We start from the raw sequence: 56,954 nt of genomic DNA, 5'->3' as shown, positions 1-56,954 counted from the left end.
CTCGATGGGGTCGCCGACAGCGGTGCCGGTGCCGTGCAGCTCGACATACTGCACATCCGCGGGACGCACGCCGGCGCGGGTCAGCGCCTCGCGGATGACCTGTTCCTGGGCCTGCGCGCTGGGCACGGTCAGGCTCTGTGTGGCGCCGTCGTTGTTGACCGCGCTGCCCCGGATGACACCGTAGACGCGGTCCCCGTCGGCCAGGGCCCGCTCCAGCGGTTTCAGGACGAGGAAGGCGCCGCCCTCTCCGCGGACGAAGCCGTTGGCCCGGGCGTCGAAGGTGAAGCAGCGGTCGTCCGGGGACAGGCCGCCGAACTCCGCCGCTCCCTCCTCGCGGGCGGCGGTCAGGTTGAGGTTCACCCCGCCGGCCAGGGCGAGCGCCGACTCGCCGCGGCGCAGGCTCTCGACCGCCAGATGCACCGCGACCAGCGCCGACGACTGGGCCGTGTCGACCGTCATGCTCGGTCCGCGCACACCGAGGAAGTGCGAGACGCGGTTGGCGATGACGCCCCGGCTGGTGCCGGTCAGCGTGTGCGGCGTGATGTGACCGGGGTAGGCCAGGGACGTGTAGTCCTCCCACATCGAGCCGACGAACACCCCCGTCGGGCCGCCCGTGAGCGTGCTCGGCACGATCCGGGCGTCCTCCAGGGCCTCCCAGGCGAGTTCGAGCATGAGCCGCTGCTGCGGGTCCATGCCGGCGGCCTCACGGGGGGACACACCGAAGAACGCCGCGTCGAAGCCGTCCACCCGGTCCAGGTAGCCGCCGTGCCGCAGGCCCTGCCGGCCCACGGGCGGCGCGGTGATCGCGTCGGTCCCGTCGCACAGCAGTCGCCAGAACGCCTCCGGATCCGGGGCTTTCGGCAGCCTGCCCGCCAGTCCGATGACAGCGACACGATCAGCGTCCGAACCCAAGGGGAAGCGCATCACATCGACACCTCGTGAGCCGGGGAATGAAGGAAGGCGGGGTGTTTCCGTAGCAGTCCCGATGGTGCGGCTCCGGCCGCGCGAGCAGCCGGATGATCGAGCGCGCGGACAGCCCGGCGACCCGGTCGTATCCGAACCCGGACTCGACCGCGCGTCGGGCGCCTGGATCAGTGGAGCGGTCCTCGAAAGCGACAGCGTTGGCGATCTTCGAGGAAGATGCACTGGTGAGCTGAGCGTACGGGCGAGACGATGATCGGCCCGCCGCGCAGACGAGCATGGCAGCAACATCACGCCATCGCCATAGGCCAGGCGAAGGCTGTCTCAAACGGAGCACATCACCACGTCATATGCCTGCATGGCAAAGGCACCGTGGCGAGATCCATTCCGTGCCCCGGGAAACGCGTCGTTTCCCACGGACGCCCCGTCGCGGTGTCCGCCGGCGGATCCGCGGGCGAACCTGCCGGTGCGGTCACGGACGTTCGTCCACGCCCCGCACCGCCACGACCGGGCCGGATTCCCGGGAACCGTCGACGCCGCCGGTGACAGCGCCCTACAATCCCATCCGCACCCGCGCAGAAGACCGTCCTCGACCGTCATCCGGCCACCCGGGACACCTCCGCACGGCGATCACCACCCGGATCGAGCGTACCGACCACCGGCGCCGCCGACAGCTCCGGCTGAACCGTTTGACCCCCGTCGACTTCGAGACGATCGCGAAGCGCCACCGCCTCCGGCGGCACACAACCCAGCTGTCACCGATCCGTGCGTCGGTCCCGGCCGTTCGCGCCCGGTGCTCGGTGCCCGGCCCTGGTGACTTTCAGTCAGAAGGCAGCGATGCAAGCCACGTTCCCCTTCACCACACCCCACCACCTCGACAACGAGCCCGAAGCCGAGGCTCTGCTCGCGCGGGCTCCGGTCGTCCTCGCGACGATGGGCACGGCGGACGTCTGGCTCGCCCTTTCCCACCGGGCGGTGCGCCAGGTCCTGAGCGACAGCCGGTTCAGCCGGGAGGCGGCCACGCTTCCGGGCGGCCCGCTGAAACTGTCCGTCGCCGCCGACCCGTTACTGGTCACCAGCCTGGACGGCGAGCGCCACGCCCGCCTGCGCAAGCTGATGTCGCAGGCGTTCAGCCCGCGCATGGTCGATCAGCTCGAGCCACGCGTGCAGTCCATCGTGGACTCCTTGCTCGACTCGCTCGATCCGACCGCGGATCTCGTGGCGGGTCTCTGCGCTCCACTGCCGTTGATGGTCATCTGCGAGCTGCTCGGCGTGCCCTACTCCGAGGCGGAGGCCATCCGCAGGTGGACCAGGCGGCTGTTCGTCACCGACATCACTCCGGACGAACTGCGGGCAGCGCAGGGCGAGATGCAGGACTGGCTCGCCGCACTGGTGCGTCAGAAGCGGGCGCGGCCGGACAACGGGCTGATCTCGGCGATGGTCGCCGCCAACGACGAGGGCGACCACCTCACCGAAGCCGAGCTGCTGGCCAACCTCGAGGGCCTGCTGATCGCCGGCCACGAGACGACTGTCAACCAGCTGGGCAACTCGTTGCTGACCCTGCTGCGCCACCCGGACCAACTCGCGCTGCTGCGGTCGTCACCGGAGCTGATCGGACCGGCGGTCGACGAACTACTGCGCTACAGCCGGCTTTTCACCTCGGCCGAGGTCCGGGTCACGACCGAGCCCGTCGAACTGGAGGGCGTCGCACTGGGGGCGGGGGAACCGGTGCTGCCGGTCATCGTCGCGGCCAACCGCGACCCTGCTGTGTACCCGGATCCCGGCCGCTTCGACATCACGCGCGAAGGACCGGCAGCGCACCTCGCCTTCGGGCACGGGCCGCACTTCTGCCTCGGCGCGATATTGGCCCGCCGGGAGATGCGGGTGGCGATCGGGTCCGTGGTGAAACGGTATCCGGGACTGCGGCTCGCCGTTGACGAGTCCGAGCTCGCCTACGTGCCGGAACTGGTCTTCCGCGGCCTGCAGGCGTTGCCGGTCACCTGGTGATCCATGGGCTCTGAAACCAGCTCCATCCCGACTTCGGAGTGATGGACGGGCTCACACCGCGATGCGGCCGGTGACCGTGTCGCGGTGGTCGGAACGTCCCGGTCACCAGCGAGTGGACAGCCTCGGCGCGCGAGGACGCCGGAGAACCCTTCGCCCCAATGGGCCGCGATCATGAACGCCGGTCCGGCCGGCCCGAGGGCGACCGGATACAGTGCGCGAGAACGCAGCCTGGCCAGGGAGTGGAAGCGTGACCGACACCAGCGACGTCCGGCCCGCCGGCAGCGAAGGGCAAGCGCCGAGGCAGAGCCGACTGCACCGTCTGATGCGGTACGTCCCTCTGATCGCCCCCGTCCTGCTGTGGGCCATCCCTTGCTGGGTGCTCCTGTACACCGGCCAGCACTGGCCACTGCCCGTCACACTGACCGGCACCGCCCTGTCCGCCCTCGGCCTCATATGTATGCCGCTCGCGATGGTGCGCGGTCACGGCCGGCGCCAGCAGGACCGGGCGGCGATCATCGGTGACACCCTGCTGGGCAGCAGTTGGGTCCTGTTCACCTGGTCCGTCCTGCTCGGTGCCCTGCTGCGGCTCGCCCTGACCGTGGCCGGCGTCGGCGAGAGCCAGGAGCGGGCCCGGATCGTCACGTGGGCCGTCCTCGGCGTGACCGCCGTACTGCTCGCCTGGGGGTACGCCGAGGCCCGCCGCGTGCCACGCGTACGCCGACTCGAGGTGCGACTCCCGCGACTGGGCGCCGGGCTGGACGGCACCCGCGTCGTCCTCGTCACCGACACCCACTACGGCCCGCTCGATCGCGCCCGCTGGTCGGCACGAGTGTGCGAGACGGTGAACACCCTGGAAGCCGACCTGGTCTGCCACACCGGTGACATCGCGGACGGCACGGCCGAACGCCGCCGCGCCCAGGCCGCCCCGCTCGGTACCGTGCGAGCCACCCATGCCCGCGTGTACGTCACCGGCAACCACGAGTACTACAGCGAGGCCCAGGGCTGGGTCGACCTGATGGACGAGCTGGGCTGGGAGCCGCTGCGCAACCGCCACCTGCTGCTCGAACGCGGAGGCGACACCCTCGTGGTCGCCGGCGTGGACGACGTCACCGCCGAGTCCTCCGGCCTGGCGGGCCACCGCGCCCACCTCGCCGGAGCCTTGACCGGCGCCGACCCCGACCTGCCCGTCCTGCTCCTGGCACACCAGCCCAAATTCGTCGACCGGGCAGCAGCAGCCGGCATCGACCTCCAGCTCTCCGGCCACACCCACGGCGGCCAGATCTGGCCCTTCCACCACCTGGTCCGCATCGACCAGCCCGCCGTCGCCGGCCTCAGCCGCCACGGCACCCGCACCCTCCTCTACACCAGCCGCGGCACCGGCTTCTGGGGCCCGCCGTTCCGCGTCTTCGCCCCCAGCGAGATCACCCTGCTCGTGCTCCGCTCCCCGCACCCGCCCACCTCGAGGTAGCACTCGACGGGCCGACACCTCCGCTTGGCGCGGTCCACGAGCCGAGAGGTGCGGCGTCGAGACCGGCCGGGCCGGCGTCACCGGCCGGCCCCGGCCCACCCGCGGGCCCTGCCCCCCCGTGACGGACGGTGTCGCGGCCCGTCGTGACGGGCAGGGTCGTGCCGGGTGCCCCGCGACCGTCCGCCCGTGCGGCGCGGGTCCGTTCAGGGGCGTGTCAGCAGGGCGCGCAGGGCGGCCTTGTCGGGCTTGCCGCTCGCCGCGACGGGGACGTCGGTGAGGGTGCTGACGCCCGCCGGGACGCTGGCGTCGCCCAGGGTCCGTGCCACCAGTTCGAGCAGCGCCGCCTCCTGCGGCGCGCGGCCCGGTTGCGGGACGACGAAGGCGTGGATGGCCTCGCCCGTCCGCTCGTCCGGGATCCCGACGACGTATGCCTGGTCCACTTCGGGGTGGGAGGCGAGGACGCGTTCGATGGGGCCCGCGTAGTGCACGATGGCGTTGACGATGACGACGTCGCGCGCGCGTCCGGTCAGCCGGAGGTATCCGCCCTGGTCGAGCCGGCCGAGGTCCCGGGTGCGGACCCAGCCGTCGCGCAGGACGTCCGCGGTCTCCCGCCGGTCCTCCCAGTAGCCGCAGAACGCGTCCGCCGCCCGCACCCACACCTCGCCCGTGCCGCCCGCCGGGAGGTCGCGGCCGTCCTCGTCGCGCACGGTCATCTCGACCGTGTCGAGCGGGCGTCCCACCGTGTCGGCGAGGCGGGGGTCCGCGGCGAGTTCCTCGGGTTCGAGGAGGGTGAGCATGCCCGTCTCGGTCTGTCCGTAGGCGTGGTGGGCAACGGCTCCGAGCAGTTCGGCCGCCTCGGTCAGCCGGTGCGGGGCCAGAGGGGATCCGGCCACGACGAGGGCGCGCAGACTGCTGGTATCCGCGCCCGTGTCGCGCACGGCGTCGAGAATGCCGTACAGGCGCGGCACCGTGGTCAGGCAGGCGGTCACGCGCAGGTCGGCGAAGACGTCGGGGAAGACCGGGGGCTGGTGCGGTATGACCGCGGTGCCCCCGGCCAGCAGGGCGAGGCCCAGGTGCTCCAACATGACGGCGCTGGTGAGGGTACCGAAGAGCAGGAACCGTTCGTAGCGCGCCGCGAGGCGCCGGACGCGGTTGGTCCAGCGGGCGGGCTGAAGGGCCCAGTGCTCCGAGAGGGCCCCGTAGGTCACCATCGTGCCCTTGGGCCGGCCGGTGCTGCCGCTGGTGAGGTGGATGACGCCGACGCCGTCGCGGTCGCCGTGGGGGGTGAGGTCGCCGGGTGCGGCGGTGAAGCCCTTCGGGGGCCGCAGCGCGCCGCCGGTCTCCAGGAGTCCTGACCGGCTCGCCACGGCGGTCAGTTCGGGGCGGCTCGCGGCGTCGTCCGTCACCACCGCGTCGATGTCACGGAGGAGGATGTCGCGCAGGTGCTCACGGGTCAGTCCGGGACGCAGCCCGACCACCTGGCAGCCGACGAGGTGGGCCGCGACGCGCACCGCGAACCCCTCCGGTGTGACGCCGGTGTCGAGGGCCACGCGGGCTCCCGGAGCCAGGCCGGCGGTGCGCAGCCCCCGAACGAAGCCGGCGGTCAGGTCGAGCACCTCTCCCCGGGTGACCGTGCGTGCCCCGTACTCGAAGGCGGGCAGGTCGGGGGCGTCGCGGAAGGCGTCGACGAACGCCTGCGGAAAGAGACCCCCGGGCTTTTCGTCCACTTCGTCTCCATTCTGGACCGGAAGCAGCCGACACAAAGACGGCGTGAATGTCTGGAAAGCGACCATGCCGAACGGCGAATGGGCTCACGCGGACCGCCAAAGACGCCTCACGTTAACCGACGGAAGGAATTCACCGACCGGAACAGCGAGTGACCTACGTCACACCGAGGCGGTCTGGATCGATTCTTTAATCATCAAGTAAGATCCTCCCCGCCCCCACGGAAGGCAGGACGAACTCATGTCTGCTTTAACGCAGGTTGACTATCTCGTCATCGGCGGCGGCCCCGCGGGCCTCCAGGCCGGGTACTTCTTGGAAAAGAACGGCCGGGATTACCTCATCGTGGAGGAGAGCAATACTCCAGGCGCCTTCTTCACGCGTTTTCCCCGGCATAGAACGCTTATCTCGTCCAACAAGGTGCACACCGGCTGGAGCGATCCGGAAATGCGCCTGCGCGTCGACTGGAATTCCCTCCTCTCGGACGACGGACCGCTGTTCACCGCCTACTCCCCGCGCTACTTCCCGCCGGCCGACGACATGGTCCGCTACCTGGCGGACTTCGCGCGGACCCAGGGGCTGCGCATCCGCCTCGGCACCCGGGTCACCCACGTCACCCGGCCCGCGGACGGTCTGTTCACGGCGACGGACCAGAATGGCAACGTTATCCGGGCGCGCCGGATCATCGTCGCCACGGGCGTCTCCCGGCCGTACACGCCGGCCATCGAGGGCGTCGAGGAAGCCGAACGCTACGACACGGTGACCGTCGACCCCGCGGCCTTCACCGACCAGCGCGTCCTCGTCATCGGGCGGGGCAATTCCGCCTTCGAGACCGCCGACAATCTCATCGAGACCGCCGCCGTCATCCACGTCGCCGGACCCGGCTCCCTCAAACTCGCCTGGCGGACACACTTCGTCGGACATCTCCGCGCGGTCAACAACAACTTCCTCGACACCTATCAGCTCAAGTCGCAGAACGCCGTACTGGACGGCGACATCCTGCGCATAGCGCGGCAGCCGGACAGCACCTATCTGGTGAGCGTCAGATTCGCCCGCGTCGAGGAAGTGGTGAAAGACATCCCGTACGACCGGGTGATCCTGGCCACCGGATTCCGATTCGACGCCTCGATATTCGACGGCGACTGCCGTCCCGACCTCGTCATCAAGGACCGATTCCCACAGCTCACCAGCGCGTGGGAATCCGTGAACGTACCCGATCTGTATTTCGCCGGGACGATCACCCAGTCCCTCGACTTCAAGAAGTCCACCAGTGGTTTCATCCATGGTTTCCGGTACGGGGTGAAGGCGCTCAGCCGCATACTCGAACGCCGTTACCACGACCGGGACTGGCCGCACACCGACCTCACCGCCACCGCGGATGCGGTGAGCGACGCGATCATCGCGCGGGTCAATCGCACCTCCGCCCTGTGGCAGTTGTTCGGGTTCCTCGGCGACGCGGTGCTGCTCGGCACCGACGGCGGGGCCCGGTACTGCGAGGAGGTCCCGGTGGCGCATCTGCACGAGGCCGCGGCCCGGGGCGAGTTCGGGGACCTGGCCGGCTACTTCGCCGTCACCCTGGAGTACGGCGCCGATCACGACCGGGTCGACCCCTTCGACATCACCGTCGCGAGGACGCCCCAGCGGGACACCGGTGGCCTCGACGCGCGCTATCTCCACCCGGTGGTACGGCAGTTCCTGCCGGACGGCACCGGCAAGCCGGTCGCGGAACACCACCTCACGGAGAACCTGGAGAACGAGTGGGACGACCCCGACGTCCACGTCGGCCCGCTCGGTTCCTTCCTCGCCTCCCGGCTGTCCGCCGGGGACGGCCTCCCGGCCGGCGGAGCAGCCGCCGCGCCCAGGCCGTGACCGGCCCGCGGACGGGCCCGGCGTACGATCCGGCCGCACTGGCACGCCGGGCCCGCGCGGAACTGCGGCCGGAGCACTACGACTTCATCGAGGGCGGGGCGGGCCAGGAGACGGCACTGCGGGAGAACGAGGACGCCTTCGCCCGGCTGGCTCTGCTCCCCCGGGTGCTGCGCGGCGGCCCCGGCCCCGGCACCCGCGTGGGGGTGCTGGGCCGGGAGTGGCCGGCACCGCTCTTCGTCTCGCCGACCGCCTTCCACCGTCTCGCGCATCCCGACGGCGAACTGGCCACCGCGCGTGCCGCCGCCGCGACCGGGACCCCGCTGGTCACCGGCATGGCCGCCACCACCGCCGTCGCGGACGTCGTCGCGGCGGCCCGCGCGAGGGACTCGGAGGCCGTCGTCTGGTTCCAGCTGTACCTCCAGCCGGAACACGAGGTCACCGCCGGACTCGTGCGCCGGGCCGAGCGGGCGGGCTGCTCCGCCCTCGTGGTCACCGTCGACTCCCCCGTGTTCGGGAGCCGCACCCGGGACCTGCGCAACGGCTTCCACGACCTGCCGCCCGGTCTCGCGGCCGAGAACATGCGGGACCTGCCCGGTGCCGCGCCCGGCGGCACCCGCGACATCGCCATGTGGCCGGCGGGCTGGGACGATCTGCGGCGGCTGCGCGACCTGACCGACCTGCCCCTCGTCCTCAAGGGCGTGCTGCATCCGGCGGACGCGCGGGCGGCGGTCGAGCAGGGCGTGGACGCGCTGCTCGTCTCCAACCACGGGGGACGGCAGCTCGACGCCGCTCCGGCGGCGGTCGAGGCGCTCCCGGCCGTCGCCGAGGCCGTCGCGGGACGGATACCGGTCCTCATGGACGGCGGGGTGCGCCGCGGCAGCGACATCGCGCTCGCCCTGGCCCTGGGAGCGGTCGCCGCCGGCGTGGGGCGGCCGGTGCTGTGGGCGCTGGCGACGGCCGGCGAGGACGGGGTGACGGAGCTGCTGAGCGCGCTGCGCGCGGACTTCGCCCAGGTGCTCGCCCTCTGCGGCGGGCACCGGCCAGGGGACCTCACGGCCGACCAAGTCGTCGCACGCGGGTTCCCGCGCCGCCGGCCGGAAGGAGAACGAGCATGGTGAGCCGGAGGACGACGGCGGCGACGGCGCTGGGCGGCGCACTGCTGCTGTCCCTGCCCGCCTGGCTGCCCGGCCGGGTCGTCGCCCTGCGGATGAAGGTCTTCGCCCGCGTCAACGGCGACGAGGGCATACCGCTGCCCGGCGCCGTCTTCGGCGCCGACCGCTTCCAGGAGGTCTACGGCCACCCCGCCGCCGGGGGCCGCAGCAAGGGCGCGGCACTGTCCGACCTGTTCTGGTACTGGCTCGCGCCCGGCGCCGATGTCCACCAGGAGCATCTGGAGGCCGGTCCCCGCTACGACGAGGTGGCCCGGCGGACGCTCGCCATCCTGTCCGGCCCGTCGGACGAGCTGTACGCCGCCGCGGCGAGGGCCACCCGGCGCATCCTTGAGACGGCGGACACCGGTCGGATCCGGTCCGTGCGGCTACGCGACCTGATGATGCCGGTGTGGGCCGAGTTCTTCTACGAACTGGTCTTCCGGGAGCCCTGCCCGGCCGAGGCCAGGCGGCTGATCGTCGGCAACGCCACCGACGTGGTCGACGCCCTCAAGTGCACCCGGCTGCGGCACATGCGCCGCAGGAACCGGCTGACCCGCTATCTGCTGCGCCGGCTGGCCGCCGGTGACGTGCCGCACGAACTGCCCGGCTGTCTGACCCGCCGCCAGCAGGCGTTCTATCTGCAAGGCACCTTCTTCAACACCGCCGTGGTCCAGATGTCCGAAGCGATGGCCCATCTCCTGCTGGCCCTGGCCCAGCACCCGGACGTACAGCGGAGGGTGGCGGACACGACCGACGACGACCGCTACTTGTCGCACGTCATGAACGAGACGCTCCGGGTGTTCCCGCTGTTCGGGGTGGCGCATCGCATCACCACCGCCGACATCGCGCTCGACGGCCTGCCCACGATCCCGGCGGGCTCCGTCCTCACCTTCAGCTACCCCGACTACCACGCCACCGGTCACACCGATCCCGAGCGCTTCGATCCGGAGCGCTGGGCGACGCTGTCCGTGAAGAACGCCCACCACATCCCCTTCGGCGTCGCCGCCAACCGGCCCTGTCCCGCCTGGCGCCTCGCACCGATCGTGATGCGCGCCGCGACCCGGGAGGTGCTGGCCCTCTACGTGCTCGACTCACCGGTCGGGCACACCCGTTCCATCCCCCACCGCGCCCCCTGTCTGCTGCTGCCCCGCGAGCGGCCCGCCTCCCGGGCCACCAGGCTCGCGCTGCGCACGGCGCTGGCCGTTCGCGACCGGGCCGAGGACGTCGGGCGCAGCCTGCTGCAACTGGTCCTCGGCACCTGGATGGTGCTGGACGCCCGCCGCACCAGGCCCGCCACGACGTACTTCGCCCGGTACGACACCGAGGGCCGCGCGCTGGGCGCCGGCCGCGGTGCGCCGGGCACCGGCGCGGGACGGGAGCACGGCGCGACGGCCTGCCCGTACCCGGGCCGGAGGGCGTGAAGGCGTCATCCCCGCAGACCCTCGTGGACGTCCCCAGGCCCGCACGGGCCGCCATGGGTCTCCATGGGTCTCCATAGGTCTCCTCCCCCAGGAGTCATCTTTGTCCACCACCGAGTTGGGCCCGGCGTTCTTCCTGGCCGTGGCCGTCATCCTCACCGTCTGCCGTCTCGTCGGTCTGCTCCTGCGCCGCCTCGGCCAGCCACCCGTCGTCGGGGAGATGGTCGCCGGGGTGGCCCTCGGGCCGTCCGTTCTCGGCCTCCTCTCCCCCGGCCTGGAGAAATCCCTCTTCCCGGACGATCTGCGACCCGTGCTGTACGTGGCCGGGCAGGTCGGTCTCGTCGTCTTCATGTTCCTGTCCGGCTACGAGTTCCGGACCGACCGGCTGCGGTCGGTGGGCCGCACGGCGGTGCCCGTCTCGGCGGCCGGCATCGTGGTGCCCCTCCTGCTCGGCTCCGGGCTGGCCTGGGTGGCGCACGATGCGGTGGACCTCTACCCGGACGGTGTCTCGCCCACGGTGGGCGCGCTGTTCGTCGGGGTCACCGTGGCCGTCACCGCGTTCCCGATGCTGGCCCGGATCATCACCGAACGCGGCCTGGCCGACACCCGTTTCGGCTCGGTCGCGCTGGCCTCCGGTGCGCTGGACGACGCCGTGGCATGGGTGCTGCTGGCGATGGTGCTGAGCATGGCGGGCGGCGACGCGGACACCTTCCTGCTGGCCGTGGGCGGCGCGATCGGGCTCGCCGTGTTCCTCGGCGTCTTCCTCCGCGTCCGGGCCAGGTTTCTGGAGCGGGCGCGACGGCTCACCGAGGAGCACATGCTGCTGGTCACCGTGCTCCTGCTGTTCCTCGCCGCCTGGTACACCGACCGCATCGGCCTGTACGCCGTGTTCGGCGCCTTCAGCCTCGGCGCGGTCTTCCCCCGCGACCCGGTGGTGACCCGCGCCGTGGCGGCCATCGCACCGATCAGCCGCATCGTGTTCCTGCCGCTGTTCTTCACCTACTCGGGACTCAACACGGACTTCACCCTGCTGTCCGGCAGCGGTCTGATCCTGTTCACCGTCGCCTGTGTGGCGGTGGCGATCATCGGCAAGTTCGGCGCCTGCTGGGCGGTGGCCCGCATGGTGGGCGAGCCGCCGGAGATCGCCCTGCGGGTGGGCGCGCTGATGAACGCGCGCGGCCTGATGCAGCTCATCGCCATCAACGTCGGCCTCAGCGCGGGCATCGCCTCGCCGGCCCTCTTCGGCGTCCTGGTCGTCGTCGCCCTGGTCACCACGGTGATGACGGCTCCCGTACTGACGTTGCTGGACCGGCGTCAGGCGGCTCGGCACCCGGACGAGAACCCGGCGGCCGAGATGCGCCCCGCGCGGTAGCGCAGCTCCCCGGTGCCGTCGTCATCGCGACGAGCCCGCAACACGACCCCTACGCTTCCCCTTCGAGGTCACCCTCGGTCTCCAGGTACACCCGTCGCAGTTCCTCGAGTACCGCCGGGTCAGGCTCGGCCCACATCCCCCGCGACTCGGCTTCCAGGAGCCGTTCGGCGATGCCGTGCAGCCCCACGGGTTGGCCTGCTGAAGGAACTCCCGGTTCCGTCGTGCTCGTACGCTTCGTCGGGCAACCCCGGTACCGCGCCTTTCCGGAGGGCATCCGCAGCCCGGCGGCACTCGATGGCCACGATGTTGAGCGGATCGCCGGGCGGTTGGGCTCGTGCCCACTCCTCGGCGGTGGTCTCGGCTGTCATCCGTTCCCGGTCGGCACCGAGCACGAGGAGCCGCCGGCCGTGGTCGCCGGGGCGGTGTCAGCATGAGGGCCGCCGTCATCGCGGTGGCAGCATGAGTGCCGCCGTGATCAGCGTCTACGACGGTGCCGAGTTGCTCGCACGCGCCGACGGCTTGCGCCCGGTGTACGTCGTCTTCTGCGCCCCGCCCGTGACGTTCCGGACACGCATGGTCACACATCCCCCGGACGACCCCGCCTGGCGGGCTGCGGCGCGCCTGGCGTAGGAGCTCACCCGGCTGTGGTGGCCAGCGCCTCCTCGGCCTGGCGGACGCGCCACTCCTCGATCCTCTCCTGCTGCTGCCGGGCTCGTTCGAGCAGCGTGTCGAGCCGGTGCCGGTCCAGGCGCTCGTCGATCGCGCTGAGCAGGCGCAGGGTCTGCCAGCCGGCCGCCTTCCCCTCGACCCCCAGCCGCAGGGCTTCGAGGTCCAGTACGGTGCCGAGCGGGGAGGGGCGTACCAGGTGCCCGTTGGGCTTCAGCCGCCCCAGCCTCTCGCCCGCCCAGCCCGCGCACACCTTGTAGCGCCGCACGGGGATGCCAAGGTCTCGCATGATGTCCAACAGCGCCTTCCGGTCCTCGGCGATCTCGGCCGCTACCGGCTCGATCGCACGGCCGAGCGCGGAACCGCGGGCGGTGCGCACCAGGCGGGTGACGCGTGCGGTGCCGGCGGCGGCCCCGGCGAGGTGGTCGTTGAGATAGATGCCGAGCAGCTTCGTGTCGGCGCTTCGTCCGGTGGGGCGGCGCTGGGCGACGCCGGAATTCGGAAGGGTGTTCATCTGTGGTCTCCTCGGGTTGCCGGGCCTGCCGGCATGTGAGCGATGGATCAGCGCGGAGCCGGGCGTCACCGGCGGGTCAGTCCGGGCCGCGGGGGGAGGTGGTAGGTCTGTCTGTGAAACGCGGCCGTTGCGGTACAGGGCGCCGTGCCTTCCGCCGAGGGCGGCTCGCCCGCGGTCCTCGTCCCGGTCCTCCAGGTCGCTGGTGTCGAAGGCAAGTAGTCGATCGTCGGTCTGCGAGACCGTTTCCCTCCGCGGATCGGTCTCCGCCGTCCCGGGTACCGCGGTAGCTCCCCGCGATGTCCGAATCGGCCAATTCCGTGGGAGTCTCGATGACGGCTCATCGCTTGAACCTGCGGCCGATGAGTCCCTTGTCCTGCCCCTCCTGAACGCTCGCACCCGGGCAACCGGGCACGGACGTCGTTCCGCGTTGTACCGCCCCGGCAGACGGCACGACCCGGCTCGGAACACGCATGGGAGCGGCCACGTCGAAGACCATCAAGGAACAGACCGTCGAGGAGCTCGGTGCAGGCAGCAGCATCCTGGTGCGGCAACGCCATGAGCACCAGGAGATGGACCGGCTGATGGACCAGTACCCGACCCTCTTCAACCACGCCCTCACAGAGGAGACGGTGCTGTGGCCCGCCGTACGGGCCTCGGTCCCGGACGGCGAGGAACTGACCGCCCGGGTCGAGGAAGAGCACCGGCAGATCAACGATCTCGTGGTCGGGAACGCCAGCAAGCGCTGAAAAATGTCATTCAGCCGGTCTCCAGCCAGATCAAGGGCATGTCCACCGGGTCCGACCCGATGCAGCGGATCGGAAGCCGCCGGTACCTCGGCAAACTCGCCGTGAATCAGCACGGGACACGTGGCGTGCCGACCGGGTGCCCGGCCGACCTGGCTCCCAGCACACTGAACCATCCCCCGGCGGCTTCCCTACATGGTTACTCACCGTAGCCATCAACCGGAGCCCACGGGAATGGCCAACCGCCCGATACGATCCGGGGGCGGTGCGGCCGGTGCGCTTCTTGGCCTCGTGTCGGCCGAGACCCGGTGGCCCAGCCAGGTCAGGTCAAGTCAGGTCAGGTCAGGTGCCAGGTTCCGGGTCGACTTCGTCGTCCAGCGCAGTGGCGACATCGGATCACCCCGCTCGCCGGGTTCGACCAGCGTCAGCAGCGCGGGCCGCAGCCCCGGATCGAGCTCGGCTGCCTTCCTCCGGCCCCCGCCCGCCCGGCGGACCCGGCCCAACGGACCTGTCCGGACTCCGGTCAAGCCACCCCGCGCCATGGGCGTCTCCCTTGGATCATCGGTCGGTCCACATGAAGATCGCTGCCATGTGAAGTCCTGCCTGGAAGAACACTGCGGTCTTCTCGTAACGGTGGCCAAGCCACGCCGGTTCTTCGAGCGGTTGGTCGCCCGCTCGACGGCGTTGCGTTGCCGGTATGCCTGGCGGTCGAAGCGAGGTGGGCGACCGCCATCGCGGCCTCGCCGCTTCCGGTTGGCGATCTGGTCGGCCGGCTGCGGGATCACCGCCTGGATGCCGCGCCCGCGCAGGTGTTCACGGATCGACTTGGACGAGTAGGCGCGGTCTTCGAGGACGACGGTGGGGCGGGTGCGGGGGCGTCCGATCGCTCTGGGGACTCGTAGGGCGGCCATGACGTGTTCGCGCACTGCGGGAAAATCCGCTCTGCCCTGGGCCAACTCCGCCCCGGTCGACGAGAGTGTTCAACATGACCAGTTCCTGCTCCAGTTGTTCGTACCACGGCGCGGACGGGCGGTCATTGCCGCAGGGAGTGTGCCTGCGCACCGTCGATACGGTGCGCAGGCCGGACCACGGTGGGGCGGCGGGGGCGGTGGAGGTCGTTCACGCGGGCGATTCGGCGAGCCGTTCGGCGGCGCCGGCCAGGAAGGCCGTGATGCCGGACTCCACGGCCGACCGGGCCACCGGGGCGCGAATGCGGTGAGTGGTTGGCGGCGACCGTCTTCGGAAGGCCGTCCCTCCGCACGGACTACAGGTCGCGGCCGGCGATGGCGAGGGGGTCTGCGCCACCGAAGTGCCAGACAGGAAGGATCGCGTCACCTGGTGCCGTTGCTGGCAACGTGGCGGTCGACCCCCACCGCCTTCCTTCTTTCAGCGGAGCCCGGGGCGCGGTCCCTCCGATTCCCCACCACAACGGCTCGGGGCGGCGGTGCGAGTCGGAGCCGGTGGTCCTGAGCAGCATCTGGAAACCCAGTTCCACCTGGCGGACCGGTGCCTCGGCGTCGTCTCCGCCGAGGCGCCGGGCCGCTTGGCAGCAGCCGAGCGCGGTCCCCGCCGCGAGCACGGCGGTGGCGAGCGGTGCGCCGACGCGGGCAGGCTCGGCCACTGCACATTCAAACGCGGGCCGACTTGCGGAGGATGCGGCGGAGTTCGTCCACGATCGCAGTGGCGCGGCGGTCGTCACCCGCTTCCATGAGGTTGGTCAGGAACGCGAATCCAACCTGGTGTGTCGCATCGGCGAAGGCGACCTGTCCGCCGGCGCCGTCGTGTCCGAAGGAGGCGGCCCCGAGGAATTCCCGGGCGAGGGAGGGGAGCTGGAACCCCATGCCCCACCGGGGGAAGGGAGGTTGTCCACCGAAGACCGGGGTGCCTTCGGCCTGCGGTCGAATGGCATCGGCGACCGTGTCGGCGTGCAAAAGCCGCACTCCGTCGGTCTCCACCACGGTGGATGACCAGATCGAGGCCAGCGCCCGGGCTGACGCGATGCCGCCCGCTCCTGGCAGCTCCGCCGCTTGGACCCGGGGATCGTTGAAGCCGCCGGTGGCGTCGACGAGCTCCGGCCGGAACGCGTTTCCGAGAGTCAAGGCCCGCTCCGACCAGTCGACCTCGTCGGCACCGCGCGCAGCCGCCTGTTGCGCAACGAGTTCGGTGAGGCTCGAACCGACCTGCAGATGGGCGACCCGGTGCGCGACCCCGTGGGGGAGACCGATCCACGCGTCGGCCCGCAGCGGGGTGGCGATGAGTTCGTCGAAGTACTGGCCGACCGTTTGACCGGTGATGCGGCGGATGACCTCACCGGCGAGCCAGCCATGGGTAAGGGCGTGGTACGCGTGGCCCTGGCCGATGGGCCACAGCGGTCTCTGGGCTGCCAGGCGGCTGGTGACGACGTCCCAGTCGATGACGTCCTCGACGCACAGGAGGTCGCGCGGCGCGGAGAGCCCGGACCGGTGGGCGAGGAGATCGGCGACCGTGATCTTCTCTTTGCCTTCGGCGGCGAACTCGGGCCAGTAGCTCGCGACGGGGGTGTGGTAGTCGAGGAGACCGTCCTGCACGAGACGCGCCGCGAGGATGGAGACGAGGCCCTTGGTGCAGGAGAAGATGACGCTCGTGGTGTCCTTCGTCCAGGGCGAGCGGTCGCGGGAGTCGGCGGTTCCGCCCCACAGGTCGACGACTGTCTCGCCGGCCACCCGGACGGAAAGCGCCGCGCCCATGGCCTCACGACCGGTGAAGGCGGCGGAGAAGGCGTCCGCGAGGGACGCGAAGCCCGGGGCAGTGCTGCCCTCGATGCGGGTGCTCATTTCTGGGTGCCTTCGTTCTGGAGGGCCAGGGGGACGATGCCGTGCCGCTCCGGTGACCAGCGCACGGGGAGGGGGTCGGATATCGAGCCGGCGAAGCCGTCGTCGGTGGTGGAGTTGTCGAAGGCGAGCAGCACGGACCTGCCGCTCCGGTCCTCGACGAGGCGCCCGCTGTAGCGGGACTCCTCGATGACCAACGTGGCGTCCTCTACCGGGTACGGGCCCAGGACAGCCTCGGCCGGAACGCTCCAGACACCTCCGACCTGACCGGCCGTGCGCCGAGCGGCGGACAGCCGGGGAGTGTCGCAGGACAACAGCAGTACAGACTGGCCGTCGACGGTCGCGATCTGGGGAACCTCCAGGTGCGCGAAGCCGGCGCCCGCCCGGCTGAGCGGTGGCCGGACGGTCCACGTCTGAAGATCAGGTGACGTCGCGTGCCCGATCACGCCCCGGTCGTCGACAGCGCCGTGGCCGGCCCGGGCCGTGAGGAGCATGTGCCAGCCGTCACCGGCCGGATCCGCGCACACCCAGGGATCGCGCCATGCCTCTTCCGGCCAGCTGGAGGTCCCCAGTTTCTCGTACCAGCGGCCGTCCGCTTCGACGACCGGACCGGGCCGCTTCGTCCAGGTGTGCAGGTCGGGGGAGGTCGCCGCGCCGATGGTTTCGACGTTGCCTCCGGCAGCGAGGAAGCGGGCTCCCGTGTAGAACATCCACCAGACGCCGTCGGGTCCGCGGAGCACGCTGCCCGTCCAGGTGGCGGTCTCGTCGAAAGAGCCAGGATCGCCGGGGCCGAGGACCGGCCCGTGGTCCTGCCAGTCGACCAGGTCGGCGGAGGTGGCGTGCCCGATCCGGGCGTTACGATGCCGTAGTTCCGGGTCCCCCAGACTCTTGGGAGCGTGGAGGTAGAACAGATGGAAGGTGTCGCCGTCATCGGCGAACCAGAAGTCCCACACCCAGGCGTGGTCGAGCTGGAATGTCATGCAACGTCCTTGTGGCTGCGGCCGTCGTCGTGAGGACGCCGGACTGGTGAGGGTGACGGAGGAGGAGTGCTTCAGCCTTTGACCGCACCCTGGAGAAGCGCCTTGATGAACTGGCGCTGGAAGATGACGTAGATCACGATCGTCGGCAGCATGATGATCAACGCGCCCGCGAACAGCAGGGGAAGCTGGTTGAGGTACTGCCCCTGGAACGCTCCCAGAGCCCCGGCCATGGTGCGTTTGTCGGGATCGTCGATCAGGACCAGGGGCAGGAGGAACTGGTTCCAGGTCCACAGGAACAGCAGGATGGCCAGCGCGGAGAGGGCGGGCATGGCCAGCGGGATCTGGATGCGCCGGATCTCCTGGAAGGTGCTCGCCCCGTCGATGCGGGCCGCTTCCGAGAGTTCGGTGGGTACGCCGACGAAGTGCGCCCGCATCCAGACGACACTGAAGGGCATGAAGAGCCCGACCAGCGGCAGGACGACCGCCCACTGGGTGTTCAGCAATCCCATGGCGCTGACCTCGTAGTAGATCGGGATGATGATCGCTTCGAAGGGAATGGTCAGTCCCAGCAGCAGCAGGACGAAGACGTATTTCCCGCCGCGGACGCGCAGGTTGCCCAGGGCGTAGCCGGCCAGCGTCGACAGGAGCAGGCTGAGCGGGACGACGCCGAGGACGATCAGGGTGCTGGAGCCGAGCAGTTCCCAGACGTGCGCGGTCCGGAAGGCGACGGCGAAGTTGCCCCACTGGGGATCGCTGGGCCAGGAGAAGCCATCGGGGATGCGGTCTGCGGGCTGCAGGGCTCCGGAGAGCATTCCGGCCAGCGGCAGCAGGGTGAGGATCAGGACGAGGACGAGGACGATCCGTCCGATGATCGCTTCGGTTCTGTTGACGACCATCAGTCTCGTTCCCTTGCCAGCAGTTGAATGGGTAGCACCGCCAGCAGGACGAGTGCGAGGAGGATGACACCGAAGGCCGACGCCAGGCCGACTTCACTCTGGGTGAAGGCGAGCCGGAAGATCGAGATGCCGGGGACGAGCGTGCTGGTTCCCGGACCGCCCTTGGTGGTGGTGTAGATGATGTCGAAGCTGCTCAGCGCGGCGATGACGGTAATGGTGACCAGCACCGCGATCTCCTGCCGCAGTCCGGGAAGGGTGACGGTCACGAACTCCCGCCACCAGCCCGCCCCGTCGAGGCGTGCCGCCTCGTAGAGGGACGCGTCGATCTTTCCTATGCCGGTGAGCAGCAGGATGGTACACAGGCCCGTCAGCACCCAGGAGCCGATGAGGCCGACAGCGGGCAGGGCGGTTCCGAAGCCCGCCAGCCAGGACCGCGAGAGGAAGCCGAGGCCGACGGAGTCGAGAATGGTGTTGATCGTGCCGGTCTGCGCGTACATCCACGACCACGCGATACCGGCGGCCACCAGCGGGATGATCTGCGGCAGGAACAGCACCGTGCGGGCGGCGGTGGCGAAGGGCCCGGGCCTCATCGTGCGGATCAGGGTCGCCAGGGCCAGGCCGCCGGACACCGGGATCACCGTGAAGAAGACGATGAGGATCAGCGCGTTGACGATCGAGATCAGCAGCTCCGGATCGGTGAAGACCCGGACGTAGTTGTCGACACCGACCCAGGTCGACGCGCCGACGCCGTTCCAGCGGTAGAACGAGTACTGCACTGCCGTGATCAACGGGTAGACCACGAAGGCACAGAAGAACGCCAAGGCCGGCAGGACGAAGAGCCAGCCGACGACAAGCCGGTGCCGGGCCGCCCCGCGTGTGGAGGAGCGGCCGCCACGGTCGGAAGATATCCCGACGTCCGCGGCATGAGCGCCCATGTCGGGTCGCCGCAGTGCCGCCGCGGTCGGCTTCGGGTCCTCATGCTTACGGACGTCGTCGGCCATCAGCCCGCCAGCTCCTTGGCGTAGTACTCCTGGATCGCCGTGACGAAAGCCTTGGGTGCCATGCGCCGGGTCAGCAGCTTCTGCTCGTCCGGCTGGAAGGCGCCCGCGTAGATACCCGCCGTGGTGTTGGCCATGAAGTCGACGAACCCGTCATCGGATGCGACCTTCGCCGACGCGGTGAGGGCCTGCGCGGTCAGTGAACCGTCCTTCACCTTGGGCAGTTTCTGTGAGGGATCTCCTCCGGGCGAGGCGCCCGTGACGTCGACGACGATCTGACGGGCCTTGGGGTCGGTGTGGATCCAGTTCAGGAAGAAGGCCGTCGCGTCGGCGTGCTTCGCCTTGGCCGGGATGGCGAAGGAGTTCGCGGCACCCATCGCCACGTAGGGTCCGTCCGCGGTGGCCGGAGGCACGAGGACGAACCGGGCGGCGCCCTCCCCCATCGCCTTGTCGGTCTTCGCCGCGTCCCAGTTACCGTCGAACATCAGCAGGCCCTCGCCCGCTTGGAAGTTGGACACCATCGTCGTGTAGTTGATCGCGTTCACGTCGGACGGGAAGTATCCCGCGTCGGCCCATTTCTTGAAGATCGTGGCGCCCTTGAGGCTGGCCTCGGTGTCGAAGGTGGCACCGGGCTTGTTGAACATCCAGTCCACCAGGTCGGCCTTGTCCCCGTACTGGTTGATCAGCGCCTGGAGCGCGAACGTGCCCACACCGTCCTGCATGCCGATCTGCACGGGCAGGATCTTGGCCGCCTTGGCCTTGGCCATCCATCGCTCCAGCTCCGCGATGGTCGACGGCGAGCCGGACAGCCCCAGTTGCTTGGCGTACTTCTGGTTCACGTAGATGCCTGTGACGCTGTAGCCCAGGCCCATCTGGTAGAGCGAGCCCTCGCCCCTGACTCCCTTGGTGCTCATCCGGGACGCGGCCAGCTGGCCTGCGGGGAACTTGTCCCACCCATAGCCCTTGAAGTACGGGTCGAGGTTGGTCAGGAGCCCGTCCTTGACTGTGTCCCCCATGGTGGGAAGCCGAATGAGGTCGGGCGCGTCGGCGCTGGCCAGCAGGCGCGGCGCGTTGGCGGTGAGGTTGGCGAAGCTGTCACGGACGACCTTGAAGGTGACGTTCGGGTGCTGCTTCGTGAATTCGTCGGCCAGGTCGTCGGTGACGGGAAAGCCCGCTTCGTCCTGGATCTTGATGGTGATCTTGTCGGACGGAAGTTTCAGGCTCACCTTGCCCGATGCGGCCGGGCTCGCTTCCGGGGATCCCGGCGCACACCCGGCCAGGACGAGCCCGCTCAGGGCGACTGCGGCCGTGACGGCCGGCCTCCAGCTCATGGATGGTACGGCTCTGCGTCCCTCACCGGGGCGGATCGACTTGCGTGCCATGTACAAGACTCCGTTGTCTGAGCGTGCTCCGTGGAAGATGCTCCTGCGCACCACAAGCGGGTGGCGCCGCCGCTGTGGGGGATCAGCGCCCCCGACAAACGGGCTAAACTGCCTGCTAAAAGCATTTAGCGCTGCTCATACTGGGATGCCGGATGCCCTCTGTCAAGGACGAGTTCTCAGGGGTCAGAGCGTTGTGATTGTCTTGAGACCTGCACGCACGCCGTCCCGTCGCGCCGCATGAGAGGAAGCCATGCCGCCCAAGCGCGTCACGCTCGCCGATGTCGCCCGCCGTGCCGGGCTGTCCCCGACCGCCGCATCGATGATCCTCAACGGCAGGCCCGACTCCCGGCTCTCCGCCGACGCGCATGCCCGGGTCCACGAGGCGGCCACCGAACTCGGATACCGGCCGAACGTCGCGGCACGCAGCCTGCGCACCGACAAGACCCTGACCATCGGGTTCATCTCCGACGTGGTCGCCACCACCCGTTTCGCGAGTGGCCTGATCCGGGGAGCGCTGGACGCCGCCCAGCGAGCGGGGCATGTCATGCTCGTACTGGAGACCGGTGGCGACCCGGCGCGTGAGTCGGAGGCGATCGGCGCCGTACTGGACCGTCAAGTGGACGGGATCATCTTCGCCGTCATGCGTGCCCGGGAACTGTTCGTGCCCGAGATCCCGGCGACCACACGCGTCGTCATGCTCAACGCCACGAACAAAAAGCATCCCGTTTCCGTGCTCCCCGACGAACTCGCCGGCGGCGCCTCAGCGGTCACACTCCTCGCTGACGCCGGCCACCGTGAGGGAATCGCCCTCATCGGGCACAACGCGGAAACCGAGAAGGGACTCTTCCGATCCACCACCGTCGAACACCGGATCTCCGGCATCCGCGCGGAGATGGCCAGACGAGGGCTGCGGTTCGCCGCCGAGGAGTCCTGCTGGGACTGGGAACCGCACCACGGCTACGACGTCACCCACGCCCTCCTCGAACGCCGCAGTGACATCCGGGCTCTGCTGTGCATGAACGACCGCCTCGCGTTCGGCGCGTACCAGGCCCTGGCAGACCACGGACTGACCGTCCCGAACGACATCTCCGTCGTCTCGTTCGACAACGACGAACTCGCCTCCTACCTCCGGCCCGGCCTCACGACCGTCGGACTGCCGCACGAGGCCATGGGCCGCGCCTCCGTCGAAATGCTCCTCGCCCCCGGCGCACCGTCCGGCGGCCGCCTGATTCCCATGCCCGTGATCCAGCGGGCATCGGTCCGGGCCCGTCCGCTCGATCAGACGCCTGCCTGAACGCCCGCTCGTCGTCCCGGTTCCCGGACGCCGTGGCAATGTCAGGCTGATGCCGTTGACTCGACAGCTGTCCAGTGATCCGCACCAGCCGGCAGGCGACCGGTCCCGGGACGACCGGGGGCCGGGTCCCACCTCGGAGATCCAGGTAGGTGCCGCCGGGTTCGGCCAAGGCGTTCGCATGGCCGGCGTAGGCCTCGTGTTCGCCCTGGCCGGTCCGGTGCGTCACGTGAGCGCCCCAGCGGGTTGACCACGAACCCACGGGCCCGACCACCAGAATCAGGAAACCCACCCGTGGGTTCACGGTGAAGAACGTTCGGTTTCCCTGAACCCGCGGACCTCAACGGGTGTGAGCAGTTGCCGGTACAGAACGTACCGTTGAGATTGATCATGGCCCGGCTGGCGTCGAGGTGAGCGGGTCGTCCAGCCGCCGAGTGCGGACTCGGCGGGGGCGGGGGATGTCGTCGGCGCCCTGGAGGTCGGCGAAGTCGGCGAGCGCCCGGTAGACGCTCGCGACGCTGGGGGCCTGCCCCTTGCGCTTGCCGGTGGGGATGATCAGGTCGGGCTGGAACTGCTCGACCGATTCGCCGTTCGCACGGCGGCGGGCACGGTGTGCAGCATGTCCTCGGTGATGACGGGCGGCCGCCCGCCGTGCTTGCCCTTGCGGGCGGCCGCGTCGAGCCCTTCGAGGGTCGACTCCCGGACGTTCTCCTGCTCGGGTCTCCGCCATCGCCGCGAAGAACGCGAACAGCAGGCGTCCGGGCCCACTGGGGTCGTACATCCGGGGCAGGGTCCGGCGAGCTTCTCCAGGACCAGGCCATGGGCGGTGAGGTGGTCGACGAGCGCGGTGAGTTCTGCGGCGTCGCGGCCCGGGCGCTTCATCTCGTACACGGTGAAGATGACCCGGTAGTGCGGGGCGTGGGCCTTGATCTGGCGGGCGAGCGCGAGCGCGGCCTCGAACTGGGGGCGAACCCGGACGCGGGTGCTGATCTTCTCGGAGAACACCATGTCGCGCGGGATGCCGTGCTTGGCGAGGGCGTCGAGCTACGACTGGAGTTTCCGGGTGATCGCCAGCCGCTGGTGGCTCGGCCGCCACTCCTACGGCCCCGTGGAGGGGGGCCGGCGAGCCCGGACCACCCTCAGCTCACCCCTGTGGAAGACCTACGGCCGGCAGCGACAACCGCGGCGGCCGGAGGGTGCTCACGCGGCCTCGACCCAAGAGTGAGGACGACTCCCGTCACGTCCTCACGGCGGCATCGACACGTGCATATCGACCCTGGAAGAAGAGCAGCGGGCCCTCAGTGCTCGTCGAAACAGCCAGATCGTGTACGCGGCTCAGAACGAACCAGTGGTCTCCGGCGTCGGAGACCGTATTGATGTCGCACTCGATCCAGGCGATGACGTCCTGGAGGACGGGTGCGCCGTTGGAGGCGCGATGCCAGCGGATGCCTTTGAACTTGTCGCCGCCGCTGGAGGCGAAGGCGCGGCAGAGGTCCTGCTGGTGGTCGCCCAAGACGTTCACCACGAAGGAGCCGGCCCGCTGGATGAGTGGCCAGCTGGTCGAGGACTTGCCGGGAAAGAAGCCGACCATGGGCGGGTCGAGGGAAACGGAGGCGAAGGACCCTACGGCAAACCCGACTGGCTCGCCGTCGGCGATGGCGGTGATTACCACCACTCCGGTGGGGAAGTGGCCCAGGACTCGGCGGAAGTGGGCGAAGTCGATCGACGGCGGTGCCTTGATCGACGCGGGCGGCTTGTCGGTTGCCGTGGTCACGTCCGTAGCCATGCGGACTCCCTGGAGGAGAGGGGTGGGAACAGTCAGTAGTCCTGTAGGGCCAGGTCCCTTATGTTGCGGTTCCCGTCGGCCCAGATGATGTTCATGGTCAGCGCGCTGATGCGCCAGCCGTCCGCCGTGCGCGTCAGGCCGTAGCGGTACTCGCCGCCCAGTGTCCAGGTCGGACCACCGAACGGGTTCGGCAGCAGGTGCGTGGCCTGGAACATCGCGGTGGCGTGAGCGGTGGTTCCCTCGACGGTGACGAGGTGGTTGGAGATCAGGTGCTGTGTGGCCTGGAGGCCTTGGCGGTTGCTGCGCCACTTGCCGATGACGTCCTTGCGCGGGAGCGTCACCGGCTCCCCGCCGTTGAGGCTGGTGTAGTCCAGGCGAATCTCATCGGTGAACAGGTCGACGAGCTGGTCCCATTCGCAGTGGTCCAGGTGCCACCCCATGCGGGCACACAGCTCGACGATTTCGTAGCGGTCGCGGAGGTGTTGATCGGTCACGGTTGACTCCTTCGTCGGGTGGCGTGGGTCGCTGGCCGAGTATCGGCAGGGTGGTCCGCGGGCTGCCAGAGCGAACTTCCACCAGGGGTCGCAGACGTGGTGGTCGAAGCACCAGGGCACTGCCTCCCGGCCCCTGCCCCTGTCGTGTGCCTACGTTTGACTCCCTGTTACGACTCGTAAAAAACCTTCCAGAAGGTTTGACAGTGCGGGAACGTCCTGTCTAGCGTCGATCACGTGGCCAAAGATGGAACGGTGGGCAGTCCCAGAAGGCAGCGTGAGGCGTTACGCCACTTCCTGCGGTCCCGCAGAGCACGGCTTTCACCCGACGACGTCGGGTTGCTTGCTACCGGTCGGCGGCATACGCCGGGGCTGCGGCGTGAGGAGGTCGCGGTCCTCGCAGGAGTCAGCGCCTCGTGGTACACGTGGCTCGAGCAAGGGAGGGATATCAAAGTCTCGGACGGCGTGCTGGACGCGATCAGCCAGGCTCTGAGACTCGATGACATCGAACGGGCACACCTCTACCGGCTGGCCGGGGTCAATCCACCGCAGTCAGCGCCGGCAACCGTGGGATACGCGGAGACGTCCCGGCTCCAGCTCATCGTGGACGGTTGGCTGCCGGCACCTGCTTTCGTCATCGACCGTTACTGGAACACCCTGGCCGTCAATCAGTCGGCACAGTCACTGCTGGGCGTGGAGACGGGCGGCCGGAACTATCTTGCGGCGTTCTTCGCCGAACCGTCCGCCCGCACCCGCTACCCCGACTGGGACGAGCTGGCGCCCCGGCTGGTCGGCCAGTTCCGTGTCCAGGCGGCACGCTTTCCGGAGGATCCCTGGTTCGACAGGATGGCTCGCAAGCTGTGTGCCGCCGACCCGGACTTCGCCGCGCTCTGGGCCCGGCACGAAACCTGTGACACGGCAACGACGAGTGTGCGGGTACGACCGCCGGGCCAGGAAAGCGTCCGCTACGAACACTTGATCCTGGCGCTTCTCGGGAACGCGGATCTGCGGCTCATGCTCTACCTGCCCCAGGGCAGGCGCATCTCTGCGGACACCGATTTCCGGCTGGTGGCGAGTTGACCTCCCTGGCACAGGGCTCCTCCCTCGGCTCTCCGATCATCCGGTGACGCATAACCCCCCGAGCGGCACATCGAACCCTGACTGCCTGTAGGGCCGCGCGGCCGCTGGAACCGGCAGACGCGCGTGTACACCTGCGGAAAGCCAGAAAGCATCCGAAGGAGCTATCACCATGACCAACATCCGCACGTCCCTGCGCATCGGTGTCCTCGGTGCAGGCAATATCGGTCGCCCGATTGGGCGGCATTGGGCAGTGGCCGGTCACCAGGTCGTGTTCGGATCGCGCACCCCCGAACAGCTCGCGGAGTTCGTGGGCGCCCTCGGCCCGGCCTCGCGGGCTGCGACACTGGCCGAGACGGCGGAAACGAGCGACGTCCTCCTGCTGTCGGTGCCCTACTCCGCCTGGGACAATCTCCTGCAGACGGTCGGTGACCGGCTGGCCGGCAAGCTCGTCATCGATGCCACCAACCCCATGGGCTTGTCCGAGGACGGCCGCATCATCTCCACCCTCGACCCAGGCGTGACCCAGGGCCGACACGCCGCGAAGCTGCTGCCAGATGCCACGATCGTACGGGCCTTCACACACATCATGGACGAACTCCTGTGGTCGCGCGGCACGCAGCAGATGCACTTCTGGGGGATGGCGTACGCCGGTGACGACGCCGGAGCGAAGGATGTCGCCGCAGGGCTGATTCACGACACGGGATTCACCCCCATCGATCTGGGCGGGCTCGACGACTCCGCCGCACTCGACCCGGGCGGTGTCCTCTTCCCCCACATGTTCACCCCGGCCGACCTGCGCGCGGCGGCCGGCCTCAGCGCGTGAGCGAGCAGGAGAGCCGTTCGGCAACCGGCCGGACGGCGCCGCCTCGCCGGGAACAAGCCATCCGAAGGGACAGAGATTCACGTGCACAGCACAGCTCCGCCTTCCGCCACGGCAGCGCCACTGTTCGGGCCCTTCACCGTGGGATCACTGGAGCTCGAGAACCGGATTGTCATGGCCCCGATGACCCGAGAGCTCTCCCCTGAAGGTGTACCCGGGCCCGAGGTGGCCGCGTACTATGCACGCCGCGCCGGAAACGGCGTGGGTCTGATCATCACCGAGGGTGCTGCCATCGGGCACCCCTCGTCCGAGCGTCGTACCGCGGTCCCCCGTATCCACGGTGCTGACGCCCTTGCCGGCTGGGCGCGAGTGACCCAGGCAGTCCATGCGGCCGGCGGCCGGATCGCCGCCCAACTCATGCACGCAGGTCTGGATCCGCTGCTGTGGGGCATGACTCCCGCGGAGATGGACGCTGCTTCGCCAGCCGGTTTCGAGTTGCTCAGTCCGTCCGGCATCGATCCATCGCAGCTCGAGGCGACCCCCGTGGGGCGCGTGATGAGCGACACCGACATTGCGAGTGTGATCGACGCCTATGCCCGTGCAGCCGCCAACGCCCGACAGGTCGGGTTCGATGCCATCGAGTTGCACGCCGCTCACGGCTACCTCATTGATCAGTTCTTCTGGGCTGTCACCAATCAGCGCGACGACAGCTACGGCGGGGATCTGTCGGCCCGCACACGTTTCGGCGTCGAGGTCGTGCGGGCTTGCCGTCACGCCGTGGGAGAGGATTTCCCGATCTTCCTGCGGTTCTCGCAGTGGAAGGTCGGCCACTACGCAGCGCGGCTCGCTCACAGCCCGGACGAGCTTGCGGCCCTGCTCGGCCCGCTGGCGCAGGCGGGGGTGGACGTCTTCCACTGCTCGACGCGCCGGTTTTGGCAGCCCGAATTCGAGGGTTCGGATCTCAACTTGGCCGGCTGGACCAAGAAGGTGACGAGCCGGCCCGTCATCACAGTCGGCTCAGTCGGGCTGAACGACAGCGACTTCCTCACCTATCTCGACGGCACGGGAGCCGACGTCGAAGATGTCGGTGTGGTCGCCGACAGACTCGCACGGGGCGAGTTCGATCTCGTCGCTGTGGGGCGTGCCCTGATCGCCGATCCCGCCTGGCCCGCCAAGGTGCGGGGCGGGCACTTGGCCGACCTGGTTCCCTTCGAGGCACACATGCTCACCACTCTGCACTGACGCCGTGCACGGCGGTGACCCTACGCCCGGGTCCGCTCCTCTCGGAGACGGGCCCGCACCGCACGCTGCGAGAGCGGGCAGGCTCGTTCGGTGCCCGCCCGCTCCTGTGGCCGGCGGTCTCACGCTCCTCCGGTGACATCCAGAACAGTCTTGCCGAATTCCCCTGCCGTCTCGACGAGTTCATGTGCTTTGGCAGCTTCGGCAAGCGGCAGCAGCGTATTCACCACCGGCGCGAGCCGCCCCTCACCCACCAGATCGGTGCGGGCGAGCAGACCCCTGCGATCCGGTTCGAGCATGAACACCGCACGCTTCTCCTGCTCGGCGGCTTGCCGGACCAGCGTGTCCTCGGGCGGGGCAGGCAGAGTCACCAAGATGCCGCCCGGCCGCAGCACGGACAGTGACCGCATGACACACGCGGTGTCCGTCAGTGCCTGCCACGCCGTGAGGCCGGCCAAGGGCAGCGTTGCGGACTCCCAGTGGCCGAGCCGGTCGAGAGCCTGAACGAAGTGCCGTGCGGGTCCCACCACGAACTCCGCGTACGCCCCCGCCGCATGGAGGAATCTCGGCATGCCGATCACCGTGTCGCCCGGCCGGAGAGGGTAACGCCGGTACCCACCGACTTGACGGTCCCGCACTCACGCAGCGAGCACCCCAGGCCCGCCGAATTCATGCTGACTGATGGCGAGCATCTGCCTCACCAAGATGTCCTCCTTGTCTCTTGGAACGCGGTAATCGTCGTCAGGCCCGGGCCAAAACGGAAGAGACCAACATTCATGGTTTCCCCACCACCACCATGGGCCATACCAGCAGATTTTCACTCTGGAAATCCGTCCGGCAATACCGAAATAGTGGCGTCACATCGATTGCAGATGTCAGGGAGACACGGGAGGGTGCATGCCAGTCAGTGGTCCCATATCGCCGAAACTGTTCCATCGCTCTGTCGACGACATTCTGGGGCCCCGAGAAAGGCGCTTCTTCGGTGAGGGTTTCAAACGGGCCGAGCATCGGGTGCGGCACGTCTCCGTGGCCCGCGGGTCTGATCAGACGGCACACGCCGATGCCCGCTTCAGCGTGCATTACCCCGAGGACTGGTCACGCAAGGGCGACGCAGACCAGCGTCCGCACCTGTCCACCGTGGACGTCCTGGTGATCGGCGCCCAGCTCGGCGAGGTGCACCTGGCGCATGTCCTCGGGCTGAGCTCGGATCAGCGGGCACGGGCAGTGCTCCAGCGGGTCCGTATCAAAGCAGGGACGTCCCCGGTCGAGGAGGACCTGGCCGACTTCGCCGCCACTGCTCAGCTGGTGGCAACCGTCCCGTCCTGCCAGGCTGCCGGCCTCTTCGTCAGCACCGTGGAGTGCGTGGTCGGCACCCTGCGGATGCGGTGCGAGATTCGCCACGAGGCAGGCGTCCCAGACCCAGCCCCCGGCTCCTACGACTCACTGCGTGGCCTGCTCGGTGACCCGCGCCTGCGGCTGTTCGGTGAGGGCTTCACCACCCGCAGCCAGTTCGTCGAAAACGTCGGGATCGACCCGCAGGCCCGCGAGGCCTCCGCCACCGTACGCGTGCTCACGGACGAGGACGCTCCCTCGCCTGTCGCCGGACTCGAGGGCGCGCATCACGACCGCGCGTCCGCGATCGACGCATTCGTCATCGGGCTACAGCTGGGCCAAGTTCTGCTCTACGCGCTCGATGACGTGTCCCGCGCCAGGAGCAACACGCTGTGGATGCGCGAGACGTTGCTAGAACTCGACCCGCTGCGGCTTCCGCTGCCCGCGACCGCAACCGCGACCACGCGGCTCGACCGATGCAAGCGGCTCGAAACCAGCAAAGGGGAGGTCTGGCGTTCGGCGGACATCGTCGGCGAGTTCCTCGGCGTGCGCCTGTGCTGCTCGGTCGCCCACCGCCTGCCCTGACCCGCTCTCCGCACCCGGTCGGCCGCCGGCCCGCCCCGCATGACCTCAGGCCGGCCGATTCCAATTCCATGGATCTTCTCTGATCCGCAGACTCCGAGAAAGCAGAGAACTTATGAACCTGGCCATTTCCGGTACGTACTCGGTGGGCAAGACCCTGACCACCATGGCCGTCTCACACCTGACCGGACTTCCGCGCAGTGCTGCGGCGACGATGCGTGAACTGCTGCCGATTTCCGTGCCTGGGAAGACCCTTGAGGAGTGCACGGCACCCGAGATCATCATGCTGATCATGCGACGCAACCAGGAGCGCGCGGTCAACGAGAGCCACCTGCCCGGCGGATTCGTCTCCGACGGGTCCTCGCTCCACGAGTGGTGCTACGGGACGGTCCGCGTCCTGGTGGGCATCAACCCGAACGACTCGGTGAACCTCGAGAACGTCGAGATGACGGACGAAATACGGTTCTTCTCCCAGGTAATGGAGCAGATGGGTGTCCCCGCCAAGCAACACGCCAAGGCCTCATACCACTCCTTCGTCCACCTGCCCATCGAGTTCCCGCTGGTCGAGGACGGCCACCGGCCCGTCAACGAGCGCTTCCGGTCGCTGGCGGACGAGATGCTGCTGAAGGTCCTCAACGAATTGCGAATCCCGGTGCACATCGTCGGCGGCACGATTCCGGAACGACTGGAGAAGATCATGGACATCTACGGCTTCACGCCTCAGATGTCCATCGACGAAGCCATCGCCCGGGCTCAGGAGGACTACGCGAAGATCGACACCACCAGCGAGACCGACCGCGCGCCGGTCACGGCGGCATGAGCGGCGCCGGCGTTCTCGCCGGGCTGGGCTCCGCTCTGCCGACGCGGCTGGTCACGAACGAGGAGTTGTCCCGGCGCCTGGACACGGACGACCAGTGGATCCGGTCACGGACCGGCATCAGGCAACGCTACTGGAGTGACGGGGTGTCCACCGGTGACCTCGCCGTCGAGGCGGGGCGGCGTGCGCTGAAGGCCGCGGGAACGAACACGGTGGACCTGGTGGTGCTGGCCACCACCACCCCCGACCACCCATGCCCCGCCACCGCTCCGGACGTCGCGGGCCGCCTGGGCCTGAACGGAGTCGCGGCGTACGATATCGCGGCGGTGTGCAGCGGTTTCGTCTACGCACTCGCCTCTGCGGCCGCGCACATCACCGCCGGTCTCGCCACCAGTGCGCTGGTCATCGGAGCCGAGACGTACTCCACCATCCTCGATCCGCAGGACCGGACGACGTCCGTCATCTTCGGCGATGGCGCCGGTGCGGCCGTACTGCGGTCGGGGTCCGTCGACGAACAAGGGGCGTTCCTCGGATTCGACCTCGGCAGCGACGGGGGACTGAAGGACCTAATCGTGATCCCGGGCGGCGGGTCACGTGAGCGGGCCGCGGCGGAACGCCTGCAGTCTGCCGGGACATACTTCACGATGCAGGGCAAGCCCGTGTTCCGACATGCGGTGACGCGGATGGCTTCGTCGGCCGGCGCACTGCTCGACCGTACCGGCTGGTCGTCGGCGTCCGTCGACTGGTTCGTGGGACACCAGGCGAACGCGCGTATCCTGCATGCCGTCGCCGATCAGCTCGGCATCGACGACGAACGCACTGTCATCGATCTTGACCGAGTCGGCAACACCTCGGCGGCTTCCATCCCCCTGGCACTGTCGCGCGCCTCCCGCGAAGGGCTGCTCTCACCAGGCGCCCGAGTCCTGCTCAGCGCGTTCGGCGGCGGAGTGACCTGGGGATCCACAGCACTGCTGTGGCCCGACATCACCGCCCTGTGAGAGGTCCGCGCGTCGCATTCGAGGAGCGACCACCACTCATCCTCCTGCAGAGGAAGGAGAACGGTATGACCGACCCAACGGTCGCGCGCATCATCGCGATCATTTGCGAACACTTCGACACCGGTGACACGGAGGTGTCGGCGGCCACCGACTTCGAGTCCTTGGAGTTCGACTCGTTGGTCCTCGTGGAACTGGCGGTCATCCTCACCAATGAGTTCGGTGTCGAGGTGACCGACGAGGAACTCGCCAACGGCAGGACCGTCGGTGAAAGCGCAGCCATCGTGGCGCGGAAGAGCGCCGCTCTGGCCCGATGACCCCACATCAGTCCCACGTCTCCAGCAAGGAGAGATGACCGGCCTGGGTGGGAGGGCGCCGGCGGCGCCCTCCCACCCAGGCTTCGTTCTTTCGACCACTTCCCGCCAGACAGGAGAAACGTGCCCGATGTCCCGCAGTCGGCGGCCTTCTTCGACATCGACGGAACGCTGACGACCACCACCACCATGTTCGACTTTCTCGCCCATCACCTGTCCGTCCGCGGCAGGTATTCCGAGTACGCCGCACTGCACGATCGACTGCGCGCCATGACGGAGGCTGGTGCGGACCGTGTCGACCGGTGCCGTGCCTACTACCGCGTGTATGCGGGGACCGATGAGTCGAGTCTCCTCACCGAAGGTGAGCGATGGTTCCTTGACCGGGTCGGAACACCCGGCTTCTTCAACGAGCCCGTACGTGCCGCGTTCGGTGCCCACGCCGCCGCGGGCGATCTGACAGTCCTCGTGTCGGGTTCGTTCTCCGCCTGCCTGGAACCGCTCGCCGCATACCTAGGCGCCGACGTCCTGCTGTGCTCGCGCCCCGAGGTTCGCGACGGACGCTACACGGGCGCCATCACGACTCCGATGATCGGCGCCGCCAAAGCGGCCGCGGTGTCCCGTCTCGCCGCCGGGCGCTCACTGTCGCTGAAGGACTCCTACGCATACGGGGACCACTTGTCCGACGTCCCGTTCATGGAACTCGTCAGCAAGCCGGTCGCCGTCGGTCACGATCCCGGGATGCGCCGTCATGCCCGCGCACGCGGCTGGCAGTGCCTGGAGGGCCCCCGCTGCCGGGGCCGGCAGGGGTGAGCGGAACATGACACGCAGCCGCCCCTTGAGGATCGCAGTCGTGGGCGCCTACGGCAACGGCAAGACGACCCTCACCACCGAACTGTCCCGGCAGCTCGAGCTCCCGCGCACCCACGGCTCGGCCATGCGTGATCCTGCGGGAGGATCGGGCAAGTCCTTGGAGGACTGCACGGACCCGGAGCTGATCCAGCTCGCCGTCCGCCGATTCACCGAACGGGTGGTGGACGAGGCCCGCTGGTCACAAGGGTTCGTCTCAGACGGATCGGTGCTACACGAGTGGGTCTACACCAAGGTGCGTCTGGTGCTCGGCCGCCTGCCCACTGCGTCCGCCCGGCTCGACGTCACTCCGCGGCCGGCCGTGACCGCGGCGTATGAAGAAGTCACCGATCAGATCGGCCTGCTGGCCCAGCGGTACGCATGCGACACCTACGACGTGGTGGTGCATCTGCCGGCCGACGTGCCGTTGCCGGAAGGGCACCGTCCGATCAGCGAGCACTTCCGTCGCGTGTCCGACCAACTCCTGCTGGAGACGCTGGAGGCGTGCGGCGTCCCATTTCACGTCGTCACCGGCAGCGTCCAGGAACGGGTTCGCCGGTGCCGGGAACTCATCGAGACCTGGAACGCGTAAGCAACGGCGTGCGCGGGAGGCCCCGACAGTGTCGGGGCCTCCCGCGCGGGAAGGCGGGTCTGCGGTCAGGTGGTCACGGCGATGGTGGCACGGCGTTCGGGCCGGACGATGAGTCGCCAAGCGCTGAGACCGCCGAGGAGATAGGCGAGGCCGACACCCAGGAAGGACATCGCGGCTCCCTGGTTCCAGTCACTGGTCGAGTTCAGGACCACGCCCATGACTGCGATGCCGACGAGCGAGCCGATCTGCCGGTTGGCGTTGAGGACCGAGCCGGCCACGTTGGCGTTCTCCGGTCCGGCGGCGTCCACCAGGGCAGCGGTCATGCCGGGTGAGATGATCCCTGCCCCGATGTTGGCGACACCCACCGCCACGGCCACGACCCAGTAGGGGGTGGATGCCGAGATGGTGACCATGGACAGGGAGGCTGCACCGGCGAGGAGCAGGAAGGTGGTCAGCAGCGTGCCGTTGGAGAACCTCGCCGAGATCCGCGCGTACACGATGTTCGCCACCGGGAAGAAAATCGTCATGGGCAGCATTTCCAGCCCGGCCTGGAAAGGGGAGGCGCCTCGGGCGTGCTGGAAGTACAGACCGAGCATGAAGGTCGACCCGAACAGTGCGAAGTTGAACAGGAAGCCGACGATGTTGGCTCCGGCGAATCCATGGCCGCGGAACAACTGCCAGGGCATGACCAGGTTGGCGGCGCGGCGTTCACGGATCGTTAGCAGTGTGGCGGCGGCCACGGCACCCACGTACGCGGTGATCACGGGACCTGCCAGCCAGCCCAGTTGCGGCCCTTCGATCAAGGCGAAGCTCACAGCGGCCAGTGCGATGATCCAGATCAGGTGGCCCGGAACGGCGAGCCGGGTGGCGCGGCTTTCCGTGCCGGCGATGTAGCGATAGGTCATGACCATGCCGATGGCGCCGATCGGCAGGTTGAGCAGGAAGACGGACTGCCAGCCTAAGGCGCTGACCACGAGTCCGCCGACGGTCGGCCCCAGGCCCGACGAGGTGGCGACGATCGCGGACCACAGCCCCAGCATGCGGGTGCGCTGCCGCTTCTCCGGGAAGGAGAAGACCAGCAGCGACAGCGAACTGGGCATGAAGAGGGCCGCGCCCGCACCCTGCACCAGCCGGGCGGCGATCAGCGTCTCCGCAGTGGGAGCCAGGGCGCAGGCCAGGGAGGCGAGGAAGAAGACGCCCATGCCCCACATGTAGATGGTCTTCGCGCCGATCCGGTTGGCCAGCCCGCCCGCGAGCATCAGCAGCGAGGCGAACGTCAGTACATAGCCGTCGACGATCCAGGTCAGCTGAGTCAGCGTGGTACCCAGGTCCTCCTGGATGGTGGCTCCGGCGACGTTCACGACGGTGACGTCCAGGGTCGCCATGACGAATCCCGTGGCCAGAGCGGTGATCTTCACACCGCTGGGGACGTCGCGCACGCCGCCCGCGGGGCCTGCGGCGGTCTGTGCCCCGCCTGTTCGGACAGTGGTCATGCTCTTCTTCTCCTGTGGGGATCGGTAAACGGGCTGCGGTCCGCTGAGGAGTGGTCGGCAGATGGCGGCCAAAAGGATGGTGCCGGCCAACTGCGCCTAAGACGCCGCGTGTTCTCCACTGAACCCCATACGACGATGGCTGTCAAAATTTGACGTCCATCAACCTATGATGACTGTCGTAGCATGGCGGGACAACACTCGACGAGGAGGCGGACAACCGTGGCGGCACGGATCACCACAGAACGCATCACCGACCATCCCGAGGCCGATGCCATCAATCTCCAGGGCGTCCTGGACGCGCTGGTCGATCCGGTGCGCCGCAGCATCGTCCGGCAACTGGCCCAGGCACCCGAGGACATCGCCTGCGGCACCTTCGACATCACCGTGTCCCGCTCAACCGGCACCCACCACTTCAAGGTGCTGCGCCAGGCCGGGATCATCAGGCAGTACTACGTCGGCACCTCGAAGATGAACGCGCTGCGCATCGACGACCTCGAGCAGGCCTTCCCCGGTCTGCTCACCGCGATCGTCAACGCTGCGGCCAGGGAGACCTGACCGGCCACCGCCCGTCCGCGCGGCGCTCCAGCCGGCAGCCCGCTGCGGCGGACAGCCGTACCGCGTCCAGCAGCCGGTGCAACCCGAGCCCGTCGGCGAAACGGGGCACACGACTGCCGCCCACATGGATGTCTGCGGCCAGAGCCGCGTACCGCAGAGCCATGGTCTGCTGGGCGGCATCGAGACCGGTCGCCGGCACCGCCGAGCCGCAAGAACCGGGAAGCGGCAGTTCCTGCGGGGCCGACCCCGTCCCCTGCGCTCCGAGCAGAAACACTCTGCTGATCTGCAGCCCACGGTCGCTACCCGGCCGGGCGGACACAACGGCCAGCTCCCCTATCCGAGTGCGTCCGCCACTGTTCTTGGCGTCGTGAATGTGGGCGACCAGTACGGCGTCACCTCCCAGCGTCGCGTGTAGCGCGAGATGATCCGGGCTGATCGCCCCCACGTGCCGAGCGTCCTCGTCAGGAGTGATCCACGGATGCTGGACGGAGCGCGGCCGACACGCCGGTCATCTCCCTGCCGAGCAGGTACTGAACCGTGTCGAGCGTGTGCCCGCCGGCGACCTCGAGGGTCCCGGCGCCGTTCGTGGAATCGAGGGTGTGGTCGAAGGCCGCAGGCAAACGGGCCCCGGCCGCGACCCCCCGCGCGCTGTACACGGTGACGGAGGTGAGCCACCGACGTGCCCCTGCATGATCAGTTTCCGGGCTCGGACGACCGCCGGGGCGTGCCGCGCCTGCAACCCGACGGCGTTCACCACGCCGGCCGCGTGAGCGGCTGCGGTGAGCTCGGCAGCCTCCTCAGTGGTCCGGGCCAGGACGTGCTTGCCTGCCGCGAGCGCCGCTCCCACCAACCGCGCATGGTCCGGCACCTTGTATCGATTCGGTGGTCATGCGCTGTCGCTGTCACTCCGAGCAGGGATGCCGTGCCTGGAGCAACCCGCGGCGTTGGCAGGCACGGCGTGCACGGTTCACGGGATAAGCTGCGGGAACAGGTCGCGGTTGTCCTGATACCAGCGCACCGATTCCTGCAGCCGTCGGGTAGAGCCGGTGAAGCGCGGGGCGACGTAGCGAGCCAGCAGGTCGTAACTCCGCTTGGTCTTCTCCCAGTCGGCCCAGTCCTGCGCGTAGACGAGCAGGGTGCCGAAGCCGCCGACCTCCTCGCGGAGCCGCTCGATACCGGCCACCACGTCGTCGATGGAGCCGACGATGGCGCTGCCCGCTTCCACGGCAGCCTCCAGAGCGTGTGCACGCTTGACGCCGGGAACGCTGACGTCGAGGCCGCGGATGTCGCCCCAGTATCCGTATGCCCAGCGGTCATAGCCCTCCCGGACGTCGGCGAGGGCTTGCTCGCGCGTTTCGGCCACGTACACCGGCAGGGTGATCCGCCAGTTCCTGCGGTCCACCGTGGTGCCGTGTTCGGCTGCCGCCTCCTCCGCATACGCCCACTGGGCCCGCATGTCGGGCCGGGGGTGGCCCGGCCTCGGCGCGCCGAACGAGACGGTGCTGATGCCGTAGCGTCCGGCCAGCCGCATGCTGTTGCCGGACGCGACGCTGGCGGCGGCGATCTCCAGCCCCGACGGGCGGTACGGGGACAGCTGAAGCTTGGCATCCTTCAGCGTGAACCACGACGTCTTCTTCGTCACCCGCTCCTCGCCGTTGATCAGTGCGACGACCGCCTCCAGCGCCTCGCCGAACATGGCGCGCAGTTCACTCATCTCACGGCCGATCATGCGGGCGTCGGTGGGGATGCCGCCCGCGCCCACACCGAGCACAAACCGGCCACGGGTCAGATGGTCGAGGTGTACCGCGCGGCTCGCCACCATGAACGGGTGGTGGTAGGGCAGCGTCATGACGCCGGTGGCCAGGGTGATGCGGCGGGTCCGCTCGGCGGCCGCCGCGACCATCAGCTCAGGGCTGCCGATGGTGTTCCAGCCCATGGAGTGATGCTCACCGATCCAGAATTCGCGGTAATCGAGACGGTCCAGGAGCTCTATCAGTTCGAGATCGCGTTGGAACTGCAGCGTGGGGTCCTCGCCCAGCGGATGCATGGGGGAGAGGAAAGCACCGAATCCGAGCGTCTCGGGATACATGAACGTCCTCCAGTGTTGAGGGAAGCGTTTTTACGAAGCGACGGTGACAGGTGCGGGCCACAACCCGTCGGCCGCCCATTCCGATGCCTTCGCAAGCACAGCGCACAGCCGGTTGAAGAAGGCGGCCTTCGACTCCGGGGTTTCGCGCGTGAAGAAATGTCCGCCGGGAAGCCGGTGTACGCGGCAGCCTGCGCGGGTGTGGTGCCGCCACGCGGCGGCCTCGGCGACGGTCACCAGCGGGTCGCTGATCCCGGTGAACACGTCCACCGGACAGCGCAGCGGGTCACTTACCCGCTGCGGGAAGCCGTGACCGGTGCACTCCGGACGGTTCGATTCCGCCGGTGCGACGCTGTCACAGAGGCCGAGGTGCAGGCGCAACCGTGCCGCAGCCGCTGCCGCCAGGCCGGGCGCCTGGTGCAGCAGGTGGGAGTGGAGCGCGGGCTGCGGCGGCAGCAGAGCGAGCAGGTCCTCGTCCGGCAGGTGCGCGCAGTCGGCGAGCCGGTGTGGCAGATGAGGTGCCGGGTAGGCACCGACGAGTAGCCGCTCCGGCAGGGACCGGCCGCAGGACTGACGCAGGCGGGTGAGATGGTATGCCACGAGGGCGCCCATGCTGTGTCCGTAGAAGATGAAGGGCCGCCGCAGCAGAGGGCCGATGTCGTGGTCGATGGCCGCCACTACCTGGGCCATCGACATTCCACTCCCGCCTGGTCCCTCCGGAGAGACGTCCTCGGGTCGGGGCAGCCGGACGGGAATCACCTCCGCCCGCGCTCCGAGTCTCTTCTGCCATCCGAGGAATGCCGTTTCCCGGCCGCCTGCATGATGAAAACAGAACAGACGCAACGCTGCGACCGGGTCTTCCGCCCGCGCACTGGTTGTCGCGGTGTCCGCAATCATACAGAGAACGTAATCGGCACCGTAGAGCGGGGAGAAGAGTGAGATTCTCCTATCAGCGGCACCACCAGTTTTCCGAATGTTGCTCGTCAGGCGCGGAGCGCGAAGAACATCAGGTCCCGCAGTTCCTGCCACCGTTCCATGATGTCCGCGCGCTGGTACAAATTGTCGGAGATATGCTGCATGCCGAAGAAGGCGGCCACCAGCGAGCGGGCCGCTGCCGCGGGGTCGACGCCCGGCCGCAACTGGCCGACCTCTCGGGCATCCTGTAGTAGGACTTCCAGCAGGTGGGTCCAGTCCACGTAGGGCAGCGGCAGTTCCGCGTCGATGAAGGCGCGCTCACTCTGGAGCCGGGCGCCGGCCTGCATCACAGGGTCGTCACGGAAGCCCTGCGCCGCGCGATGGAGCATCTCCTCGACCGTCTCCAGCGGTGTGAAGCCCTGGGCGCGGATCTCTTCCATAGTCGCGGGCCAGCGCGCGTAGTGCTCCTCCACCACGGCGATGGCCAGTGACTCCTTGCTGGGGAAGTGGAAGTACACCGCTCCCTTGGTCATGCCGACACGCTCGGCGACGTCCTTGACGGAGGCTCCCCGGTAGCCGCGCGCCGCGAAGATCTCCGACGCCGCCCCCAGGATCTGGGCCCGGGTCCTGATCGACCGCTCCTGCTGCGGGTGAGGTCCGCGGGGCACGTTGCGCCGGGCCGCGAAAGCCGTGGGCGGTTGGACGCTCGTCATGGCTGCCTTCCTCCATGTGTGCTCACACTGCGGGTGCCAAGCTGCTTTGGCTGGAGCCGGCACGAAACCCGTTGCAGGATACCTTCTCGCAGGTATATTTCTTGTGGTGATCATCGATCCCGGCTGCCTTGCAGCGCGGCAAGCCAGCCGGTGGTCCCGCATGAGGACACACCGGGAGATGTAGCGCCCCATGAACCACACCGACCGCCCCTCACCGTCCACTCCCCCCACCCCTTTACCCGGCGGCTGTTGCCCGCTCTCCTTCGCCCATTGCCTGCCGCCGGCCGCGGTGCACAAGGCCGCCGCGGCAGAAGTACTGCTCACCGACGCACGGCCACTGGGGCAGAACCGGTTCGCTGTCGCCGCCCTCTGGCCCCGGGACGCCTTCCTCACCCACCGCGCGACATCGAGCCCCTGCGACCCTCTTCTCGTCGCGGAGACCGTACGGCAGTCAGCGATTCACCTCTCTCACACCTTCTACGACGTGCCCAAGGGCCACCATTTCGTACTGTCGAACCTCAACTTCGAGCTCGACCTCCCGGCCTGGGGCCCCGGTCCGCTGCCTGTCGTCCTGGACATCACGAGCACGAGGACCAGCACGAACCCGCGCCGGCTGGCCATGGCTTTGAGCACCGACGTGCACGTGGCCGGAGTGCAACGCGGCCTCTGCAGCATTCACTTCGAGGTCTTACCCCCCGGCGGTACGCGCTGATCCGCGACCGCAACAGGCGGGCGGAACGTTCTGCGCCTCAGGTCCCCGCCAGCGCAACGACCGCCCTGCCTCCCGAGGCCGTCGGCTTCCACGACGACCTGCACGTCCTGCTCGCCACCGCCCCCGGCTTTCCTGACAACACCTGGCAGCTACGGTTACGACGGGACCATCCGGTGCTCTTCGACCATGAATCGGACCACATATCCGGCATGGCGCTGCTGGAAGCCTGCCGTCAGGCCGCCACGGCCCTCGCCCTACCCGCGCCCGGATCCTCCGCCCCACGGCAGTGCATCCTCACAGCCGCTACAGCTTCCTACCAGACATTCGGCGAACTCAACTCCCCTGTCACCCTCACTGCCCTCCCCGCCTCCTGCGGACATTCCTCAGCATCCGACATGCGCATGCTGCAACTCACCGCCCGGCAAGGCGGCCGAACGCTGATCACCGCCACCGTCACCACGGCGACAGCCGGGACGAACAAGCCCGAGTGCACAGTCCCACACCGCGGCGACCGGGCAAGGGTGACCTCATGACCGCGTCTTCCGAAGCATTCTCCCGGGATGCAGTGGCACGCGCCGCGGCCCTCGCGGACCGGGACCGTCAACTCCATGAGACGCAGCGGCAGCTCACGGTCGACGTCGCACAGGCGGTCACCGACGCAGGATTCCCGCGTCACTTCGTCCCCCGGCGCTTCGGCGGCCGCGCCGGGCCATTCGGCGAACTGCTCACTGCGGCGACCATGCTCGCCCAACCTGCGCCGCCACCGCCTGGTGCGCCACGCTGTACGCAGCCCACGGACGACTGGCATCGTATATCCCCGAACAAGGACAGTGCGATCTGTGGCATTCCTCGCCCGATGCCCGTATCGCCGCGGCTATCATGCCCCCCTCGGGTGAGGCGAACGCAGAGTCGGACGGCTGGCGACTGGCCGGTCACTGGGGGTTCGCCAGCGGCGTCGATCACGCCGACTGGGTGCTTCTGGCGAGCCGGACGCCAGGCCGGAACGATCTCGAGCGGCATCGCCTGTTCGCCGTCCCAAGGCACGAAGTGACAGTCACCGACACCTGGCACACCCTCGGCATGCGCGGAACAGGCAGCAACACCGTCGAGGCGCACGGAGTGCTGGTCCCCCGCCACCGCACCTGCACACTGGCCGACCTGCTGCGCCCCCGGCCCGGTTCGGCCCGCTGTCACACAGTGCCTTACCCCATGGTGGCCGCGCTGATGTTCGCCCTTCCGGTCCTGGGAGCGGCCCACGGAGCCCTCGACGCCTGGACCCGCGCCGCCACAAGCCAACAGCGCACCACCCCACCCTCGGCCTCCCACGCCCTCACCCTGACCAGAGCATCAGCACGCATACGTGCCGCAGGCCTGCTCCTGGGGGAAGTGGCAGACCGGGCCGACCACGCACCAGTGACCCCCCTCCTCGTCGCCGAGGGACAGCGGGACGCCGCTGTGGCCGTGGAGCTGTGCTCCGAAGCCGTCGACCAGCTACTGCGCGCTTCCGGAACGCGCGGCCGGGCAGAGGGCGACCCGGTGCAGCGCCACTGGCGGGACATCACCACGGCTGTCGCGCACGCGGCGCTGAGCGTCGACGCAGCGGCCAACGCGTACACGCCCGCGCTCTTCGCCAGTGCGGACCCGTCGACCGACGCCGGTTCGGCCGCGGCGTCACGCGGGCGGGCCGGCTCACCAGGCAGACCAGCCATGACCGCACCACACGCGGAAGGGCATACGGTTTGATGTCCGCACTCCGGCACGAACGCCGCGCAGCCGTGAGCCGACCGGTCGTCATACGACACATCGCTTTCTTCGACGTCGACGAGACGCTGATCACCGCGAAGAGCCTGCTCGACTTCGCACAGCGGGTGCCACACGGTCTGTGGGAGGACGAGACCGGGCAGCCGATCGAGCGACTGCGCAGCGGCGAGATCGACCTGGCGGCGCTGCAGCGCAGCGGGGCGAGCCGAGCCGAAATGAACCGCGCGTACTACCGGCGCTACGCCGGCGTTCCTCTGGAGCGGCTTCAGAAGGCCGGCCGCGACTGGTACCACGCCTACCGCATGCGGCCGGACGGCTACATCACCGCCGGCTTGGCGGCACTCGCCCGGCACCGCCGGGCCGGTCACATGATCGTCCTCATTTCGGGCTCGGCCCGACCGCTGCTCACGCCCCTGTCGGAGGATCTCGGTGCGGACCGGATCCTGTGTACCGAACAACTCGATGACGCTCAGGGCGTTCTGACCGGCGAGGTGGCTCACCCGATGGTCGGGGAAGCCAAGGCCGAGGCCGTGACCGAAGTGATGGCTCAGCTGAGGGTGCCGACCACAGACTGCTTTGCCTACGGAGATCACGGAAGCGACCTCGACATGCTGCAAGCCGTGGGAAGCCCGGTCGTGGTCGGCACGGATCCAGTGCTGGCACGCCACGCTCAGGCGTCGAACTGGCCGATGCTACCCGCCGACGCAGGGCCCCGCATCGCACGCGCACAGCACCACGACACATCCGCTCAATACGGCCCGCAGGTCATCGCGCTCGCTTCCGGCCGAGGTGCCGCCCCTCGGCGGCAGGAGCGTTGGTGACGCCATGATGCCGTCACGTCGGCTCTAGCCCGGCCCTGGCAGGGCGATGACCGGGGAAAGCGGAGCCGGTCCGGACCGCCGCATTGGAAGAGCACGAAGCTGTTCGCCCACCGTCGCGGCCGCGCCCTGGCTCTCCGTCGATTCCCCATATCAGCGGGAGCTCGGCGCCTGCGGCGTAACAGCGAAACCCCGCCGCGCAGCAGACACCGCGCGCCCACTTTTCCTGCCATGACCCGGAACATTGCCCCCACGCGCCGACTGCCCCCCCCCAACTAACATACCTTCCTAATGGTATGTTTTATGGAACGTTAGCTCACGGCCTTGAGAGGACTCAGGCGTTGGTGAAGCAGGCAAGGGCGATGCGCACCCGGGACCAGGTGCTGGACGCGGCGGCCGAAGAGTTCGCCCTGCACGGCTATGCAGGTACCAATCTGGCGACGGTCGCCGTTCGCACAGGCATGACGAAGGGTGCTCTGTACGGGCACTTCCCTTCCAAAAAGGCGCTCGCCGACGCGCTGGTGAGCCAGTCGGCAGAGGCATGGAGCAGCATCGGCCGCTCCATCACCGCCTCCTGCGCGCCCGAAACTACCCTGCGCGCCCTCGTACTGGCCGTAAGCCGCCAAATGAAGCACGACGTCCGCTTCCGGGCGGCGTTGAGACTGGCCGCGGACTGCACCATGCCTGTCGGCGGGGCGCCCAACCTCCTTGACCGCATCCGCCGTGAAATGGCCACCGCCACCCGCCATGCCCAGCAACAGCACACCCCCCGTTCACCCTTGGCCGCTCAGCCACCGGACGTAGTGGTCCACCTGTTACTGACCGTCGCTTATGGGCTGTCGTTCGCGGCAGAGCGGGGGGCACCGGGACGCTCACCTGCCACGGCCGATAGAGTGTGGAAACTACTGCTCACCGCCTTGCAGTTGAAAGACGCATCAACCTGTCACCACTGACCACGGGGTTCTTCGCCACCGAAGCCAGTTGCCGCTGCTGTGAGGATCCGGTCGGCATGGTCCACACCGTCGGCGGCGAACTCGGTCGGCCTGACCAGTCGCCGGCCGTCCCCCTGGCGGACGCCTTGTGCGCCAGAGCACGGGGCTGTGTGCTTCCGCCTGCGAAAACGCTATGTGGCTGGCCGTTCCCCATGCGTTCGTGTGCTCGGTCTGCTTCGAACGGGGTTCGCGTTCGCCGTCAGGAGCCGGCAGACCTGGTCCCAGCGCAGGGCGGCGTCGTTCTGGTGATCCGTCCGGTTCGAACACGTGACGCCGAGGGTGGCGAGTGGTCGGGTAGCGTTTCGCAAGCCCTGTGGCTACGTACCCGCTCGTCTCGGACAGTGCTTGGGTGAACGAGGAACCAGCCGCGCCGACGCCCGTCGTACGGGCAGGTGCACGGCCTGGGCAACAACACGGGCATCACCTGGCGCGCCCGCCTAGGCGACGTAGCGGCCGCGGACTTCGCCCGGGTGCACGCCGTCAACGTCACCGGCCCGCTGCTCGGCATCCAGCACCTCGCCCCGCTGACGCCACCCGGGTCCTCGATCGTCAACGTCGGTTCCTCGGCGGCCCTCACCGCCCACTACCCGGTCGTCTGCACCGCCGGCAAGTGCGGACTGCGGGACCTGTCGAAGACGGCGGCGCTGGAGCTCGGCCCGCGCGGCATCCGCGTCAACACGATCCACCCCGGCCACATCGAGACCGAGATGACCGCCTCGGCCGCCCCCGCCTTCCGCGAGGCCAACATCCGCGAGACCCCGCTCGGCCGGCGGTCATCGATCCGCTTGCGCCCCGGGTGCCGGAACCGTCGTTCATGCTTCAGCAGCAACGGCTCAATCATCGCCCACAGCTCGTCACTGACCTCCCACGGTTTCCGCCGTGCCACGGTCACCCCCAAGCAGCACGGGATCACATACCTCTAAAAGAGCCCGCCGCAGCAGGCCGCTCTCCAGCGCACGCAATCGACCTGCGGCTCACTCACTTCGGCGCCTCCGGCAGCGCCGGCACCGTCGAGATGGACTGGATGGTGGACTCCCACTCCCCGGTCCGCGTGTTCTTGAACCGAAGATGCAGCACCTCGAACTCGTCCGGCACCCAGTCGAACTCGCCGACCTCATCCTGGTCGAAGACCTGGTGTTCCGCGAACAGCTTGGCCAGCTCGATGTCCGTGGACGCCTGCATGATGAACTTGCCGACCTTAACGACGTGCATCACCGGACGACCCTGCGCCTCCGCCTCCCGGACGCTCTCCCAGAACGGCTCGTACCTCCTGGCCGACTTGGTCATCCCAACCCACTCGTCGCGCCTGATCTCGCTCACTTCGGCCCTCCAGCCTGCTCGTCGTCACCGGCGTCCGGCTCTGCACATACTTGACCTTCGGCGCCTTCGCGACCGCCAGGCGGTTGGCCTCCTGCACGGACTCCGCTTCCGCCTCGACGCGCAGCGCCGCGTGACCGTGCAGAGCCACCGTATATCTCGCCATTACCTCAACCCCTCCGCCTCAGGGACCATGACCACGCTGTAGAGAACGCACAGCCCCAGACTCATCCTGAACGCCGTTTCGGGGAGTCATCCCCGCGAGCGCGAGGAGCATCCGAGCCTGGCAGTCCGGCGGGCCTTCTGCGCGGGAGCATCCCCGCACCCGCGGGTATGCTCCCATCTCGGCCTGCATGCCAGGCAGGCGCAGCCATCTGCTCCCCACACCCGATGTACAGCAGCCTCGTCCTCGAAGGCGAAGAGCATCGTTCCCTGTACGTCGCCCTTACCCGGGCACGACGCCACACTGCCGTTTTCGGACTCACCCACACTCGCGCGGAACCCGCACGGATCACTGCCCGCGCCCAGGGACGGTAATTGCGATCCCCTCGCCCTCAGGCGACCGCCACGCCGCCAATCCGGGTTCGCCACAACCGCAAGCTGGCCTTCGCTCTCCCATGAGCGCCTGAAGTGCAGCACTTCTGCGCGAGTTACGCCCGCCCAACCGATCAAGAACGAGATCCGGACCATACACGGGCCAAGACCCCAGTCAGAGTGAGTACGATCTTCATTCCCCCTGGTCACAACGCCATGAATGCTGTACCACCAGCAGCCGAAGAATCTGCTGGGCCGAACGCGGACCACGCGCACGCGCAACGCCTTGCCGAGCGGCAAAGTTGGGTCGACCTCTCATTCAAGTCGCCTACCACGCAACGACCCTGAGCCGATCGGCCCCAAGATGTCCGAGTTCAACGGAGCGTAGTCAGCACCAAGTCAGGACGGGATGGGTGAGCACGGGTGATGACGTGGGCTTTCAGTCAGCACCGAACCAGCACGGGAGTCAGCACCACACCGTCAAATCACCCCCAACTGCGCGCACCGGACAGCGCTGGTCTCGACCACTTCCGAGCCCTTGAATCGCCCCTCCCCGCACCGGCATGGTGGGCGCACGCATAGCAGCGCCTCGAACTATGGTGCCCCACCACATGTGCCCCTGACCTGCATCTTCCTACCGTGTGCCGACACGTACCCGTCCCCACCGCACACGAGGAAGTGGCGCACATGGCAGCCCAAGCAGCAACCGCTCCCCCACCCCCCGCGAGCCTTCCCCGCATCGTCGCCGCCAGCCTCATCGGGACCACCATCGAGTGGTACGACTTCTTCCTCTACGGCTCCGCCGCCGCGCTGGTCTTCAACAAGCTGTTCTTTCCTGACTCCGATCCGCTGGTCGGGACGCTGCTGTCGTTTCTGACGTACGCCGTCGGGTTCGCCGCCCGCCCGCTGGGCGCGCTCGTGTTCGGGCACTACGGTGACCGGCTGGGGCGGAAGAAGCTGCTGGTGCTGAGTCTCTTGCTGATGGGCGGGGCGACGTTCGCGATCGGGCTGCTGCCCACACACGCCACCGTCGGGAGCGCGGCTCCGGTACTCCTCACCGTGCTGCGGCTGGTGCAGGGCTTCGCGCTCGGCGGCGAGTGGGGCGGCGCCGTCCTGCTGGTCTCGGAGCACGGGGACGCGCGACGGCGCGGCTTCTGGGCCTCCTGGCCGCAGACCGGCGCGCCGGCCGGGCAGTTGCTCGCGACCGGTGTGCTCTCGCTGCTCACCGCCGTCCTGTCCGACGACGCCTTCGGCAGCTGGGGCTGGCGGATTCCGTTCCTGCTCTCCGGGGTGCTCGTGCTCGTCGGTCTGTGGATCCGTCTGTCCGTCGACGAATCGCCCGTCTTCAAGGAGGCGTTGGAGCGCGCCGAGGCCCGGCGGGGCGAGGAGGACGAGAAGCTGCCGCTCGTGTCCGTGCTGCGGTACCACTGGCGGGACGTGCTCGTGGCGATGGGCGCCCGGATGGCGGAGAACATCAGCTACTACGTCATCACCGCGTTCATTCTCGTCTACGCCACCACCTCGGCCGGTGTCTCCAAGCAGACCGCGCTGAACGCCGTGCTCATCGGCTCCGCCGTGCACTTCGCCGTCATCCCGGCCTGGGGCGCGCTGTCCGACCGGGTCGGGCGGCGGCCGGTGTACCTGCTGGGCGCGGCCGGCGTCGGGCTGTGGATGTTCCCGTTCTTCGCGCTGGTGGACACCGGGTCGTTCGGGTACCTGATCCTCGCCGTGACCGTCGGGCTGGTGCTGCACGGCGCGATGTACGCGCCCCAGGCCGCGTTCTTCGCCGAGATGTTCGCGACCCGGATGCGGTACTCGGGCGCGTCCATCGGCGCCCAGTTCGCCTCCGTGGCGGCCGGTGCGCCCGCCCCGCTCATCGCCACCGCGCTGCTCTCCGACTACGACAGCTCCACCCCGATCGCGCTGTATGTGATCGCCGCCGCGGTGCTGACCCTCGCCGCGGTGGGCTTCGCGCGGGAGACGCGGCACCGGGATCTCGGCGAGGTCGAGGCTGCGGACGGCGCGTCCGCCGAGGCGGCTCCCGCCGCCGGGGCGCGGACCGTCTGACCGGCGCCGCGGAGCACCTCCGCGGCGCCCCGCACGCGGCGACTCCGACCGGCCCCGAGGGGCCGGTCAGAGTCGTCTCGGTGCGGCCAGCCGGTGCAGCCGCAGGGCGAGTTGGATCTCCAGCGCCCGGGCGGGGGTCTGCCAGTCCGTGCCGAGCAGGCGGCCCACGCGCTCCAGCCGCTGCGCCACCGTGTTCACGTGGACGTGCAGCGCGTCCTTGGTGCGCGCCGGGCTCATCCCGCCCTCGAAGTACGCGTCCAGGGTCCGCAGCAGCTCCGTGCCGCGCCGCTCGTCGTAGGAGACCACGGGACCGATGGTCCGCTCGACGAAGCCGGCGATGTCCCGTTCGCCCGCGAGGAGCAGCCCGAGGAAGCCGAAGTCCTCGGCCGCCGCGCCCTCCCCCACCCGGCCCAGCAGGTGCAGCGCGTCCAGGCAGCGGCGGCCCTCGGCATAGGCGGCGGCCACGGTCTCGGGGTGCCGGGCGAGGTCGGTGACGGGCGCGGAGGCGCCGACCGTGACGGGCTGGTGGACGGCGGTGCCCAGGTGACGGGCGGTGCGGCGGGCCACCTCGGCGGCGGTGTCGCCGGCGCGGAGGGGCAGCAGCAGCACCGTGCCGCCGTCACGGGCCGCGGCCAGTCCGTGCCGGGTGGCCGCCAGGTGGGACGCGGCGGACCACAGCCGGCGGCGGGCCGCAGCCTCCTCGTCGGCGTCGGCCGCCGGTCCGTCGAGTCGGGCGGCGAGGACGGCATGGGTGGCGTCCAGGTCGGCGTGGAGGCGGCTGGCTCGTTCGCGGAGCAGGCGCGGGTCCCGGTCGCGGGCGTCGAGCAGGTCGTCCAGCAGCTCGCCGCGCACCCGGTGTTCGGCCTCGGCGGCGGAGCGGCGGGCGAGCAGCAGCAGGGAGGTGACCATCGCCGCGCGCTCCAGGGTGCGCTGGTCGACCGGGTCGAGGCCGGGGTGGCCGCGCAGGACCAGCGCGCCGAGGAGTTCGCCGCCCGCCGCCACGGCGGCGATCCAGTCCTTGCCGTGCCGTACCGCGTGTCCCTCGGCGCGGGACGCCTCCAGCGCCTCGCCGGGTGCCGCCGTGGCCTCCGCGAACTCGACGGTGCCGTCGAGGACCCGGGAGACGGCGGCCGCCACGTCGTGGACTCCGCCGCCGCGCAGGACGAGTTCGGCGAGCCGGTCGTGGACCTCGGAGGCGCGTTCGATGACGCCGCTGCGGTCCCGGATGATCTCGTTGGCGCGCTCCAGGCCGGCCAGGGCGGAGCGGGTCTCGGTGAGCAGGTTGGCGGTGTCGATGGCCGCGGCGGCGAGCGCGGCGAAGGAGCCGAGCAGGGCGATCTGCTCGCGTTCGAAGACCCGCGCCCGCCGATCGGCCGCGAAGAGCACGCCGATCACGTGCGGGCCCAGCATCAGGGGGACGCCGAGGATGGCGACCAGGCCCTCGTCCTGGACGCCGGCGTCGATGACGTGGGTGTGCTGGAAGCGTTCGTCCTGGAAGTAGTCGTCGGTGACGTACGGCCGCGCGGTCTGGGCGACGAGTCCGCCGAGCCCCTCCCCCATGCCGAGGCGCAGCTGCTGGAAGCGGGCGGCGACGGAGCCCTCGGTGACCCGCATGTAGGTGTCGCCGCGTGCCGGGTCGTTGAGGCTGAGGTAGGCGACGTCGGTGCCGAGCAGGGAGCGGGCGCGCTGCACGATGGCTTGCAGGACGGCGTCCACGTCGCGCAGCCCGGCGAGGTCGTGCGCGGTCTCGAAGAGCGCCGACAGCTCCGCCTCGCGCCGCCGCCGTCCCTCCAGCTCCGCCCGTACGCGCAGGGCGAGCAGTCTGGCCTCTTCCAGCGCGGCGATCCGGCCGGCCGGCTCGCCCTCGGCTCGGGCGAGCAGGACGGGCTGCTCATAGGCCTCGACGGAGGCGTCGCGGGCCAGCAGCTCCAAGTACGGGGCCTCGGCGCTGGAGCTGGGTGCCGGCTTCAGGTGATCGCGGGACATGGTCACAGGATTCCGTATCGGCCACGCGGCCCGGCAGGCCTGTGGAAAACTCCCGGCGCGGGTGCCGCCGGGCCGGTCAGTGGGCCGTCCACCCGCCGTCCAGGACGAGCGAGGTGCCGGTGACGAAGGACGCCTGCGGGCTGCACAGGTAGGCCACGGCCTCGGCGACCTCCTCGGGGTCGATGAGCCGCCGCAGCGCGCTGTCCTTCAGCAGGACCTCGGTCAGGACGCGGTCCTCGGAGATGCCGTGCGCCTGTGCCTGGTCGGCGATCTGCCGCTCGACCAGGGGGGTGCGCACATAGGCCGGGTTCACACAGTTCGAGGTCACCCCATGGGGAGCGCCTTCCAGCGCGGCCGTCTTGGACAGTCCTTCGAGACCATGTTTGGCGGCCACATAGGCGGACTTGAAGGCCGATGCCCGCAGACCATGGACGGAGGACACATTGACGATCCGGCCCCAGCCCTGCGCGTACATATGCGGGAGGGCACCGCGGATCAGGCGGAACGGCGCCTCCAGCATCACGGTCAGCACCGTGTGGAACACCTCGGGCGGAAACTCCTCCAGAGGCCGTACGAGTTGCAGTCCGGCGTTGTTGACCAGCACGTCCACGCCGGTGGCGGCGCGTTCGGCCGCGTCCAGGTCGGTGAGGTCCACGACGCGCGGGACGATGCCGCCCGCCAGGTCGCCCGCTCGCTTCGCATGGTCGGCCAGGTCGGCCAGGCCCGCCGCGTCCCGGTCGACGGCACGTACCTCGGCCCCGGCGGCGGCCAGTCGCAGCGCGCAGGCGCGGCCGATACCGCTGGCGGCACCGGTGACGAGCGCGGTGCGGCCGTCGAGGTCGAGGGCGAGGGGCTGGACTCGGGAACCGGGGCCGAGGCCGGGGAGGGGGGTGGACGAGGTCATGTGCCGACCCTAAGCGGAACCCCACACTCACCACATATGGCAATCACCCATACTTCAGCCGACAGTCATAGGGTCGAACCATGTGGGTGCATCGGACATGGCCTGCTTGATGCGGAAGAGGGCGAACTCGTGGAGTTCGGGCAGCGCGTCCACCGGGAACCAGCCGACTTCCAGTGACTCGTCGTCGTTGACCCGGGCCTCGCCGCCCACGGCCCGGCAGCGGAGGGTGATGTCCATGTACTGGCAGATGTCGCCGTTGGGGTAGGTGACCGGCTCCAGCGCCTGGACCAGGACCACCCGCTCGACCACACAGTGCACCGCGGTCTCCTCGTGGACCTCCCGCACGGCGCAGGCCGCGGGCTGCTCACCGGGCTCGGGGATGCCGCCGATCACCGACCACTTGCGGGTGTCGGACCGCCGGCCGAGCAGCACTCTGCCCTCGTCGTCGAAGACGATCGCGGTGACCCCGGGGAGCCAGAGCAACTGCTGCCCGGCAAAGACCCTGAGCGTGCGGAGGAAATCAGGGATAGCCATGGTTCCGACCCTAGCGGCCCACGGCCCGGCACCGGTCGCTTCCGGGGCCTGACGACGCCCCGCGCTGAGCGGCGCCGGCCGCCCGGTGTCCGCAGACAACCATGTGTGCGACAGACACCCGGTATGCGGCAGACACCGGGTGTGCGGCAGGCGCAGGCAGACGTATGGCAAGCGCACACCCGGCGGCGTACGGCGGCGGGCGGCTACGCGTCACCGGCGCGCCGGGCGCGCAGACCGGACCCGATCGCCCAGCCGATCCCGCCCGCGGCGACCAGCACCAGGGCGATCTCCGGGAGGATGCCCAACTCGGTGGCGGGGGTCGTGGAGGTGCGCAGCGGCACCTTCTGGACGAGGTAGGCGGGCACGAACATGCCGGTCTTCTGGGTGATCCGCCCGTCCGGCATGATCACCGCGCTGACGCCGCTGGTCACGGGCACGGTCACGGTGCGGCTGTGCTCGACGGCACGGATGCGGGACATGGCGAGTTGCTGGTACGTCATCTCGCTGCGGTCAAAGGTGGCGTTGTTGCTCGGCACGGAGATCATCTCCGCGCCGCGCGTCACCGTGTCCCGCACGGCCCAGTCGAAGGCGGCCTCGTAGCACGTGGCCAGGCCCACCTTCGTGCCCTTGATGTCGAAGACGCCCGGCTTGTCGCCCGGACTGAAGTCCTGGCGGGCCATGTCGGTCCAGTCCTTGTTGATCGCGCCGACGAGCGAGCGCAGCGGAAGGTACTCGCCGAAGGGCTGGATCCGCCGCTTGTCGTAGGTCTGCGTCGGGCCCTTGACCGGGTCCCACAGGATCTGCTCGTTGAGCAGCTTGCCGTCCCGCTCCACGACACCGCCGACGGAGACGGGCACCCCGATGTCCCTGGCCGCCTGCTCGATCACGTCGGCGGCGTCGGCGTACGCGAAGGGGTCGAGGTCGGAGGAGTTCTCCGGCCACAGGACGAAGTCGGGCTTGACGGCCTTGCCCGCCCGGACGTCGGCGGCGAGCTTGTGCGTCTCGCGCGCGTGGTAGTCGAGCACGGCCCGCCGCTGGGCGTTGAACTCCAGACCGGCGCGCGGCACGTTGCCCTGGATGAGCGCCACCGTCGCGGTGCCGTTCTCCGCCGCGTCGCTCACCAGCGCACGGGCCGCGACGGCACCGGCCACCGGCACGGCGACGCTCAGCAGCGCGGCGGTCGCGGCGGCGCGCCGTACGGTCCGGGTGCGGCGCCGCTCGGCGATCAGCCGCCCGACCTCGTACAGCCCGAATCCGCACAGGACGACCGCGAAGCCCAGGACGGGGGTGCCGCCGACCGCGGCGAGCGGCAGGAAGACGCCGTCCGCCTGACCGAACGCGATCTTGCCCCAGGGGAAGCCGTTGAAGGGCACGCGCGCGCGTGCCGCCTCGCCCGCCGTCCAGAGGGCGGCGGCCCACACCGGCCAGGCGGGCAGCCTGGAGACCGCGGCGACGCCCACACCGACCAGGGCGACGAAGACCGCCTCGATCAGGACCAGGGCCAGCCAGGGCAGGGGCCCGACCTCCACGCTGGTCCACACCAGCAGCGGCAGCAGGAAGCCCAGCCCGAAGAGGTAGCCGAGGCCCAGGGCGGCCTTCCAGCTCCGGCCGCGCAGCACCCAGCCGAATCCGGCGAAGGCGGGCAGGGCCAGCCACCACAGGGTCCGGGGCGGGAAGCTGACGTAGAGCAGCACTCCGCAGAGTACGGAGGCGGCGGCCGGGACCAGGCGCAGCAGTCGGCGGCGGCCGGCCGGCGCGGCGGGACGCGGCCGGAGCTGGTCCGGCTGGTCCACGGAAGTTGCGGTGACGGTCACCCGGGTGAGTGTACGGCGGCCGTCGCCGCCGCCGACAGCACGGTCCGGCGCCGGCACACCGCCGGTCGTCGCTGGTGAGCGCCTGTTCTCCGGGGCCGGCGACGAGTGCCCGGCTCCGCTCGGCGTCCCCGGGGCACGGGGTCGCGAGGTCCGTCGGTTCGGGTCGGAGCGCGCGTCGGTACCTGGTGGAATCATGCCGTTCCTCCGCTTCTGGCCCCGAGACCGGTCAGGAGCCGTTACGGTGTGCGCAGCCTCGGCGACGCGGCCGGACCGGCGCTGGCCACCGGGGCCGCGTGCTGTGCCGCCTGGGCGACGACCGTACCGGCGCTGCGGATCGGGCTGGCCACGCTGGCCTGCGCCACCGTGCCGGCCGGGGTCGCGCTGGGGTCGGCGGCCGGGTGCGTGGCCGGGGCGGCCGTCCTGCTGTGCTCGCTGGCGGCGGGTTCGGCGCGCGGCCGGGGTGTCTGGCTGGCGGGATCGGCGACGGCGGCGGTGCTGGTGGCGGCCGGTATCTGGGCACTGGCCGCACTGGCCGCGGAGGCGCTGCCCGACGGCCTCGCCGGGGCGCTCGACGACCGGTTCGCCGCGTACCGGGTGCCGCGCTGGCAGGATGCCCTGCGGCTGGCGGGCCGCAACAGCGTGCTGGGAGTCGGCCCGGGCCGCTCCGGTGAGCTGGGCGGGGCCGCGGCGGGGTCGTCACCGGTCGACGGCGGGCCGCACTCGGCCCCCTTGCAACAGGCCGCCGAGCAGGGCCTGATCGGGGTGTTCCTGCTGGTCGCCGTGTTCTGCTGGGTCCTGTACGCCCTGTGGCGCACCCCGCGCCCGACACCGGTCGCGCTGACCGCGGGCGCGGCCCTGACGGCGCTGGCCGCGCTCGCCTCGGTGAGCGACGCGCTGAGCTGCACGCCGGTGACGGCGGGCGCCGGCCTCCTGGCGGGCTGGGCCACCGCCCGGCCTTGGACGAGCGGCACGGGCGACGCGAGCGGCACGGGCGACGCGAGCGGCACGGGCGACGCGAGCGGGATCGGCGGCACGGGCGGCGTCACGGCACCCGCCCGCTGAGTGCCGCCGCCGGGCACGACGCGGCCCGACGTCGGCGGATCTCCCCGCCGGGCGCGCCTGCCGGGCACGTCTGCAGGACGCGTTGAGCGCCGCTCCCGGCCATACGGAGGTACGGAGGTACGGAGGTACGGAGGTACGGAGGTGCGGGCGCCATCCGAGCGGGCTCTCCCCGGGCGCCCGTCACAGCCGATGCCCGCGGGGAGGACCAGCCGCACCGACCCGACGGGGGAACGCTCCGGGTCAGCCGGCCGTTCCCGGTCTGATCGTGCGGAGGCGGTCCCTGATGACCCGTACCGCGGACTCCGCGTTGTCCACGGTGATCGTGAACGTGTGGCCGTCCCACAGACTCAGCACGATGCCCTCGCCTCGGCGTACGACGACCGCCGTGCCCTTCTCGGGGCGCCAGCGGTAGCCCCAGCCGCCCCACTGCCGCGGGGTGACGAGGGCGGCGAAGTCGGCACCGGCCACGTGCGAGAGCGGGATGCGGCGGCGCGGCAGCCCTATGTGGCCGCAGCGCACTTCCAGGGATTCCCGGTCGAGCTTGAGGTCGACGTGGACGAAGGCCAGCGTGCCGAAGAGCACCAGCAGGCCGGCCGCGATGCAGCCCACGACGGACATCACGAGCGGGGCGACACCGGCGGTCCAGGCGGAGTCGACGGCCAGCTCGATGCCGAGCGCGAGGCAGGCGGCGCCGACCAGCGCGAGCAGCCACTGGACCCGGTTGGTCGCCCGTCCCGTCCAGACGTCCGGGCGGAGCTTGTCGTCGGCGTCGGGGTGGTCCCTCATGCTTTATGAGGTTACTCAGGTTTCGTTGCGCGGGTAGGGCGTAGCGCAGGGTGACCAACCCGGGCGGAGCACGCCGGACCGGTCGGCCGTTCCTCGCACGCCGGTCAGCGGACCGGGCAGACGGACTTCAGGAAGCGGCCTTCCTCGTAGGACAGCGCCGTGTCCGGGAGCGTCGCCGCGCGGCCGCTCAGCAGCACCGTCAGGCTGGTGTCGCCGGCGGCGGCGGGGGCCGGTTCGACGCCGATCCGGCGGAGCGCCTGGGCGGCCACCGCTCCGGCGGTGCCGTGCAGGACGAGGGGCGGCCGGTCGGGCCGCTGGACGGCCGCGCGGATGCGCTCGGCGACCAGCTCGTAGTTGGTGCAGCCCAGGACGACCGTGGTCACGTCGTCCGGCGTGCGGGCGGCGGCCGAGGCGATCGCGGCCTCGATCGCGTCCTCGTCCGCGTGGTGCACGGCGTCCGCGAGGCCGGGGCAGGCCACCTCGGTCACGGTCACGCCGTCGGCGAAGCGCTCGATCAGTCCGCGCTGGTAGGCGCTGCCCGTGGTGGCCGGGGTCGCCCAGATCGCGACGGGTCCGCCGCCCGAGGCGGCGGGCTTGATCGCCGGTACGGTGCCGATGATCGGCAGCCGCGGCTCGAAGCGGGCCCGCATCGCCGGCAGGGAGTGCACCGAGGCGGTGTTGCACGCGACGATCAGGACGTCGGGCTCGTGGGCGGCGGCGGCCTCGGCGACGGCGATGGCCCGCTCGGTGATGTCCTCCGGGGTGCGCGGTCCCCAGGGCATGCCGTCCGGGTCCCAGGACAGCACGAGGTCCGCGTCGGGCCGCAGCCTGCGTACCGCGGCAGCGGCGGGAAGCAGGCCGATTCCGGAGTCCATGAGCGCGATCTTCACCCGGCCACGATAGTCGATGCGCCCTTGTGGGCCGGTCGGGTGGGGCAGACTGCCGCCGTGAGCGCCTTTCTGTGGATCACCGTGGTGTCGCTGGCCGCCTGGTGCTGGCTCCTGCTCGGCCAGGGCTTCTTCTGGCGCACGGACGTCCGGCTGCCCCGGCGCCGGGAACCGGAGGAGTGGCCGTCGGTCTGCGTGGTCGTGCCGGCCCGGGACGAGGCCGCCGTGCTCCCCGCCAGTCTGCCGTCGCTGCTGGCGCAGGACTATCCGGGGCGGGCGGAGGTCTTCCTCGTCGACGACGGGAGCACGGACGGCACCGGGGAGCTGGCGCGCGAGCTGGCGCGGCGGCACGGCGGGCTGCCGCTGACGGTGGACTCGCCCGGTGAGCCGCCGGCGGGCTGGACGGGCAAGCTGTGGGCGGTGCGGTACGGCATCGGGCTGGCACGCGCGCGCGGCCCCGAGTACCTGCTGCTGACGGACGCGGACATCGCGCACGCGCCGGACAGCCTGCGCGAGCTGGTGGCGGCGGCCCGCACCGGCGGCTTCGACGTCGTGTCGCAGATGGCGCGACTGCGGGTGGCGAGCCTGTGGGAGCGGCTCGTGGTCCCGGCGTTCGTGTACTTCTTCGCCCAGCTGTATCCGTTCCGCCGGATCGGCCGGAGGGGATCGCGGACGGCCGCGGCGGCGGGCGGCTGTGTCCTGCTGCGCGCGGACACGGCGGAGCGGGCGCGCGTCCCGGAGGCCATCCGGCACGCGGTCATCGACGACGTGGCGCTCGCGCGCGCGGTGAAGGCGGCGGGCGGCCGTGTGTGGCTGGGGCTGGCGGACCGGGTGGACAGCGTCCGCCCCTATCCGCGCCTGCACGACCTGTGGCGGATGGTCTCGCGCAGTGCCTACGCCCAGTTGCGGCACCAGCCGCTGCTGCTCCTCGGTACGGTCGCCGGGCTCGCGCTGGTGTACCTGGTGCCGCCGGCCGCCGTGGTCGTGGGCGCGGCGGGCGGCGGTACGGCGATCGCGCTGGTGGGAGCGTCGGCGTGGGCGGTGATGGCCGGGACGTACCTGCCGATGCTGCGCTACTACCGGCAGCCGCTGTGGCTCGCCCCGTTGCTGCCGTTCACCGCGTTCCTGTACCTGCTGATGACGGTGGACTCCGCCGTACAGCACTACCGCGGGCGCGGGGCCGCCTGGAAGGGCCGGACGTACGCCCGCCCGGACGCCGTGCCCGACGAGGGCTGAAGCCCGCTCACTTGCGGCCGGGCATCCAGTTCATGCCCCAGCCGTAGGCGCGGTCCACGGCCCGCTGGGGGCTCGTTCCGCGTTCCGGGACCAGGTAGCGCGCCTCGCGCCGGACGACGAGGTCGTCGCCGGTGTGGGTGATCAGGGCGAGCGCGCACACCGGGGAGGCCACGGCGCACTCGTCGAGCGAGAACTCGACGGGCGCGCCGTGCTGCGGCCGGAGGGTGACGGTGGCGTGCAGGTCGGCGAAGGATCGGGCGCCCTCGTAGATGGTGACGAAGACGAGGATGCGCCGGAAGTCGTCCTTGTGGTCGAGGTTGACGGTGAGGTTCTCGCCGCTCGCCACGGATCCGGTGCGGTCGTCGCCGTCGAGGTGGATGTACGGCGGCCGGTGCAGCGAGCCGAAGGCGTTGCCGAGGGCCTGTACGACTCCCTTGCGGCCGTCGGCGAGTTCGTACAGCGCGCACAGGTCGAGGTCCAGCTCGCGCCGGCCGCCCCACCGGGCGCCCCAGCCCGAGCGGCCCTTGCGCGTCTGCCAGTTGAGGTTCACCCGCAGGGCGCCGGAGGTGCCGCCCTGCTTGGCGAGCGAGACGGTGGGGGCCGCCTTGGTGAGCGTGACCTTGGTCAGCCGGACCGGCCGGCCGACGGGCGGGGCCGTGGACGGCGCCGGGGGCGCGGGC

At 69.9% G+C, this 56,954-nt stretch carries 52 protein-coding genes and 6 pseudogenes (1 of these 58 running past the window's edge); 28 read left to right on the top strand and 30 right to left on the bottom strand.

Annotated features, from left to right (window positions below):
- Positions 1-924 carry part of the coding region annotated (locus IF37_RS45800) for a type I polyketide synthase (protein WP_063886388.1) on the bottom strand (this coding region is incomplete at its 3' end). The annotated region extends 12,046 nt beyond the left edge of the window, so 924 of the 12,970 annotated nt are shown.
- An 834-nt stretch (positions 925-1,758) separates the two neighbouring features.
- On the opposite strand from IF37_RS45800, the gene IF37_RS0115155 reads away from it, so the two are divergent.
- Positions 1,759-2,928 (top strand): cytochrome P450, encoded by a 1,170-nt coding sequence (locus IF37_RS0115155; RefSeq protein WP_030742081.1) that lies wholly within the window; start codon positions 1,759-1,761, stop codon positions 2,926-2,928.
- A gap of 247 nt (positions 2,929-3,175) precedes the next feature.
- The gene (locus tag IF37_RS0115150) at positions 3,176-4,396 is read left to right on the top strand and encodes a metallophosphoesterase (protein ID WP_030742079.1); all 1,221 of its coding nucleotides are present in this window, start codon (positions 3,176-3,178) and stop codon (positions 4,394-4,396) included.
- Between the two features lie 203 nt (positions 4,397-4,599).
- Here IF37_RS0115150 and IF37_RS0115145 read toward each other — a convergent pair whose 3' ends face one another.
- Complete coding sequence (locus tag IF37_RS0115145) at positions 4,600-6,123, bottom strand: class I adenylate-forming enzyme family protein (RefSeq protein WP_030742077.1); 1,524 nt, start codon at positions 6,121-6,123, stop codon at positions 4,600-4,602.
- A 238-nt stretch (positions 6,124-6,361) separates the two neighbouring features.
- Between IF37_RS0115145 and IF37_RS0115140 the strand changes: the two genes are divergently transcribed.
- From IF37_RS0115140 to IF37_RS0115125, 4 genes are all read left to right on the top strand, one after another.
- Entirely contained in the window at positions 6,362-7,987 is a 1,626-nt protein-coding gene (locus tag IF37_RS0115140) for an NAD(P)-binding domain-containing protein (RefSeq protein ID WP_079165744.1), read from the top strand.
- Positions 7,984-9,105 carry an alpha-hydroxy acid oxidase gene (locus IF37_RS0115135; protein WP_052845199.1) on the top strand — a complete coding sequence of 374 codons (1,122 nt, stop codon included), beginning with the start codon at positions 7,984-7,986 and terminating at the stop codon, positions 9,103-9,105. Before IF37_RS0115140 ends, IF37_RS0115135 begins: the two co-directional genes overlap by 4 nt.
- Positions 9,099-10,559, top strand: a complete 1,461-nt coding sequence (locus IF37_RS0115130) for a cytochrome P450 (RefSeq protein WP_030742071.1) — start codon at positions 9,099-9,101, stop codon at positions 10,557-10,559. Before IF37_RS0115135 ends, IF37_RS0115130 begins: the two co-directional genes overlap by 7 nt.
- A gap of 100 nt (positions 10,560-10,659) precedes the next feature.
- Complete coding sequence (locus IF37_RS0115125) at positions 10,660-11,928, top strand: cation:proton antiporter (RefSeq protein ID WP_030742069.1); 1,269 nt, start codon at positions 10,660-10,662, stop codon at positions 11,926-11,928.
- A 215-nt stretch (positions 11,929-12,143) separates the two neighbouring features.
- Here the strand turns inward: IF37_RS0115125 and IF37_RS45795 are convergent.
- Positions 12,144-12,317: pseudogene (locus IF37_RS45795) on the bottom strand (cobalamin biosynthesis bifunctional protein CbiET); the annotation flags it as partial.
- 70 nt (positions 12,318-12,387) lie between these two features.
- Between IF37_RS45795 and IF37_RS44475 the strand changes: the two are divergent.
- On the top strand, positions 12,388-12,558 hold the full coding sequence (locus IF37_RS44475; RefSeq protein WP_158727341.1) for a hypothetical protein: 171 nt from the start codon (positions 12,388-12,390) through the stop codon (positions 12,556-12,558).
- 4 nt (positions 12,559-12,562) lie between these two features.
- On the opposite strand, the gene IF37_RS0115105 is transcribed toward IF37_RS44475, so the two are convergent.
- Positions 12,563-13,108, bottom strand: a complete 546-nt coding sequence (locus IF37_RS0115105; RefSeq protein ID WP_030742065.1) for a hypothetical protein — start codon at positions 13,106-13,108, stop codon at positions 12,563-12,565.
- A 470-nt stretch (positions 13,109-13,578) separates the two neighbouring features.
- Here IF37_RS0115105 and IF37_RS0115100 point away from each other — a divergent pair, with 470 nt between their 5' ends.
- Entirely contained in the window at positions 13,579-13,854 is a 276-nt protein-coding gene (locus IF37_RS0115100) for a hemerythrin domain-containing protein (RefSeq protein WP_030742063.1), read from the top strand.
- A gap of 344 nt (positions 13,855-14,198) precedes the next feature.
- Here IF37_RS0115100 and IF37_RS45790 read toward each other — a convergent pair.
- From IF37_RS45790 to IF37_RS0115065, 8 genes and pseudogenes are all read right to left on the bottom strand, one after another.
- A pseudogene (locus tag IF37_RS45790) lies at positions 14,199-14,357 on the bottom strand (ISAzo13 family transposase); the annotation flags it as partial.
- A 52-nt stretch (positions 14,358-14,409) separates the two neighbouring features.
- Positions 14,410-14,798 (bottom strand): annotated as a pseudogene (locus IF37_RS45785) (transposase); the annotation flags it as partial.
- Between the two features lie 317 nt (positions 14,799-15,115).
- Positions 15,116-15,472 carry a hypothetical protein gene (locus IF37_RS44470; RefSeq protein WP_158727340.1) on the bottom strand — a complete coding sequence of 119 codons (357 nt, stop codon included), beginning with the start codon at positions 15,470-15,472 and terminating at the stop codon, positions 15,116-15,118.
- A gap of 7 nt (positions 15,473-15,479) precedes the next feature.
- Positions 15,480-16,664 carry a serine hydrolase gene (locus IF37_RS0115085; RefSeq protein ID WP_030742061.1) on the bottom strand — a complete coding sequence of 395 codons (1,185 nt, stop codon included), beginning with the start codon at positions 16,662-16,664 and terminating at the stop codon, positions 15,480-15,482.
- On the bottom strand, positions 16,661-17,641 hold the full coding sequence (locus tag IF37_RS0115080) for a glycosyl hydrolase family 32 (protein WP_030742059.1): 981 nt from the start codon (positions 17,639-17,641) through the stop codon (positions 16,661-16,663). The genes IF37_RS0115085 and IF37_RS0115080 overlap by 4 nt, the downstream gene beginning before the upstream one ends.
- 71 nt (positions 17,642-17,712) lie before the next feature.
- Entirely contained in the window at positions 17,713-18,537 is an 825-nt protein-coding gene (locus IF37_RS0115075; RefSeq protein ID WP_030742057.1) for a carbohydrate ABC transporter permease, read from the bottom strand.
- On the bottom strand, positions 18,537-19,538 hold the full coding sequence (locus IF37_RS0115070; RefSeq protein ID WP_253915773.1) for a carbohydrate ABC transporter permease: 1,002 nt from the start codon (positions 19,536-19,538) through the stop codon (positions 18,537-18,539). The genes IF37_RS0115075 and IF37_RS0115070 overlap by 1 nt, the downstream gene beginning before the upstream one ends.
- Positions 19,538-20,761 carry an ABC transporter substrate-binding protein gene (locus IF37_RS0115065; protein ID WP_253915772.1) on the bottom strand — a complete coding sequence of 408 codons (1,224 nt, stop codon included), beginning with the start codon at positions 20,759-20,761 and terminating at the stop codon, positions 19,538-19,540. The genes IF37_RS0115070 and IF37_RS0115065 overlap by 1 nt, the downstream gene beginning before the upstream one ends.
- Positions 20,762-21,167: 406 nt before the next feature.
- Here IF37_RS0115065 and IF37_RS0115060 point away from each other — a divergent pair, with 406 nt between their 5' ends.
- Positions 21,168-22,211, top strand: coding sequence for a LacI family DNA-binding transcriptional regulator (locus IF37_RS0115060; protein ID WP_030742051.1), 1,044 nt, complete (start codon positions 21,168-21,170; stop codon positions 22,209-22,211).
- Positions 22,212-22,763: 552 nt separating this feature from the next.
- On the opposite strand, the gene IF37_RS39415 is transcribed toward IF37_RS0115060, so the two are convergent.
- The 3 genes from IF37_RS39415 to IF37_RS0115045 form a co-directional block, all read right to left on the bottom strand.
- Complete coding sequence (locus IF37_RS39415; RefSeq protein ID WP_079165742.1) at positions 22,764-23,216, bottom strand: recombinase family protein; 453 nt, start codon at positions 23,214-23,216, stop codon at positions 22,764-22,766.
- A gap of 229 nt (positions 23,217-23,445) precedes the next feature.
- Entirely contained in the window at positions 23,446-23,994 is a 549-nt protein-coding gene (locus IF37_RS0115050; protein ID WP_079165741.1) for a flavin reductase family protein, read from the bottom strand.
- Between the two features lie 32 nt (positions 23,995-24,026).
- Positions 24,027-24,488, bottom strand: coding sequence for a nuclear transport factor 2 family protein (locus tag IF37_RS0115045; protein ID WP_030742047.1), 462 nt, complete (start codon positions 24,486-24,488; stop codon positions 24,027-24,029).
- Between the two features lie 234 nt (positions 24,489-24,722).
- Here IF37_RS0115045 and IF37_RS0115040 point away from each other — a divergent pair, with 234 nt between their 5' ends.
- From IF37_RS0115040 to IF37_RS0115030, 3 genes are all read left to right on the top strand, one after another.
- Positions 24,723-25,565 (top strand): helix-turn-helix transcriptional regulator, encoded by an 843-nt coding sequence (locus IF37_RS0115040; RefSeq protein WP_037856540.1) that lies wholly within the window; start codon positions 24,723-24,725, stop codon positions 25,563-25,565.
- A gap of 169 nt (positions 25,566-25,734) precedes the next feature.
- Positions 25,735-26,388, top strand: coding sequence for an NADPH-dependent F420 reductase (locus IF37_RS0115035; protein WP_030742043.1), 654 nt, complete (start codon positions 25,735-25,737; stop codon positions 26,386-26,388).
- A 75-nt stretch (positions 26,389-26,463) separates the two neighbouring features.
- Positions 26,464-27,627, top strand: a complete 1,164-nt coding sequence (locus IF37_RS0115030; protein ID WP_030742036.1) for an NADH:flavin oxidoreductase — start codon at positions 26,464-26,466, stop codon at positions 27,625-27,627.
- Positions 27,628-27,746: 119 nt separating this feature from the next.
- On the opposite strand, the gene IF37_RS0115025 is transcribed toward IF37_RS0115030, so the two are convergent.
- Positions 27,747-28,196, bottom strand: a complete 450-nt coding sequence (locus IF37_RS0115025) for a zinc-binding dehydrogenase (protein WP_030742033.1) — start codon at positions 28,194-28,196, stop codon at positions 27,747-27,749.
- 325 nt (positions 28,197-28,521) lie between these two features.
- Here IF37_RS0115025 and IF37_RS0115020 point away from each other — a divergent pair, with 325 nt between their 5' ends.
- From IF37_RS0115020 to IF37_RS0114995, 6 genes are all read left to right on the top strand, one after another.
- Positions 28,522-29,541: an AvrD family protein gene (locus IF37_RS0115020; RefSeq protein ID WP_079165739.1), complete on the top strand. Its 1,020-nt coding sequence runs from the start codon at positions 28,522-28,524 to the stop codon at positions 29,539-29,541.
- A gap of 112 nt (positions 29,542-29,653) precedes the next feature.
- Positions 29,654-30,358 (top strand): AAA family ATPase, encoded by a 705-nt coding sequence (locus tag IF37_RS0115015; RefSeq protein WP_030742029.1) that lies wholly within the window; start codon positions 29,654-29,656, stop codon positions 30,356-30,358.
- Positions 30,355-31,353, top strand: a complete 999-nt coding sequence (locus IF37_RS0115010; RefSeq protein ID WP_030742028.1) for a beta-ketoacyl-ACP synthase III — start codon at positions 30,355-30,357, stop codon at positions 31,351-31,353. The genes IF37_RS0115015 and IF37_RS0115010 overlap by 4 nt, the downstream gene beginning before the upstream one ends.
- A gap of 65 nt (positions 31,354-31,418) precedes the next feature.
- Positions 31,419-31,667 (top strand): acyl carrier protein, encoded by a 249-nt coding sequence (locus tag IF37_RS39410; RefSeq protein WP_037856537.1) that lies wholly within the window; start codon positions 31,419-31,421, stop codon positions 31,665-31,667.
- A 120-nt stretch (positions 31,668-31,787) separates the two neighbouring features.
- Positions 31,788-32,474, top strand: a complete 687-nt coding sequence (locus IF37_RS0115000) for an HAD-IB family hydrolase (protein ID WP_037856534.1) — start codon at positions 31,788-31,790, stop codon at positions 32,472-32,474.
- 40 nt (positions 32,475-32,514) lie between these two features.
- A complete protein-coding gene (locus IF37_RS0114995) occupies positions 32,515-33,102 on the top strand; it encodes an AAA family ATPase (protein WP_253915771.1) in 588 nt (195 codons plus the stop codon).
- Between the two features lie 65 nt (positions 33,103-33,167).
- Here the strand turns inward: IF37_RS0114995 and IF37_RS0114990 are convergent, their stop codons facing one another.
- Entirely contained in the window at positions 33,168-34,595 is a 1,428-nt protein-coding gene (locus tag IF37_RS0114990; protein ID WP_030742022.1) for an MFS transporter, read from the bottom strand.
- Between the two features lie 219 nt (positions 34,596-34,814).
- Between IF37_RS0114990 and IF37_RS0114985 the strand changes: the two genes are divergently transcribed.
- Positions 34,815-35,150 (top strand): helix-turn-helix transcriptional regulator, encoded by a 336-nt coding sequence (locus tag IF37_RS0114985; protein ID WP_030742020.1) that lies wholly within the window; start codon positions 34,815-34,817, stop codon positions 35,148-35,150.
- Here IF37_RS0114985 and IF37_RS44885 read toward each other — a convergent pair.
- From IF37_RS44885 to IF37_RS0114965, 4 genes are all read right to left on the bottom strand, one after another.
- Positions 35,125-35,424, bottom strand: coding sequence for a hypothetical protein (locus IF37_RS44885; RefSeq protein ID WP_173456828.1), 300 nt, complete (start codon positions 35,422-35,424; stop codon positions 35,125-35,127). The two genes, IF37_RS0114985 and IF37_RS44885, sit on opposite strands and share 26 nt — an antisense overlap.
- Positions 35,425-36,117: 693 nt before the next feature.
- Positions 36,118-37,239, bottom strand: a complete 1,122-nt coding sequence (locus tag IF37_RS0114975; protein ID WP_030742018.1) for an LLM class flavin-dependent oxidoreductase — start codon at positions 37,237-37,239, stop codon at positions 36,118-36,120.
- A 30-nt stretch (positions 37,240-37,269) separates the two neighbouring features.
- Complete coding sequence (locus IF37_RS40845; protein ID WP_253915770.1) at positions 37,270-38,133, bottom strand: thioesterase II family protein; 864 nt, start codon at positions 38,131-38,133, stop codon at positions 37,270-37,272.
- Positions 38,134-38,219: 86 nt separating this feature from the next.
- Positions 38,220-38,864, bottom strand: a complete 645-nt coding sequence (locus IF37_RS0114965; protein WP_030742013.1) for a ScbR family autoregulator-binding transcription factor — start codon at positions 38,862-38,864, stop codon at positions 38,220-38,222.
- Between the two features lie 190 nt (positions 38,865-39,054).
- Here IF37_RS0114965 and IF37_RS45775 point away from each other — a divergent pair, with 190 nt between their 5' ends.
- From IF37_RS45775 to IF37_RS0114940, 6 genes and pseudogenes are all read left to right on the top strand, one after another.
- Positions 39,055-39,576 carry an AfsA-related hotdog domain-containing protein gene (locus IF37_RS45775; protein ID WP_052845193.1) on the top strand — a complete coding sequence of 174 codons (522 nt, stop codon included), beginning with the start codon at positions 39,055-39,057 and terminating at the stop codon, positions 39,574-39,576.
- The gene (locus IF37_RS45770) at positions 39,531-40,109 is read left to right on the top strand and encodes an AfsA-related hotdog domain-containing protein (RefSeq protein ID WP_253915774.1); all 579 of its coding nucleotides are present in this window, start codon (positions 39,531-39,533) and stop codon (positions 40,107-40,109) included. The genes IF37_RS45775 and IF37_RS45770 overlap by 46 nt, the downstream gene beginning before the upstream one ends.
- A gap of 514 nt (positions 40,110-40,623) precedes the next feature.
- Positions 40,624-41,319, top strand: a complete 696-nt coding sequence (locus IF37_RS44880; protein WP_173456822.1) for an acyl-CoA dehydrogenase family protein — start codon at positions 40,624-40,626, stop codon at positions 41,317-41,319.
- A gap of 32 nt (positions 41,320-41,351) precedes the next feature.
- Entirely contained in the window at positions 41,352-42,158 is an 807-nt protein-coding gene (locus tag IF37_RS0114950; protein WP_253915769.1) for an HAD family phosphatase, read from the top strand.
- A 341-nt stretch (positions 42,159-42,499) separates the two neighbouring features.
- Positions 42,500-43,108, top strand: a complete 609-nt coding sequence (locus IF37_RS40835) for a TetR/AcrR family transcriptional regulator (RefSeq protein WP_052845191.1) — start codon at positions 42,500-42,502, stop codon at positions 43,106-43,108.
- 413 nt (positions 43,109-43,521) lie between these two features.
- Positions 43,522-43,917 (top strand): annotated as a pseudogene (locus tag IF37_RS0114940) (SDR family NAD(P)-dependent oxidoreductase); the annotation flags it as partial.
- Here IF37_RS0114940 and IF37_RS45765 read toward each other — a convergent pair.
- Both IF37_RS45765 and IF37_RS0114935 read right to left on the bottom strand, forming a co-directional pair.
- Positions 43,914-44,033 (bottom strand): annotated as a pseudogene (locus IF37_RS45765) (IS5/IS1182 family transposase); the annotation flags it as partial. The pseudogenes IF37_RS0114940 and IF37_RS45765 sit on opposite strands and share 4 nt — an antisense overlap.
- A 92-nt stretch (positions 44,034-44,125) precedes the next feature.
- Positions 44,126-44,467, bottom strand: coding sequence for a hypothetical protein (locus IF37_RS0114935; protein WP_052845190.1), 342 nt, complete (start codon positions 44,465-44,467; stop codon positions 44,126-44,128).
- A 1,218-nt stretch (positions 44,468-45,685) separates the two neighbouring features.
- Between IF37_RS0114935 and IF37_RS0114925 the strand changes: the two genes are divergently transcribed.
- The gene (locus IF37_RS0114925; RefSeq protein ID WP_030741996.1) at positions 45,686-47,065 is read left to right on the top strand and encodes an MFS transporter; all 1,380 of its coding nucleotides are present in this window, start codon (positions 45,686-45,688) and stop codon (positions 47,063-47,065) included.
- A 66-nt stretch (positions 47,066-47,131) separates the two neighbouring features.
- Here IF37_RS0114925 and IF37_RS0114920 read toward each other — a convergent pair whose 3' ends face one another.
- The 4 genes from IF37_RS0114920 to lnt form a co-directional block, all read right to left on the bottom strand.
- The gene (locus IF37_RS0114920; RefSeq protein ID WP_030741994.1) at positions 47,132-49,051 is read right to left on the bottom strand and encodes a GAF domain-containing protein; all 1,920 of its coding nucleotides are present in this window, start codon (positions 49,049-49,051) and stop codon (positions 47,132-47,134) included.
- 76 nt (positions 49,052-49,127) lie between these two features.
- A complete protein-coding gene (locus tag IF37_RS0114915; protein WP_030741992.1) occupies positions 49,128-49,955 on the bottom strand; it encodes a 3-hydroxybutyrate dehydrogenase in 828 nt (275 codons plus the stop codon).
- A 54-nt stretch (positions 49,956-50,009) separates the two neighbouring features.
- Positions 50,010-50,489 (bottom strand): NUDIX domain-containing protein, encoded by a 480-nt coding sequence (locus IF37_RS0114910; RefSeq protein WP_030741990.1) that lies wholly within the window; start codon positions 50,487-50,489, stop codon positions 50,010-50,012.
- A gap of 203 nt (positions 50,490-50,692) precedes the next feature.
- A complete protein-coding gene (lnt, locus tag IF37_RS0114905; RefSeq protein WP_030741988.1) occupies positions 50,693-52,303 on the bottom strand; it encodes an apolipoprotein N-acyltransferase in 1,611 nt (536 codons plus the stop codon).
- Between the two features lie 243 nt (positions 52,304-52,546).
- Here lnt and IF37_RS0114900 point away from each other — a divergent pair, with 243 nt between their 5' ends.
- Positions 52,547-53,365, top strand: coding sequence for an O-antigen ligase (locus IF37_RS0114900; protein WP_253915768.1), 819 nt, complete (start codon positions 52,547-52,549; stop codon positions 53,363-53,365).
- A gap of 240 nt (positions 53,366-53,605) precedes the next feature.
- Here the strand turns inward: IF37_RS0114900 and IF37_RS0114895 are convergent, their stop codons facing one another.
- Entirely contained in the window at positions 53,606-54,151 is a 546-nt protein-coding gene (locus IF37_RS0114895) for a hypothetical protein (RefSeq protein WP_030741983.1), read from the bottom strand.
- Between the two features lie 104 nt (positions 54,152-54,255).
- Positions 54,256-55,041: a glutamate racemase gene (locus tag IF37_RS0114890; protein WP_030741981.1), complete on the bottom strand. Its 786-nt coding sequence runs from the start codon at positions 55,039-55,041 to the stop codon at positions 54,256-54,258.
- A gap of 39 nt (positions 55,042-55,080) precedes the next feature.
- Between IF37_RS0114890 and IF37_RS0114885 the strand changes: the two genes are divergently transcribed.
- Positions 55,081-56,274, top strand: a complete 1,194-nt coding sequence (locus IF37_RS0114885; protein ID WP_106981787.1) for a glycosyltransferase — start codon at positions 55,081-55,083, stop codon at positions 56,272-56,274.
- A gap of 7 nt (positions 56,275-56,281) precedes the next feature.
- On the opposite strand, the pseudogene IF37_RS0114880 reads toward IF37_RS0114885, so the two are convergent.
- Positions 56,282-56,954, bottom strand: a pseudogene (locus tag IF37_RS0114880) (Tellurium resistance); the annotation flags it as partial.

Origin of the sequence: Streptomyces sp. NRRL S-31 (assembly GCF_000718775.1) — a bacterium.
Classification (GTDB): Bacteria; Actinomycetota; Actinomycetes; order Streptomycetales; family Streptomycetaceae; genus Streptomyces.
This window is presented reverse-complemented; position numbering and strand designations above follow the sequence as displayed.

What these genes read in the sequence shown, in the direction of transcription:
- IF37_RS44475 (WP_158727341.1), top strand. Translation starts at nt 12,388, where the DNA reads ATGAGTGCCGCCGTGATCAGCGTCTACGACGGTGCCGAGTTGCTCGCA.
- IF37_RS0114975 (WP_030742018.1), bottom strand. Translation starts at nt 37,239, where the DNA reads ATGTATCCCGAGACGCTCGGATTCGGTGCTTTCCTCTCCCCCATGCAT.
- IF37_RS0115105 (WP_030742065.1), bottom strand. Translation starts at nt 13,108, where the DNA reads ATGAACACCCTTCCGAATTCCGGCGTCGCCCAGCGCCGCCCCACCGGA.
- IF37_RS0114920 (WP_030741994.1), bottom strand. Translation starts at nt 49,051, where the DNA reads ATGTCCCGCGATCACCTGAAGCCGGCACCCAGCTCCAGCGCCGAGGCC.
- IF37_RS0114925 (WP_030741996.1), top strand. Translation starts at nt 45,686, where the DNA reads ATGGCAGCCCAAGCAGCAACCGCTCCCCCACCCCCCGCGAGCCTTCCC.
- IF37_RS0115015 (WP_030742029.1), top strand. Translation starts at nt 29,654, where the DNA reads ATGAACCTGGCCATTTCCGGTACGTACTCGGTGGGCAAGACCCTGACC.
- IF37_RS39410 (WP_037856537.1), top strand. Translation starts at nt 31,419, where the DNA reads ATGACCGACCCAACGGTCGCGCGCATCATCGCGATCATTTGCGAACAC.
- IF37_RS0115070 (WP_253915773.1), bottom strand. Translation starts at nt 19,538, where the DNA reads ATGGCCGACGACGTCCGTAAGCATGAGGACCCGAAGCCGACCGCGGCG.
- IF37_RS0115130 (WP_030742071.1), top strand. Translation starts at nt 9,099, where the DNA reads ATGGTGAGCCGGAGGACGACGGCGGCGACGGCGCTGGGCGGCGCACTG.
- IF37_RS39415 (WP_079165742.1), bottom strand. Translation starts at nt 23,216, where the DNA reads ATGGTGTTCTCCGAGAAGATCAGCACCCGCGTCCGGGTTCGCCCCCAG.
- IF37_RS0114895 (WP_030741983.1), bottom strand. Translation starts at nt 54,151, where the DNA reads ATGAGGGACCACCCCGACGCCGACGACAAGCTCCGCCCGGACGTCTGG.
- IF37_RS0114910 (WP_030741990.1), bottom strand. Translation starts at nt 50,489, where the DNA reads ATGGCTATCCCTGATTTCCTCCGCACGCTCAGGGTCTTTGCCGGGCAG.
- IF37_RS40845 (WP_253915770.1), bottom strand. Translation starts at nt 38,133, where the DNA reads ATGATTGCGGACACCGCGACAACCAGTGCGCGGGCGGAAGACCCGGTC.
- IF37_RS0115035 (WP_030742043.1), top strand. Translation starts at nt 25,735, where the DNA reads ATGACCAACATCCGCACGTCCCTGCGCATCGGTGTCCTCGGTGCAGGC.
- IF37_RS0114965 (WP_030742013.1), bottom strand. Translation starts at nt 38,864, where the DNA reads ATGACGAGCGTCCAACCGCCCACGGCTTTCGCGGCCCGGCGCAACGTG.
- IF37_RS0115025 (WP_030742033.1), bottom strand. Translation starts at nt 28,196, where the DNA reads ATGCCGAGATTCCTCCATGCGGCGGGGGCGTACGCGGAGTTCGTGGTG.
- IF37_RS45775 (WP_052845193.1), top strand. Translation starts at nt 39,055, where the DNA reads ATGAACCACACCGACCGCCCCTCACCGTCCACTCCCCCCACCCCTTTA.
- IF37_RS0115085 (WP_030742061.1), bottom strand. Translation starts at nt 16,664, where the DNA reads ATGAGCACCCGCATCGAGGGCAGCACTGCCCCGGGCTTCGCGTCCCTC.
- IF37_RS0115155 (WP_030742081.1), top strand. Translation starts at nt 1,759, where the DNA reads ATGCAAGCCACGTTCCCCTTCACCACACCCCACCACCTCGACAACGAG.
- IF37_RS0114990 (WP_030742022.1), bottom strand. Translation starts at nt 34,595, where the DNA reads ATGACCACTGTCCGAACAGGCGGGGCACAGACCGCCGCAGGCCCCGCG.
- IF37_RS0115140 (WP_079165744.1), top strand. Translation starts at nt 6,362, where the DNA reads ATGTCTGCTTTAACGCAGGTTGACTATCTCGTCATCGGCGGCGGCCCC.
- IF37_RS0115080 (WP_030742059.1), bottom strand. Translation starts at nt 17,641, where the DNA reads ATGACATTCCAGCTCGACCACGCCTGGGTGTGGGACTTCTGGTTCGCC.
- IF37_RS0114915 (WP_030741992.1), bottom strand. Translation starts at nt 49,955, where the DNA reads ATGACCTCGTCCACCCCCCTCCCCGGCCTCGGCCCCGGTTCCCGAGTC.
- IF37_RS0115050 (WP_079165741.1), bottom strand. Translation starts at nt 23,994, where the DNA reads ATGGCTACGGACGTGACCACGGCAACCGACAAGCCGCCCGCGTCGATC.
- IF37_RS0115010 (WP_030742028.1), top strand. Translation starts at nt 30,355, where the DNA reads ATGAGCGGCGCCGGCGTTCTCGCCGGGCTGGGCTCCGCTCTGCCGACG.
- IF37_RS0115100 (WP_030742063.1), top strand. Translation starts at nt 13,579, where the DNA reads ATGGGAGCGGCCACGTCGAAGACCATCAAGGAACAGACCGTCGAGGAG.
- IF37_RS0115075 (WP_030742057.1), bottom strand. Translation starts at nt 18,537, where the DNA reads ATGGTCGTCAACAGAACCGAAGCGATCATCGGACGGATCGTCCTCGTC.
- IF37_RS0115060 (WP_030742051.1), top strand. Translation starts at nt 21,168, where the DNA reads ATGCCGCCCAAGCGCGTCACGCTCGCCGATGTCGCCCGCCGTGCCGGG.
- IF37_RS0115020 (WP_079165739.1), top strand. Translation starts at nt 28,522, where the DNA reads ATGCCAGTCAGTGGTCCCATATCGCCGAAACTGTTCCATCGCTCTGTC.